Genomic DNA, 57,671 nt, shown 5'->3' with positions numbered 1-57,671 from the left:
AGGCCGAAGAGGGCGCGGGCCGCCTACGAGTCGATCGGCGAACGCCTCGCGGGGTCCGTGCCGCATTTCCTGCCGACCTTCTACGAGCAGGCGGGCCGGGTGTTTTTGGCCGCCGACGAGAGCGCGTACGCGTCGCAGATGTTCGTCAACGCACGCAAGGCCGAGACCGGGCACGCGCTGCCCTTCGACGAGGAGCGCATGGACGCCGTCTTCCTCGAGTTCGCCCTGGCCGGGGCCGTGCCGACGAAGATGCTCTCCAGCTACGCCAAGGGGCTGTCGTCCCGGGTCCCGGCCGCCACGGCGTTCCGGCACGTCCGCGGGCTCTTCGTGCGCCTGGCCGCGCACGGGCTGCCTCCGTCGAGTCCGGGCGCGGGTGATCTGCGCCGGCTGGCGAAGGCGGCCGCGGGCAGGAACGCGCTCGGCGAGGAGATCGCCTATCTGCGCGAGATGCTGGCGCTGCCCGGCACCCTCAAGGCACCGCCCGGCTGGTGGAAGACCCACCGGCCGGCCCTGCTGGACCTCACCCGGCAGGAACCCGCCTTCCGCGGCACCCTGCTGGAGCTGATGCCCTCAGGGTGGGAGCGGGAAGAACTGCCCCAGTGGCTGGACCTGCTGGAGAAGTCCGGTGCCACCGCCGGGCTGTGCGATACCACCCTGCCCGCCGAAGTGCGTCCCGCCGACGGCACGGCCGGCTGGACCCGCAGATTCCTGGAACTGTGGCGGGCCGACCACCGCCTCGCTCCGGCGGGACTGTATCCGCTCGTCGACCGCATGGCCGACACACTGCGCACCGAACTGGAGGCCTCCGGCGGCCTGTTGACGCCCCCTGTCGGCGATGTGAACCTCCTCGACCAGCTGCTGGCCCTGGGCGTACCGCTGGCGGAGCCCGAGGAGCGTCACCGCCTCAACCTGGTGTCGTGGGCAGCCTGTGAACACCGGCGCGACCTCGTCGCCCTGGAAGCCGACCACCGCTTCCATCCGGCGTTCCGCAATGGCTGCCCCCAGGAGGAGAGACAGGATGGCATGCGGACCGTCCTCGCCCTGGCCGAGTGCCCCGGTGCGAGGCCGATGCTCGCCGCGTGGGTGGGCGAGGTCAGCCGGTGGTACGTCGCCGCGGAGCTCCCCGCGAACGCCGGTCACTCCGGTGCGCTCAGGACGCTGAGCTGGCTGCCGGGCGAGGTACTGGCGGTCGCCGAGACGGCGGTTCGAGAAGCGCTGAGGACCGGCATCGCCCCGGCCCTCGCCCGCGCCCTGCGGTCCGGACTCCTCGACGAACTCGGCTGGCCCGCCTGGGAAGAGGCGGTCGCGGCGGCGCCCGAAAAGCTGGATTCGATGGAGAATTTCGAGGTCTCGGATGCCTGGCCGCACCTCATCGTGCGGCTCGGCCTGAAGATCCGCGTGATCGGTGCGGAGGGCACCCTGCTCACGCACGAGCTGAACCTCCCCGAGAAGCTGACGCGCTATCCCAGCTATGCCAACTGTCACTATGTGGACGGCGAGTTGTTCGTCTGGTGGAGTTCGTACGACTCGCAGGACAAGGAGGGTTACTGGCACCAGAACCCTTCCCAGGTGATGCCGGTCGAGTACGCCGGCTACTTCCGTGCCTCCCGTGCCTCCCGTGTGGGAGACGACCTGGGCCGCGTCTCCCTCCCGCTCCCCGGGGGCGGCCGGGCCACCGGGGGCGGCGTACTGCGCCGAGGAGACGCCGTCGTGCCACCGGCTCGGCAGGTGATCAGCGACGGGACGTCGTACTGGGTGTGGGACCTAGTGGGGCCCGAGCGGCGGGAGCACACCTGGTTCGAGTACGACCCGGTCAGCAACGCACAGGGCGAACCCGGGCTGCCGGACTGGTTCGGCGAGGGCGTGCGCGCCGCCCCGGAGGGAAGCACCCTGGAGGCGGGCTGGCTGCTGCCTGACCCCTTCGCCGTACCGGGTCCGATGTGCTCCCCGGTGGACGGGCTGCTCGGCTGGCGGGTGGTGACACTGCCCGACGGCTCACGGCGGGGCGAGGACCTGGCCGGGCGCTCGGTCGTCGTGCCGCCCGGGACCGACCAGAGTCCGCGGTGGGCACTGGAGTTCCCCGGCGCCGACCGGCCGCTGGCGGTGATCAGGCAGTACAACGAGATCCGTCTGCTCAACGCGGACGGCGCGGAGATGGCCGAGATCCCCCGGGACCAGACCGCCGGACCCTTCACCGCGGGCACTCGCCTGCTGCCGCCCCTGCGCTACTGGCACCTGCTCCAGCCCCGCGACCCGCAGGGCTCCGCTGCACTCCGCAAGGTCGACGAGAACACCGCGACGGCCCTGCTGACGGCCGCCGCAGCCGAGTCCGTGAAGACCAAGGATGCCGAGAGCGTCGAGAACACGACCGGCCCGGACGAGGAGCGCGCGGGAGCAGACGGCCGGGACCGGCTGGCCGGAGTGGTCCGTACCCTGCTGCCACAGGTCTCCCATGAAGCACTGCGCACGGGCATCGCCGGGGTGCTGCGGTTCGCCGCCGACCAGCAGCGCATCCTGGACGTGGCGCGCACCCGGCTCGACGCGGCGGTCACGGGCAGTGTCCGGGAGGAGCGCCGGGTCGAGCCCGACAACGGCACGCTCACCGCGGCATTGCAAGGGCTCGGCGTCAACGGCGACCGGTGGTGGTCGTACCGCAGGTCGTACCACTACTACGGCGGGGACGACATCTTCCGGCTGCTGCGGCTGTTCGGGGAGGCCCTGCGGGGTATCACCGAACCGGTCCCGACGGGTCGTCTGCACCTCGCCCTGCCCGAACAGGGTTGTCTGCGCGTCATGGGCTGGGAGGACCTGCCCACACTGTCCGCGCTGGTGGCTCTCCGGGCCGGTACGGCAGGCACCGTCGACCACCACCGGGAGGCGCTGGACGCGCTCCTCGCCGAACTCGACGCCCAGGAACTCGCGGTGCTGCACCCGGACCACTGGCGCCGGGTCGAACTGCGCCTGGACGAAAGCATCTTCGAGGGGCCGGGCGCCGGGAAGTACACGTCCACAGGGAACGTGCTCCCGCTGCATGGCGGCGCGTTCGTCATCTTCCCCTTCGGCACGGAGCAGCACGTCGACGCGGGCCGGGTGTACGGGGCCGTCTTCCACGATCCGTCCGGCCGGTTCGAGGCGCCCGCTCCGTACACTCTGGTCTCCGCCGAGCCGTTCGTCACAGGGCGGACATGGGCGCCCGGCTGGTTCGCGGCCTTCCGGTCCGAGCTCGCTGCGCGCGGCCCGGCGCCCTGGTTCCCGGCCGCTGCCGAGGAGTTCGCCCGGCTCACCGGCATCACTCCGACCATGGGCCGGCTGGTGGTCGCCGGAGTGCCGATGACCGACGACGGGAAAAAGCCCGTGCCCGCCGAGACGCTGAAGGCCATCGGAGTGAAGGCGGCCGATGTGGGGGTGGCCCGAGCGGCTCTGGGCTGCGACTCTGTGCAGTTCGCGAACTCCGGCGTCTGGCAGGCCGTCCTTTCGGCGCTGCTGCCCGCCGAGCCGTCCGGGCTGTGGACGGACGGCCCGGACGTGGCCGCGGCGGCGGAGGTCTTCAATCGGCGGATGGGCCGGCTGACGCCCCTGCCCGAGGACGTGCTTCACGACGCTTTCCGCTCTCTGGAGTACACCTCGTGGTGGAAGCCGTCCGAGGCGTTGCGTGGGTTCCTCGACGTGGCGGCGGAACCGCGGTTGGCCCGTGACCTGAACTGGCCGATCGGCAATGGCTTCTACCCCCGCCCCGACGGGGACACGCCCGGCTTCGGCACCGACGTCCTGAACGGTTCGGTGGCCCTGGCTGCCTGGCTTGCCCACCGGCTTCCGGCCGGGGATCCGATTCGCGCCGTCCTGCCCACGGTGCTGACCGCGATACGTGAACGGCTGGCCCACCCGCACCTGCTGGTCAGCCTCGGTAGACGGGTCGGTCTGGAGTCCTTCCGCCGGGCTGCCGGGGCCCCCACGGAGACCGGCGGCGACTTCGTGCGCTACGGCGCGGTGGTGGTGTCCACCAGGGACGACGATCCCATGCCCGTGGTCGCCCCGGTGCTGCTGGACCCGGCCGGGAGCGACCCCCACCTGGCGGCGCTGTTCGCCGGCAAGCGGCCGAGCCCGGGGGAGACCTCCCTCCGCGTCGTCCACGACCGGCGGTTCGCGGAACTGCTCGCCGATCCCGGGGAACCGGTGGCGGGCGAGCGCGACGCGGACGGTCTGTGGTGGCCGCAGGACCCCGCCCGGTCCGTGCCCGACCTCGTCGGTGAAGTGGCCGAGCGGTACGGCATCGGCGAAGACGCCGCCGTCATCTATCTGATGCTGCTGGCCCTGCCGGATCCCACCGACCGCAACACCGCGAGCTGGACGGGCTGGACGAAGCAGCGCGGTGGAACGGCCCGGCTCCGCGCCGCACGCGCCGAACTCGCCGCGACCGACCTCGTGGTCGAGGGCAGTCGCAGCCGAGCCGGACGCTCACTGTTCCTGCCCGGCGGCTGGGCCCACCTCCCGCAGCCGCACATTCCGCTGGAGCGGTGGAAGGTGCCGCTGTACGACCTGTTCGACGGCGAGGAAGCCGTCCTGGGCGTCATCGTGCCCACCGGTCCCGTCGCCGCCCTCTACCGCACGGCCTGGCAACGAGTCCTGGAGGGGGACGAGCCCCGCCTGAACGAACTGGAAGTACCGCGACCGCGGAAGGGGCGCCGCTGATCCGTTGGTACGGAGGCGGTCGCAGCGCAACGCCGCGATCCTCCTTCCAGTGGTCACGTACGAGTGCCGCCAGTTGACCGGGGTGTCGCCTGCTCGGCGGCCTGGAACCTCGGCGGCAATGGTCTTGTCGAGCGGGCCGGTCGGCCCTTCATGATCCGCATACCGGCGAAGCCGAGCATGGCGGGCAGCAGGGTCAGCGCGATGATCACAGCTACGGCGACGGCGAAGGCGGAGGCCAGGCCCATGGAGGTGAGCATGGCGATACCGATGACGCTCAGGCCGCTCAGCGCGACGATCACGGTCAGGCCGGCGAAGACGACCGCTGACCCGGCGGTGCCCACGGCGCGCCCGCACGCTTCCTCGGGTTCGTGGCCGTCGCGGATCTCGTTGCGGTAGCGGGAGACGATGAACAGGGCGTAGTCGATGGCGACGGCCAGACCCAGCATCAGTGCCAGGGTCGTGGAGGACGAGGCCAGGTCGAAGAAGTGCGTGGCGAGCGTGACCGAAAGGACGGCCGCGGCCACCCCGAGGATCGCGGTGAGCAGGGGCAGGCCGGCCGCGATCATCGAGCCGAAGGTGATCACCAGAACAACGGCGGCGACCTCGACGCCGATCAGCTCGGGCGCCTTGCTCGCGGCCTTGTCCTTGACGGCGTTGCCGCCGAGGCTCACCTTCAGGCCGGCCTTCTCGCCCTGGGCGACGACGTCGGTCTGGACGGCGTGGGCCGCGCCGCTGACGTCGGCCTCGGCGACCTTGTAGGACACCTGGGCGTAGGCGATGGAGCCGGACTTGCTGACCAGGCCGCTGCTGAAGGGATCGGAGACGCCCGACACCTGCGGCGACTTCTCCAGCTTCGCCACCAGGGACTCGACCTCGGCCTTGTTGACGGCGGAGGTGAGCTTCTGCCCGCTGGGTGCCTCGAACACCACACGTGCGGTGGCGCCGTCGGCGGAGGCCTGCGGGAACTCCTTCTGCAGCAGGTCGATCGCCTTCTGCGATTGCGTGCCCGGAACACTCAGGGCCCCGGAGGATGTGCCGGGCGCGCTCATGGCGCCGATACCGATGGCGGCCAGGACGGCGACCCACAGCATCACGACGACGCGTCGTCGCCGGAACGCCAGCCGGCCGAGCCGATAGAGGAAGGTGGCCACGGATTACTGCCACCAGAAGAAGAGATCATTGGGTGAGCTGGGCCTGACTGACCCGCGATCTCAACCTAAGGGCTGTCCCGTAACTGGCGGCATGACCACATGTGTTGTCAGCCGGACGTGGGATGCGGGTCTGGCGCACTGATATTCAAGGCGCCGCCTGAGGTAGCCGGACTACGCTGGCCGAGTGATTGAGGACGGCTCCACTGACCGCGGCAGTGTCACGACAGTGCGACGGATCGGCGCGACGATCCGTAGGCCGACAGGCGCGTGGACACCTGCCGTACACGCCCTGCTGAGCCACCTGGAGGAGGTGGGGTTCGGCAGGGCTCCCCGCGCGTTGGGCACTGACGGCGCCGACGAAGTGCTGTCGTTGCTCTACGGCGAGCCCGCATTCACGCCCTGGCCAGAAGGTTTGCGCTCCTCACATGGAGTCGGTGAGCTGGGCCGCTGGCTGCGGGGCTACCACGATGCCGTTCGGACCTTCCGGCCGCCGGCCGATGCCCACTGGCAGGGCCAGGAAGAAGAGTGGCGGCCAGGCATGGTGATCCGACACGGAGACCTCGGGCCGTGGAACTCGATCTGGGATGGTGGCCAGCTCGCTGGCTTCATCGATTGGGACTTCGCCGCGCCCGGCCACGCCATCGACGACTTGGCCCAACTCGCCTGGTACGCCGTCCCGCTGCGGTCCATGGAGCAGCAGCGACGGGCGTCGGTCACTGGCTCCAGCACCCTGCAGGCCCGGCTTCATGCGCTCTGTACTACTTACGGTGAACAGCCTGTCGCTGTGATCGAGGCGCTGGACGCCCTTCAGTCCCGCGAGGCCGCACGTATCGAACGCCTCGGCAGACAGGGCACCGAGCCATGGGCGACCTTTCTCGCCCGCGGTGACGCAGCTGAGATGTTGGCCGAGCAGTGCTGGATCCGCTCGGAAAGTGACGCACTCTTGGACACTGGGCACAAGTGACAACCATCTCCAGCCTGTAGACCACGGGTGTGGGTATGTCGGTGAGTTTGGGGAACAGGTGTCGCTCAGCGCCGAGAACGCGTCGGATTGAGGCGTGTGGGTGTCGGTGAGTTTCGGCAACACCAGGGGGCTTGCGGTGGGAGCATGGGTGTGCTCCGTGCTGCGAGGGGGCGTCGATGGCGCCGAGATCGAGGGTCGAGCTGTACGCGGCGATCCGTCGGGATTGCCGTGCTGGGATGACGAAGCGGGCCGTGCTGCACGCCAACGATCTGATCGTCTACGACGGAAGCACGGAGATCGCCCGGCACGAACGGCTAATCGCCAAAGGCGGAGAACGGCTGGTGCTGGACCACTACCTGGAAGCCCTGGTGCGCAAGCCCGGCGCCCTGCCCGGGGCGACCGCCCTCGAACAGGCCAAAGCCGCAGGGAAGTTCACTCCCGTCCACGACGCGTGGTGGGCTGCGGCCTGCAAGGCCCATGGTGATCGGGACGGCACCCGGGCCCTCATCGAGGTATTGCTGCTGGGCCGACGCATCCCGCACGAGGACCTGGTGACCGGGCTCGCGGCCACGCTGCGGGTGGGTGCGCTGACCGCAGACGCCGTTGCCCTGGAGGCCCGCAAGGCCCAGGAAGCCGACGACGCCGACACAGCCCTCGCCGAACCGAAGCTGCCTCTGCGGCGGGAGCCGACGGTGACCTTCCTGACCGCGCGCCGGCTGGCTCATCTGCCGCCCGACACCCGCCCCCTGCCTTCGCCCGCCCCCTACGGCCAGCTTCTTGGCCGCCGCACCAATCACACCAGCACGGGAGACCAGATGCCATGAACGCCACCAGCCACCGCCGGATGAGCGAACAAGCGGCCGAAACCGCCGTCGTCGGCGCCTGCCGGATGCTCCGCCTGCCAACCATCCGCTTGAAGTTCCCGGACCTGGCCGAGCAGGCCGCCCGCGAGCAGATGTCCTACCTCACCTTCCTCGCCGAACTGCTGCTGGCCGAATGCGACGACCGGGCACGGCGCCGCTCCGAACGCCGCATCAAAGCCGCGGCCTTCCCGAGGCAAAAGTCGGTGCGGGAGTTCGACTTCGACGCCAATTTCAACATCGACGCCGCCGTCGTCCACACGCTGGCGACCTGCGAGTGGGTGAAGAAGGGACAGCCGCTCTGTCTGATCGGCGACTCCGGCACCGGCAAATCCCACCTGCTCATCGCGCTTGGGACCGAGGCGGCGATGGCCGGATTCCGGGTGAAGTACACCCTGGCGACCAAACTCGTCAACGAACTCGTCGAGGCCGCGGACGAGAAGCAGCTGACCAAGACCATCGCCCGCTACGGACGCGTCGATCTTTTGTGCATCGACGAACTCGGCTACATGGAACTCGACAAACACGGCGCCGAGTTGCTGTTCCAGGTGCTGACCGAACGAGAGGAGAAGAACAGCGTCGCCATCGCCTCCAACGAAGCCTTCGGTGGATGGACCAAGACGTTCACAGATCCCCGGCTCTGCACCGCCATCGTCGACCGGCTCACCTTCAACGGCACGATCATCGAGACCGGCACCGACTCCTACCGCCTGGCCCAGACCAGGGCCAAGGCAGAGGCTGCCACGACCTGAGCAGGTGGGGACTGGCGCGGTGGCCGGCGCTCCGCTGTCAGTCCCCGGATCTGGTCATCCGACCATGTCGTGGGGCACGGCCAAGACTTCCCGGGCGAACAGGCTGGTCAGGTCCAGCGGATCGTCTTTGGCGCAGGCATCGGCGACCTCGTCGATGAGCTGGTCGTAGTCGGGCCCCGTCTTGCCCTGATAAGCGTTGGTCATGAGGCCCCATTCGTCCCAGGGCAGCATTTCCATCTTGCAGAGCGCCGCGAGGTCGCGGACAGCGTTGCCGCTGATCTCGGCCGGTCCCCAGGCGAAATCGACACCGGCCACCCCGAACTTCTGACCGTCGACCGAACCTTGGCGATACTGAACCCACGCCTCGCCCCCGGTCAGGAACTCGCCAACAGCGAGATTCTCGGGACGCTCGACATACGTCTTGCCGAGGTGTTCGGTGTCGACGCGCACCCAGCGCCGCTGGTCGGCGTCCCAGTACTCGGTGATCCAGTGATCAACGCCGCAGCCCTCCAGGAAGTAGGTCCCGAAACCGCACCGAGCCCGCGAGGGTATGCCCCTCGCTCGCAGGAATGAGGAGGCGATGGTGGCGAAGTGCCGGCAGGTTCCGATCACCCGTGTCTCAGGGGTGCGAGCTCGCTGCAGCGGGGACGGATCGAGGGCGATCAGGGCGGCGATCAGCTCGCTGACCGGCCGGATGTTCTTCTCCGCGAGCCGCGCCTCACCGATCCCTAACGCGGCGGCGTCCACAGGCTGAATGACCAGACCTTGCGCGGCGGCGCAGATGCCAACGGGGTCTTCCGGCAGGCTCTCGATGAGCTGGAGCTGCGTCGCGTCCAGGCTCGTGAAGGGTCCGGGCTGGGAGTAGTCGAGCGCGTCATCGGCCATAACCGGGCATCGTATGCGGCGGGTCTGACATCCGGCCCCGCGCAGCCCTCAGCCGATCCACGATGCTGCTGAAACGCGCCGACATTTCGGCCGCCAAGCACGCTCAAGCGTTCCCAGAATTCACCGTCAGACGTTGCTGCTTCCCACCGACACAATCAACGGGTGGGATGATCTTGGCATGGCTGGTGTGATCACGGCGTCGGAGCCGTCCTGGATAGCGCCGTTCGCAGGGCTGAGCCCGCGCTGCTTCGGGAAGTTGGTGACCGCGCTGCGCCGCGAAGGTGTCGACAAGGTGCGGCGGGGGCGGCCGTGGGGCCTATCCCTGGAGGACCGCGTGCTACTGGTGACCACTTACTGGCGCACGAACTTGACGCTGCGCCAGCTGGCCCCGCTGTTCGGCATCTCGAAGTCCGCGGCCGACCGCATCATCGACCATCTCGGGCCGTCGCTCGCACTCCGGGCCCGCAGACGGTTCCGCAAGGGCACGGTGCTCATCGTGGACGGCACCCTCGTCCCTACCCGCGACCACACGATCGCCGAACAGTCCAAAAATTACCGGTACTCCACCAACCACCAGGTCGTCATCGATGCCGACACCCGTCGGGTCGTCGTGGTCGGCGAGCCCCTGCCCGGCAACCGTAACGACTGCAAGGCGTGGGAGGAATCCGGCGCGCGAGCCGCCGTGGGCAAGACCCTGACGATGGCCGACGGCGGCTATCCAGGCACCGGACTTCTCATGCCTCACCGCCGCACCCCAGGCGAGGAGTTGTCCGAGTGGAAGCAGGAGCACAACCGCTCGCACAAACAGGTTCGCGCCCGCGTCGAGCATGTCTTCGCTCGCATGAAGACCTGGAAGGTCCTCCGCGACTGCCGCCTCAAAGGCGACGGCGTTCACCACGCGATGCTCGGCATTGCCCGCCTGCACAACCTCAGCCTCGTCGGATAGCAGGCCAGACACACAGTGACCAGTCACGTTCAGCCCGACCCAAAGATCAATTACGGGACAACCCTTAGGAGCGGTATCGGGCGATCATCCCGTACCGCGGAACGGAATCCGGCGGAGCCGGCTAGTACCGCAGTACCACTGACTTCGGACCGCGTCCGGGCCCGGATCCACAGCGTCATCCTCGGCGAACTCGGCGCCCTGGGTTCCGACGACCGTGGTCGGCATATCGACGAAGGGCACGCCCACCGTCGATGCAGTAGGGACAGAAGCGGAGTTGGCCGGGATGGATCCAACCTGCTTTCACAGCACGTCTGTTGTCCGCACAGATGATCCGGTTGACGCCGTACAGCGTGGACAGGTGGTCCAGGCAGCTCGGGGCACGGCAGGTCCTCTTCGGGCAGCATCATCCTTGTCGTCGGCAGGGACGATGCCCGTAATCGAGTACGTCATCGCAGAGCGCGAGCCAGGACGCCCCGGTGGTCCAGGACCCACTGCCAGGCAGCCTGGACCTCCATGACTGCGCCGGCGTCTCGAAGGCCGATCATCGCTCGGTCTCCCGTCTGCGCCGCAGCCTCGATGCCGCGCCAGCACCTGTCCTGCCACCACAAGATGGCCGGGACGAGGTCATCCCGATCAGCCAGCTCATAGGTGTCGGCGACCAACCGCAACCGCCGCGCGCTTTCGTCGATGTCCCTCACCCATGGCCCGAGACCGATGTACTGCCAGCACACATGGGCGACATCGTGAATACGTGCGCCCGGAGCCGCCAAGTCCCAGTCGATGAACGCCACCGGGCGCAAGGCGCCGCCGACTGATCGGTAGACCGTGTTCTTCGGCGAGAGATCGTTGTGACAGACGGCCTCCTGTGACCCGGCCAGTTCGGTGCCTGCCGTCAGATCATGGAACTCCCGCACGAGCCGGGTGACCAGCAACAGACTCTCCTCGGAGTGCACGGCTGACGGCTGCTCTCGTTCCCAGGCCACGTGTCCTTCAAGGTAGGTGAGAACCTCACGCCCATCCTCATCGAGGCCCAGGTACCGCGGTGCACCGGACCAGCCGCGGACCTCAAGGAACCTCAGCAGTTCGGCGACGAACTCTGACCTGGCCGACGGAGGACGGCGCACCGTGGCACCGACCCGCACGACGTGATTGACGAAGCCACCCGGCAGAGACGATTCAGACATCCCTCTACTCTGAATCATCGGGGTCTCCACCACAGCCGGCGTGGCAGAGGCCGACCGGGGCCGACAACCAGGCGGCCGTTGACCGCAGAAAGCGCCCTCAGGCGCGAGCCCTCCAACTCGACAGTCGGCCTACCCATGCGGTTCGACCTCTCCGTCGGTAAGCCGCACTGCTGCTCATTGGGGGAGCCTTCGCACCATGAACACGTCCACCGGATCCTCGATCTCGACGGTGAACCCGTGTCGTTCGTACAGCCGTCGGGCGGGACTGCCCTGCAGCAGGTTCAGCCGGACGAGGGCACCGCTGCGGTCACACCGATCCAGCAGTTCGCGCAGCACGCTCGAACCAATACCGCTGCCCTGAAGCGCCGGGGTCAGGTAGAAGTACTCGAGCCAGTGACAGTGGTCGGCCGGTCGCAGCGCCACGCAGCCGGCGAACACACCGCCCACCTCGATCACCCATGTGTGAGCCGGGTCAAAGCCGTCTCGCAACCGCTGCCGCACCCGATGCGCGTCGTACCCTCCGAGCCGTTCCAGATCCGTCCGAAGCACCGTCGCACGCAACTCGGCCACAGCCTCGACGTCCGACATCGACGCCTGCCGAATAGCCCAGTCCGCCATGATCGCCACGGTACCGCGTCGGCCTTCTCGGTCTCACTGGTGGTGCTCGACGTTGTGCGAGACACCTCCTGTGCGGATTCCCTAAGAGAGTGTGGGCCGTCCAGCCGGATGTTCGCTTCGAAAGCCTCTGGCCTGTCCGCGGCACGCGTGGGCCCCGGACGCCGCACCAGGGGTCACCCTTGTCTCATCTGTACTGAGCGGGCCGAGCGCCCACCGTCATGCGCACCGACGTGTCAACTCGGTGGAGCGTCGCCCGGGCGGACCAGTCCGCTCTCGTAGGCGAGAATGACCAACTGGGCCCGACTGCGGACGCCAAGTTTCGTCATGGCCCGGTTGACATGTGTCTTCGCGGTGAGCGGGGACACGTACAGCCGGGCGGCGATGTCCTCGTTGAACAGTCCGCCCGCGACCAGGGCGAGCACTTCGCGTTCCCGGTCGGTCAGCACGTCCAGCGCCGTCGCGGGGACCGGGGCGGGAGGGGCGGGGTTGCTGAGGAAGCCGTTGATCAGACTACGGGTGGCGCCCGGAGAGAGCAGCGCCTCTCCGGCGGCCACGGCGCGGATCCCGGCAAGAAGATCGGTCGGCTCGACGCCCTTGTTCAGGAATCCGCTGGCGCCCGCCCGCAGTGCGAGCAGCACGTTCTCGTCAAGCTCGAAGGTGGTCAGGATGAGGACCCGGACCCCGGCGAGGGACTCGTCGCGGGTGATGGCCTTCGTGGCATCGAGCCCGTCCATGACGGGCATCCGGATGTCCATCAGGACGACGTCTGCGCGGGCACTGCGTACCAGGTCGATGGCATCGCGGCCGTTGCCCGCCTGGCCGACCACCTCCAGATCGTCCGCGGACTCGATGAGGGCGTGGAAACCCGCCCGGATGAGGGCCTGGTCGTCGGCCAGCACTATTCGAGTCGTCACTGGGCCGCTCCTGACTGGTCCGCCGCCGGCAGAAAGGCATGCACGGTGAAAGTGTCGCCGACGGTCGGTCCGGCATGCAGGGTGCCGCCGAGAGACGCGGCGCGTTCGTGCATGCCGATCAGTCCGTGCCCGGTCCCACGGCGCAGGCCGCCGCCCTGCGCGGTGCGGGGGTTGGCGACCTCGATGGTCAGGCCGTCACCGGTGTACGCGAGGTGCAGTTCCACGGCGGCGCCCTTGGCGTGCTTGTGGGCATTGGTCAGGGACTCCTGGATGATGCGGTATGCGGCGAGGTCGGCCGCCGCCGGCAGCAGACGCGCCTGTCCCTCCTGGCGGGTCCGTACCCGTAGCCCTGCCGAGGCCATGGATTCGAGCAGGACCGGCACGTGGGACAGGCCGGGTGCGGGCCCGGTGGACTCGTCGGGATCGCTCTTCTGTCGCAGTACGGAGAGGACCGTGCCGAGCTCCTCGACGGCGGTGCCGGCGGCGTCCCGAACGTGACCCAGCGCGGCGGCGGCCTGTTCGGGTTTGCTCTGCATCAGGTGCTTTGCTACACCGGCCTGCACACTGATCAGGGCGAGATTGTGGGCCACGACGTCGTGCAACTCCCGTGCGATGCGCAGCCGTTCCTCCATCACCCGTCGGTGCGCCTCCTCCTCGCGGGACTCCTCGGCCCGGCGTGCACGTTCCTCCACGGCCACCATGTAAGCCCGCCGGGTCCGGATCGCGTCGCCCACCGCGACGGCCATTCCGACACCGGCGAGGAGGCCGACATCGCCGCGTTCCCACCATGCGGCGCCCGGCCACTCCCGGCCCGGCCACAGCAGACTGGCGCCGTAGAGGAGGACCGCCGCCGAGCCGCCGAACAGCCATGCCGTCCGGCGCGGATACGCGGTCGCCACGGTGTAGCCGGCGATCGCCGCGGCCACTGTCTGCGCCGCCCGCGCCTCGCCCACCACGATGGTGACGGCCGCAGCCACCACTGTGAGGGCCAGCACCACGCGCGGCCGGCGCCGCCGCACCGCGATGAGCCCGACCATGGCGACCGCCGCCACACCGTCCCACACCTGCAGATCGCGACCCGGGTGCCGACTCTCGGCCTTGCCGTCCCAGACGGAGAGCAGATAGACCAGCGCGAGAAGCACACCGATGATCATGTCCACGACCCGCGGATGCCGCGCGGCCAGAGCCACGATGCGCTGGTGAGCCATACCCGGATCCGCCATGACCAGGACGGTACGGGATCGGAGGCGCCGATCGCGTCGTGCGGCGGCGGTAGCCGACCAGGCGAGATACCGCGGCCGTGGTACGCAGCGCCGACAGCTCCTGCTCCAGCCGCGGAACCCCGCATTGTCCATGGCTGGAGGACGCGGAGCATGACTGCGCCGCGGGATCGTCGAGTCGTCATCGAGGTCGATGAACTCACCCATCAGGAGCGTCCCGTGAACCGATCAATGGCCACCACCCACTCCGATGTGCGCGCCCGCGTCGGCAACATTTCGCTCTGGATCCTCCAGATCGCTCTCGGAGGACTCTTCGCCTTCAACTTCGGGCTCGGCAAGGTGCTGGGCAGCGAGCAGAGCGTGGAGCTCTTCGCGGACATCGGCGTCGGTCAATGGCTGCGCCATGTGATCGGCATCCTGGAAATCGCCGGTGGTATCGGCCTGCTCATCCCGCGCCTGTCAGGCGTCGCCGCACTCGGGCTCTTCGGCGTCATGAGCGGCGCCCTCATCACCGAGGCATTCATCGTTGACGGCAGCCTGCTCACCCCGCTCGTCTGGTTGATCTGCGCCGCGATCATCGCGTGGTTCCGCCGTGACCACACACTCGAGCTGACCCGTCGGCTCCGGTCGCTGCGCTCACCAACCGGGAGCTGACGGATCAGCGCGAGTGTGTGGTCGGGGCCGACACGCTGATGTACCCGGCGTCGGCCCCGGCCTCCCCGACGTCGAGTGCAAGGTGTGGGCCGTCGGGGTGGAGTCGGCCGACTAGCCGATGACCCGGCCCAGTTCGATCCGGTCGATGTTGGGAGCCCACGCGCTCGCGTTCCCGAACGTGACCTTGTTGGAGCCCTTCTTCAGGTCGACGGGGACGCCCACGGTCCAGTAGTCGTCCCAGCTCCAGGTGTTCTTGAAGGTGACCTTCTGGGGGGCGTCGCTGCCCACAGTGATGTCCGCCGTACGGGACATGATGTCGGTGTTGTAGGAGTGGCCGTTGTCGCGCCGGTCGTTGTGCGCGTAGTCGATGACGAGGATGTAGCGGCCGGACTTGGGCGCGTCCACCGTGAACTCGGCGGTGCTGGATGCGCTGTTGCCGAGCCAGCCGATGTAGGAACCGGCGGAGGCGTGGGCGGAGTCGACGAGCTTGGCACCGCCCGTGAGGGTGGCCGAGGCGCCCTCGTAGGAGAGAGCGCCTGACGTCGAGCCGGCGCCGGAGACGTCGAGGGAGCGGACGGAGGCGCCCTTGGCCGTCATCGCGATGCGGTTGTTGCCCGCCACGAGGTACAGCCGCAGGGCCCGGCCGGGTGCCGCCGTCACCTTTTCACCGTGCAGCTCCAGCTTCACCGCCGCGTTGGCGCGCGACACCACGGTGTAGTAGCCGTCGCGCGGTGCGTAGGCGTCGAAGACCGCCTTGTCACCGGAGCGCAGGACCAGGGCGCCCGTGCCGACCCCCGCCGACGAGGAGTAGTCGTAGGACGGCTTCCCGCTGATGTCCGCCAGCGTGGCCTCGTACGACGCGGAAGGCGCGGCGGCGGTACGGGCGGTCAGGTCGATGCGGTCGAGGGTGACCTCGGCGTCGTCCTTGGCCAGCGTCAACACATGCCGACCGGCCGGGAGTTCGACGGTGACGTCCTTCTTGGCGCGGTAGGTCCAGTTCTCGGTTGAGGGATAGGAGACCGTGACCGGGTCCTCGCCGTCGGTCGAGAGCTTCTGCGTGGCGGGTGTCCCGGACTGGTTGCCGTACAGGATCGCCAGGTCGTACGTGCCGGCCGCGGGCACGTCCACCGTGAAGTCGACCTTGCTGGAGGCCGTGTTGAGCGAGCCGACGTCCTTCGTCCCGGAAGCCGCGTAACCGTTGGCGTTGCTGACCGTGCCCTGGGTGTAGACCTTGCCGTCGGTGATGGCCGCGTCCTCGGCCTCGTACGAAGCGGACCAGGGGACGGAAGCGGTGGACGGGGTGCCCGAGCCGCCGGGGGTGAGGGCGATGCGGTAGGCGGACATCTTGTGCATGCCGCGCAGTGGGACGGTCACCGAACCGTCGGCCGCGACCCTGACCTTCGTACGCGCGAGGACACGCGGCGCCGCGTGCTGGCCCTCGTAACCCGACCAGGCGGACTCGGCGACGGTCGCGGTCACCGTGCGGCCGAAGACGGACCGGGAGACGTTCTGGACCACGACGTCGGAGTCACCGGCCGAACCGCCGAGCAGGACCTGCGCCTGGCGCCGCTTCTTGTCGTACGAGGCCAGACCCTGGAGGGTGTCGATGCTGTTGGCCTGCGGCGGGGTCACCTTGACGGTGTTGCCGGTCAGTCCGGCGTACCAACGGAAGAACCACCAGCCGCCGTTGGGTATGTTCGAGCGCACCACGTTGCCGTCGAGGTTGCCGGCCGCGTCCCAGTAGGCCTGGTTGGCGTACACCTTGTTCCGCTCGAACATCGAGACCCACTGGGCGAGTTGGCCCGGCACGGACAGATCGCGGCGGTTGGCGTACTCGTCGATGTTGATCTTCAGTGGTGCGATGCCGAGGTTCTTCTCGATCGCGCGGTAACTGTCGTAATTCCCCTGGAAGTTGCGCAGCGAGCTGGAGTCCAGCTCGTGCCAGGTCATGATCTGGGGGAGGACGTTCTCCCGCTTGGCGAAGGCGAGGAAGTCGGTCAACAGGCGTGTGTGATAGCCGGATTCGTTCGGGCCGGCGATCCTGGCGTCGGGATCGATCGCGCGGATCCGCTGGTACACCGTCTTCCAGTCCTTGAAGAACCGGTCCCGGTTGACCTCGTACTGTGCCTGGTCGGAGGTGCCGAGGTTGTACCAGATCTGGTCGGGCTCGTTGAACGGGATGTAGACGAACCGGTCGCTGTTCGGGTCGGCAGACACCTCCTTGACGATCTTGTCGACCTTGGGGAGGTAGTCGTCGATGCCGAGATCCTCGTACGGCCACTTGGAGTAGATGTCCTGCATCATCACCAGGATCTCGCCGCCGCCGTTGCGGAAGAACGACTTGGAGACGGTGAGCGCGTCGCCGTTGGGGTGCTGGGCGCCGCCCTCCGGCTTCTGCGAGACGCTGGTGATCTTCAAGGGTGCCAGCGCGGCGTCGCTGGGCACGCCGTCGTCGCTGACCCCGTACAGGGTGCCGTTGGCGCCGTGCATCACCGGGCCTTCGGAGGCGGCGAGGTCGACGGTGACGCGCTGCGGGTCGGCTGCGGCGGTCGCGGTCCCCGCCGCGGGGAGGGTGCCTGCCATGGCGGTGACTCCAAGTACGGCTGTGACAAGGGCGGTTCTGGTACGGGACCTGGTACGGGATCTCGTACGGGTGGGGGTGCTCACGCTGTTGGACCTCCAGTCATTTGACGGCTCCACTGGTGATTCCGGACACGATCTTTCGCTGGGCCACCAGGAAGATGGCGACCATGGGCAGGCTCATCACCACGACGTACGCGAAGACGAGATGCCAGTTGTTGAGGTAGAGCTGTGCGCTGGCGACCTTGTAGAGGTTGAGCGGCAGGGTCGCCTTCTCTCCGCCGCCGAGGACGAAGAAGGCATAGAAGATGTCGCTCCAGGCGTAGAGCATCACCATGATCGTCGCGGTGGCGATGACCGGCCTGAGCAGCGGCAGAATGATCTGCCGGAAGATCCTCAGCGGCGTCGCGCCGTCCATCCGTGCGGCCTCCTCCAGCTCCACGGGGATGGCCCGGATGAAGCCGGTCATGAAGAAGATCGACGTGGAGAGGTACATCCCGGTGTAGACGGCGATCATCCCGGGGCGGGTCCCCGCGAGCCCGAGCTGACGCAGTTCCATGACGATGGTGATGACGGCGGGCGGCAGCAGCAGCCCGCTGATGCAGAGCGCGTACGCCGCCGAGACCAGCTTCGACTTGCGGCGCGCGAAGACCCAGGCGGCGCCCGCCCCGAGGATCAGTACGAGGGCGACCGAAGGCACCACGACCAGCAGGGAGTTGAGGAAGCCGCGCAGCATCTCGCCCTGGCTGACGGCCTCTTCGTAGTTTCCGCCCGGCTGCCAGTGCCGCGGCAGGTCCAGGTTCGGGGTGATCGCTTCGGCCTGCGGCTTGGCGGAGGTGACGGCGACCAGCCACAGCGGTACGCCGACGGCGAGGGCAGCGATGGCCACGATCAGGGTGGGGCGACCGATGCGCCACAGACGTGGGCCGACAGTTGGTAGACTCACCGACGTGTTGCGCGAGAACCAAGCCAGCACTTCAACCTCCCTTCTTTCGGGGAACCGGGCTGGTTCCAACCCGGCTGGTGTTGATCGTGTGAGTCTCGGTCGCTCGTTGAGTGACCGAGCAGTGTGAGCCAGGAATCCTCCTCGCCCGCGAGGAGGAGGGTTCAAAGCAGTTGCTCCCTTCGACGCAAGCCGAAGACAAGTGGAATCGCCAAGGCCACCACGATGAGGAAGAGCACCAAACTCATCGTGGAGGCTTGCGCGTACAGCCCCTGCCCGAATACGCGGAACATGTAGATGTTGAAGACCTCCGTAGAGGCCGCGGGCCCGCCGCCCGTCGTGGCCTGCACGATGTCGAAGGTGTTCATCGAGCCGATCAGCGCCGTGGTGACGTTGAACGTGAGGGCGGGTGCCAGCATCGGCCAGCGCACCGACCAGAAGGTCCGCCACGGCCCGGCGCCGTCGCACTTCGCGGCCTCCAGCATCTCGCCGGGGATGCCCTTGAGGCCGGCCAGATAGATCAGCATGGACAGGCCCATCCACTTCCAGCCGTGGATGACGGTGACCAGGACCAGCGTCCAGGTCGTCGAGCCGAGCCAGGGGATGTTGGTGCCCAGGAGCCCGTTGACGGCGCCGTCCTGGTTCAGCAGCGCCTGGAAGACGTAGCCGGTGGCGAGCGCCGAGATGAGTACCGGCAGGAAGAAGACGGCGCGGAAGAACCGGTTGAACCGGGAGTCCTCCTCCAGCAGCAGCGCCAGCACCAGCCCGAAGCCGTTCTGGAAGACCGCCGCCAGCAGGGCGTACACCAGCGTTGTACGGATCGCCCGCAGCAGTGAGCCGTCGTCGGCGATGGTCTTGAAGTTGTCGAGGCCGGTGAAGGCGATGTCCGGGTGGTACGAGGACCAATTGGTGAACGGGTAGTAGAAGTTGAGCAGGTTCGGCACCAGGAAGAAGGCCGCGAAGACGGCGATCGCGGGAAGCGCGAACCACCAGGGGTGGTGGACGGCGGCGCGGGGCAGCCGTCCCACCTTTCTTCCCCGGCCCTTGGCGGGCGCCGGTTTCTGCGTACGCGTGCGTATGGCCGTGTCCGCCATCGGAGAATCCCTGCCCGTCGGGTCGGTCGGGTCTAGAAGCCGGTCGCTCCCTGGGCCTTGGCCACCTGAGCGAACTGGTCCTGGATCGCCTGCGCGACCTGCTGCGGGCTCTTCTTCCCGTAGAGCATGTCGGCGAGATACAGGTGGGTGTCCGGCGCGACGATCGCCTTGGCCTGGAAGACACCGATGGCCGTGGGCAGCGCGGCGACCTGGTCCTTCGACGCCTGGGGAAGGCCGTCGGGAGTCGGCACGGACGGCTGCACGGAGGGGATCTTCATCGCCTTGATGTAGTCGGGGTAGTCCGGCCCGAGCCAGAAGGCCATGAACTGGCGGGCGGCGTTCTGCCGCTTCTCGTCACCCGTCTTGAAGGCGACCACGCCGTTGGTCTGGTCGGGGGAGAACATCCCGGTGGCGGAGGAGTTGGCGATCGGGAACCAGCCGATCTTCTTGTCGATCTCGGCTGTGGAGTACTTGGCCTGCAACTGGCTCTGGAACGAGGTGACATTGAGGACCATGCCGGACTCGCCCTTCCAGAGGGAGTCGGCCTGCCCCGTGAAGGTGCCGGTCTTGTAGTTCTTCTGGGCGAGCCCGGCGTCGAGCAGCTTCTCCTTGTACTTCTTGATGGCGGCGACGACGACCGGATCGGTCCACTTCTCCTTGTTCTGGTTGAGGTCGGCCCACCACTGCTTGTCGAGGTCGGTGAGCTGCACCTGCGCCTGCCACTGCAGCGGCCACTTGTCGCCGCCGGCCTCGTAGAAGCCGGCCGCGTCGGTCTTGTCCGTGATGGTGCCGCCGAGTGCCAGCAACTCGTCGTACGACTTGGGGAAGTCCTTCTCGGTGAGCCCGGCCTTCTTGAAGACGTCCTTGTTGTAGTAGACGCCGAGCATGGAGGGGCTGGTGACGATCGCCGCGTACCGCTTGCCGTCGATCATGCCGAGCGACTTCTCGGTGTCGCCGAGCTTGGACTCCCACTCCTCCCCGTCGAGGGTGAGGAGGTTCTGCTTCGGCTGGATGAAGGGCAGCGTGGAGATGGACGGCTGCCAGAACATCAGGTCCGGCTTGTCGCCGGAGGCGAGCTTGGTCGGCACGTTCTGCTCGTACGGGTCGGGGATGGCCTGCGCCTCGACCTTGGCGCCGGTGGCCTTCTCGAAGGCGTCGATGACCTGCTTCGGCGCGTTGATGGTGTTCTGCGCGGTCCACATGGTCAGCTTCACGCCGTCCAGGCGCGCGGTCGGGTCGACCTTCGTCTGCTTGCCGCCCGAGTCGGAGGAGGAACCGGAGTCGCCGGCGGTGGGGTCACTGCACGCGGTGGCGGACAGAGCGGCGGCGCATATGAAGGCCAGCGCAGGCAGGGCTCTTCTCTTCATGGTGTGCCTTTCGCGAACGGGCTCAGGTGGGCGGATCGGAAAGCGGTCCGGCTGAGGAGGTGCGAGCGGGCGGTTCGGGTGGAGCGAAGCCAGGGGGGAGCGGGTTCACCCGCGTTCGGGCGGTGGCCCCGAGCTCTCCCGCACGATCAGCTCCGGTACGGAGACGGGGTGCGGGGCGATCTGCGCGGACTCCTCCAGCACGCCGTGCAGCAGGGCGAACGCGGACCGCCCGAGCCCGGTGAAGTCCAGGCGTACGGTCGTCAGGGACGGGGTGAGATAGGCGGAGTGCGGGGCGTCGTCGAACCCGGCCACGCTGACGTCGTCGGGGATCGCCCGGCCCGTCTCGTGGAGGGCGCGGATGACCCCGAGCGCGAGGTCGTCGTTGCCGCACAGAATCGCGGTGACGTCAGGGTTCCCCGCGAGTTTCAGTCCCGCCGCGTGGCCGCCCGCCGGGCCCCAACTCCCTTGCAGCGGGCGGGGTTGCGGCGCTCCGGCCTCGTTGAGCGCCTGCTGCCAGCCGGTGGTACGGGCGCTGGTGCGCCGGGTGCTGGACGGGATGGCGACGTAGTGCACGGTCTCGTGGCCGAGGGAGAGCAGATGGCGGGTCGCCTTGTAGGCGGCCTCGCGGTCGTCGGCCCACACCCAGGGACGGTCGTCGCCGGGCGGGCTCGCGGGGGTCTCCACCACGCCGACGACCGGCAGATCGGCGGGCACCGCGCCCAGGGCCCGTACACCGGCCGGGTCGTATGCGATCACGATCAGACCGCCGCCGGCGTCCGCGGACCGCTGCACCTGGGCGGCGACGGCTGCCTCGTCGGTCCCGTCGGCCGATTCGAGAACGCCGATCCCCACGGTGTAGGAGGCCGCCCGCGCCGCCTCCTCGATGCCCTGGAGCACCGAGGCATAGCCGTAGTGCGTGGTGTTGGAGGTGAGCACGGTCACGGTGCGGCTGCGTCCGCTGGCGAGGGCGAGCGCGGTGGAGTTGCGCCTGAACCCCAGTTCGTCGATGGCGGCGAGCACCCGCTCCCGGGTGGACGGCTTGACGCTGGGATGGTCGTTGATCACCCGGGAGACGGTCTGGTACGAGACCCCGGCCTCGGTCGCGACATCCCTGATACTCACCGAGCGCCTTGTGTGACCGGTCACATTCATGCCAGGATTGTGACCGGTCACATGAGGCTCGTCAAGAGACCGTAATCATGAATTCACGCGGCAGACTCAGACCGCCGTCAGCGGCGGTCAGCGGGAGGGGAAGACGTTGACCGTTACGTCGGACGCGGCGGGCACGGCCCCCAACGACACTCACCAGAAGGTCACTTGGGGTCACCGGGCGCTGGAGACGGAGTTCGCAACCGACGCCGACGGAGTCCTCAGGTTGGTCCGCCTGGCCCGCCCCGGCGACCCGGTGTCCGAGGCCGGCTCGGACGCCCCTCTCCACCTGGTGGAGCTCACTGCCCTCGGCCACGGAAGCGGTTGGTCGGGTCCCCGTTTCACCGGCACGGCCTTCGGCGCCCGGCTGCGGTACCGAGGACACGCCACCCAGGAACGCGACGGCTGGACGTACTTGACCGTCGAACTCCACGACCCCGGGACCGGGTTGACCGCGTCCGTCGAGTTGTCCTCGCCCGTCGGACTGCCCGTGCTGCGCTCCCGCGTCCGCCTCCGCAACGACGGGGAAGAACCCCTCGTCGTCCAGTCCGTCAGCAGTCTGCTGCTCGGCGCCCTGCCTTCCCCCGACAGCCTCGACGTGCACCGCGCCCGCAACGACTGGCTGGCGGAGTGCCGTTGGCACACCGAGCCGCTGCGGGACACCGTCGCCGACATCCATGTCGACGTCCATCAGCACGACAGCCGGTCAGCACTGACCCTGGCCGGACGCGGCAGTTGGCCCACCGACGGGCACCTTCCGATGGGCGCTCTCACTGAACGCGGGGGCGGCCGGGCCTGGTTGTGGCAGATCGAATCCCCGGCGGGCTGGCGCTGGGACCTGGGCGAGCGCGACCACGGTACGTATCTGGCGCTGAACGGGCCCATGGACGCGGAGCACCAGTGGCGGGTCCGACTGGCGCCCGGCTCCGAATTCACCACCGTGCCCGGCGTCCTGGCCCTCGGTTCCGGGCTGGACGACGCCTTCGGCGCCCTGACCTCGTACCGCCGTGCCGTACGCCGCCCGCACCCGGACCACACCACGCTGCCGGTCGTCTTCAACGACTACATGAACACGCTGATGGGTGACCCGACGACGGAGAAGCTGCTGCCGCTCATCGACGCGGCCGCCGAAGCCGGGTCGGAGTACTTCTGCATCGACTCCGGCTGGTACGACGACGGCACGGAGGGCTGGTGGGACAGCGTCGGCGAGTGGCTGCCTTCGTCGCGCCGCTTCCCCGGCGGCGGAATCCATGAGGTCCTCGACCGGGTCCGGGAGCGAGGGATGGTGCCCGGGCTGTGGCTGGAGCCGGAGGTCGTGGGCGTGCGCAGTCCCGTCGCGGACTCGCTGCCGCCGGACGCCTTCTTCCAGCGTGACGGCCTGCGTATCACCGAACAGGGCCGCCACCAGCTCGATCTGCGGCACCCCGCCGCCCGTGCGCACCTGGACAGGACGGTGGACCGGATCGTCGGCGACTGGGGGGTCGGCTACCTCAAACTGGACTACAACATCGTGGTCGACCCGGGGACCTGCGCCCCCGGGGACTTCGCGCCGGGAGCAGGGCTGCTCGGCCACGCCGAGGCGTACCTGGACTGGCTGTCCGAGGTGCTGGACCGGTACCCGGGTCTGGTGATCGAGAACTGCGCCTCGGGTGGGATGCGGATGGACGGGGCAACACTCGCCGTCACTCAGCTCCAGTCCACCAGCGACCAGCAGGACCCGCTGCGCTTCCCGCCGATCGCCGCCGCCGCGCCGACGGCGGTCCCGCCCGAGCAGGGCGCCGTCTGGGCCTACCCGCAGCCCGAGTTCGACGACGACCTGATCGCCTTCACCCTGGGTGGGGCGCTGCTCGGGCGGATTCACCTCTCGGGCCACCTGAACCGGATGTCGGAGCGCCAACTCGGGCTCGTACGGGACGCGGTGGCCGTGTACAAGTCGATCCGCGGGGACCTCGCGGAGGCCATGCCGTTCTGGCCGTTCGGTCTTCCGGGCTGGACGGACGAATGGCTGGCCCTGGGCATGCGGGTGCCCGGTGACAACACGTCGTACCTCTCGGTCTGGCGCCGCGGCGGGGACACCGAACTCCATCTGCCGGTGGGGGACTTGGCGGGCCGGCAGGTCCGTGCGGAGATCCTGCACCCGTCCGCTCCGACAGCCGGCTCGGCGGTCTGGGACGGGGCCGGACTGCGGGTGTCGCTGCCGCGCACGCCCGCCGTCCTGCTGATCCGCCTCACGCCTGGCGTATAGGGACACGGGTCCTGCACGGGCTGCGGAAACGCGTGGATGCCCAGGTGCCGACCGGAGTCCGGTCGGCACCTGGGCGTTCCGAGGAGGCTCGGGCTGCTACTTCTCCGTCAGCTGAGTGACGGCGACTTGGTCGATCACCGGTGCGTACGGAGATCGCTGGTCGTACTGGTTGTAGGTGTCGCCGTCGAAGTCGGGGAGTTCCTGCGCGGTGAAGGTCAGCCGATTCGTGCCCTTCTTCAACGTGACCGGGACGGGCAGGTCCCGGAAGCTGTTGAAGTGGAAAGTGGTCGGGAACAGCACCCGGTGGGCCGGCCCGCCGTTGACCGAGAGGTCGGCGTGGCGGGCGATCGGGTCGGGGTTGTAGTGGGTGGCGGGTGCCTGTTCGGCGTTGGAGTAGCGGATGGTCACCGCGTGCTGTCCGGACCGCTTGGCGACGACGTCGAGGGTGAGGGTGTTGGCTTTTCCGTTGCCGATGTCCGTGACCGCCTTGCCGCCCGTGGCGAAGGTGTACGACTCGGTTGCCTTGGCGGCGCCGGTCAGCGTGCCGGCCTCCGCCTGGTACACCTTCGTCGCCAGATTGCCGCCGGACGGCGCGGTCCGTAGCCGGTCGAGGACCAGCTTGCCCGAGGTGCCGGTGACGGTGATCTTGTTGATGCCTGCGGACAGGAACACCCGCATGACGTCCGTGCCACGCTTGCCCGCCCCCACCTTGGGGATGTCGAGCTTCTCGCCGTTGAGGGACACCTTCGCCCGGCCGCCGCCGAGGTGGTCGAGGGACACGGCCGCCTCGCCGTCGGTGGGGGAGTGGACCCAGAAGGTCGCGGAAGCGCCCTTGGGCAGTGGTACCGCGCCCGGCCCCGAGGCATTGCGGTAGTCGTAGCCGGGCCGGGTTCCGGAGACGGTGGCGTACTCGGCCTCGTAGATCGCCGGCCGGGTCACGTTCTCGTCGCGCAGCGCCAGGTCCATCTTGTCGATGATCGCGTCGCCCTTGGTGACGCCGAGGTCGGGGTCCTGGGCGGCGAGCGTGATCCTGTGCTTGCCGGCGGTGAGCTTCACCGTGGTGTCGGTGTGTCCCCAGACCACCCACTTGTAGCCGAGTGGCAGCCGCAGTTCCTGCGGGTCCTTGCCGTCGACGCGCAGGAAGACGTTGGTGGGGCCCTGCTCCTTCACCAGGTCGAACAGGTTGTAGGAGTTGGCGAAGACACTCAGGTCGTACGTCCCGTTCTGCGGGACGTCCACGTCGAAGGAGAGCACCCCGTCGGAACCGGTGCGCAGGCCGCCGACGTTGTAGTTGCCGGAGGTAGCGAACTTTCCGACGTCGGAGGGTGTGCCCTCAGGGCCGTTCTTGGAGTAGCCCCTGCCGGTGTAGGTGGCGTTCTCCGCCTCGTACGTCTTGCGCCAGCTGACGGAGGGATCGGCCGGCTTCCCACGGTTTCCACCGGGGGAGAGGATGACCTGGTACGCCGACATCTCGTTCATGGCGGTCATCGGCAGAGTCACCGTGCCGTCCTTGCCGACGGTGACCTCTTGGTCCGCCAGTCGCAGCGGCTGCGCCGAGTCGCCGACCTGCCCGGTCCACGGGATCTCCTGCACGGTGGCGTGCACCGTCTTGCCGAACAGCTTCGGGTCGATGTTCTGGAAGACGATGTCCGCGTCGCCGCTCTTGCCGCCGAAGATGGCCCGGGACTGCTTCTTCTTCTCGTCGAGGGTGGCCACGCCCTGCAGCGTGTACTGCTGGTTCGGATGCGGCGCGGTCACCTTCACCGTGTGCCCGGACATCTGGCCGTAGGCGTTGAACAGCCACCACTGGCCGTTGCCCTTGTTGGCGTCGACGGCCGAGTCGTTGAGGTTGCCGTCGATGTTCCAGTACGCCAGGTCGGCGTCGATCTTCGACTCCTCGATGGCGGACACCCACTGGACGACCTGGCCGGGTACGGAGAGGTGGTAGTTGTGGCCGTACTCGTTGACATTGATCGGCAGCGGGTCGATACCGACCTCCTTCTCCCACTGCCGGTACTTCGCGACGCTCGTGCGGACCGCGGCCGGGCTGGACAACTCGTGCCAGGTCATCACGTCCGGGATGACGTCGTTGGCCTTGGCGTACTGCAGGAAGCCCTTGACCTGGTCGAAGAGGAGGGAGGTGTTCGGGCCCGCGATCCGCGCGTTCGGGTCCAGGCTCTTGATGAGGCGGTAGGTCTCCTTCCAGGCTGCGAAGAAGTCCTTCGGGTCGTTGAGCCAGGAGGTCTTGTTGTAGCTCCAGTTGCCGGTGCCGAACATGTTCCCTTCGGGTTCGTTGAAGGGGACGTAGACGACGTGGTCCTTGTAGTCGCCCATGGTCAGGACCTGCCGGACCTGCTTCTTGATCTTCTCCTGGAAGTCGGCGAGCTTCGCGGGACCGTCCGCTCCCGGCCACTCGTAGGGGAAGCCCCGGTAGATGTCGGTCATGTAGATGTAGACGTCCTTGCCGCCGGAGTCCACGAACGGCGGCAGGATCTCCAGCGCGTCGGCGCCGGGGTGTTGCGGGCCGTCCTGCGCCTTGGTGGACACCGTGCGCAGGTGCATGCCCTCGATGAGGTTGCGGCTCGGCGCTCCGTCGCCGTAGATCCCGTACAGGGAGCCGCTGGCACCGCCGTGGAAGGCGCCGGTGTCGGTGGCGAGATCGATGACGAGCCGTTCCGGCTCCGCGGCCTGGGCCATACCTGCTGACGGTACGGCGAGCATGGTGGTGAGGACGGCCGCCACCGCGGCGGCGCCCATCGTTCTCTTTCCTGGTCGCACTGGGTCTCCGTGGGTTCCGTGGTTTCTCGGACACTGGGTCCGACGCGTGTCGTACGTGGAGGCGGGGCCGTACAGCGGTCCGGCCCCGTTCCGTCGGGGAGCGGCTCGCAAGGTCGAACCGGTTCGATTCCGCGCTGCGAGACAGGAGTCGTTCCCGTTCGGGTTCCAGTTCGGTGGTGCTCAGGATGCGGGTTTCGGTCGCGCCCGGCCGGAGGGTGCGGAAGGGACGAGGAGCAGGGGCCCGGCGACACCCCAAGGCATGGGTGACGCCTCGATTGCGGTCATGGGCCCTCGAACTTCATCGAACCGGTTCGGGGAAGCTAGCACCGAGGAAAACGGCCAGCAATAGCCCCGACACATATCTCTTCTGGCTCTATTGGGGCCGCGCACCGCCTGCCGTCCCGAGGGGGGCGAGGGTGCCCCGGCCCGTCGGATCCGGCCCCTGGCCTGCTGGTGAGCGGCTGCGCAGCCGGTCAGGCCAGGAGTCATGCCTCCGTGCGCCCAGGTTTCCGGGCCGTTGCGAGAAATTCGGTGCGAGGCGTTGACACTCGTCCGGGTTGCTCCTAGCTTCACTTCACGCGAACCGGTTCGACGGTCGGCACCAGTCCGATCTCGTTGACTGCAATCATCGAACCGGTTCGCCCGACCTCGGCAGGATCTCAGCAAGGAGTCCCGTGAACATCGGTGAGATTGCCAAGCGGGCCGGTGTCTCGCGGAGCACCGTGTCCTACGCACTGAGCGGGAAGCGCCCCGTGTCCGAGGACACCCGCCAGAAGATCCAGCGGGTCATCGACGAGCTGGGCTACCAGCCCAACGCGAGTGCGCGCGCCCTGGCCAACGGCCGGACCAACACCATCGGTCTGGTCTTCCCGCCGGCCGGGAACCACTACACCGGCATGCAGCTGGACTTCATCGGCAGTGTCACCGAGGCTGCCGCGGCCTACGACTACGACGTGCTGCTCTCTCCCAGCGGTGCGGACAGCGACCGCTCGTTCCAGCGGCTGCTGGGCGAACGCCGGGTCGACGGCGCGATCCTGATGGAGATCCGGCTGGAGGACGACCGGCTGGAGCACCTCGCCGCGGTGGACTTCCCCTCCGTCGCCATCGGCCGCACCGCCCACCCGGAGGGCAGCTGGTGGGTGGGCCTGGACCACACGGCACTCGCGGCGGCCTGTGTGCACCACCTCGCGGACCTGGGCCACCGCAGGATCGCCTTCGTCAACCGGCCCGAGCAACTCCTGCGGGCCGGGTACGAGTCCGCCCACCGGGGGCTCGACGGATTCACCAAGGCCGCGGCGGAGCGCGGGCTGACAGTACGGACGTACTGCTGCGGGGACGACGCCGCCTCGGGCCTGGCCTGTCTGGAGCGGATCCTGCACGACGAGCCCGCCACGACGGCTTTGGTCACGCTGAACGAGGCGGCGCTCGGCGGCCTCTACCGAGGGCTGGCCCAGGCCGGCCGCCATGTACCGCGCGACTTCTCCGTCACCGGGGTGGTGGCCAGCAGGTGGGCGGAGACGGTGACCCCGCAGCTCACCGCGGCCGACGTACCGGCGGAACAGATGGGCCGCCGGGCCGTCGAACTGCTCGTCGAGCGGCTCGACCACCCCGACACACCGGCCCGGCATCACCTGCTCACGCCGCCGATCTCGTTGCGGGCGAGCACCGCGCCCGCCGGCACCACGCCCACCGACTCGGCTCCGGACTTCGGCGCCTCTACGAACGGCTGACCGCAGCTCGACGCGGCTCCGGACCTCGGCGCTTCTGCGAACGGCCGACCGCCGCCCCGCTCGTGCCCCTTCCCGTCTCCGATCCCTTCACCACCGGCGGCTGTAAAGCTCACCGCTCGATCTCGGCGAGCCCAATAGCCCTCGACGACCCCTCCCAGGGCACGCACGTGTGCCGATGCCACGGCACGCCTGTGCCAAAAACGATGAGGAACACGCCATGAACAGATCTGCCGGACGGCGTCTCACCGCCGCGGCCCTGACCGTCGTCGCCGTCACCGCCGGCGCCACCGCGTGCTCCTCGGGCGAAGGCGGTGGCTCCTCGAAGGCCGCGGACAGTGGCACGTACACCATCTGGGACCCGTACCCGCAGTTCGACAAGGGCTCGGCGTGGGCGAAGCTGCTCGACGACTGCGGCACCAAGGCCGGCGTGCAGGTCAAGCGGACGGCCTTCGACACCAGTGACCTGACCAACAAGGCACTCCTGGCGGCACAGCAGGACAACTCGGCGGACGTCCTCATCGTCGACAACCCGGTCGTGTCGACCCTCGCCGAGGCAGGGGTGCTCACGAGCACCGAGGACAACAAGCTGGACACCTCGGCCGTGGACCCCAACCTGCTCGCCGCGGGCCAGGCCGGCGGGAAGACGTACGGCACACCGATCGGCGCGAACACCCTGGCCCTCTACTACAACAAGGCGGTGCTGAAGAAGGCGGGAGTGGACATCGCCTCCGTCAGGGACTGGAAGACGCTGACCGCGGCCCTGGAGAAGGTCGACAAGGCGGGGGAGAAGGGCATCACCTTCTCCGCGATCGGGACCGAGGAGGGCAGCTTCCAGTTCCTGCCGTGGTTGTGGGGCTCGGGCGCGCAACTGACCGAGCTGGACTCGACCGAGGCCGTCTCGGCGCTCTCGCTGTGGAACGACTGGCTGAAGAAGGGCTACGCGCCCAACTCGGTCATCAGCAACACCCAGACCACCAGCTGGCAGGAGTTCGCGAGCGGCGACTACGCGTTCGCCGAGAACGGCACCTGGCAACTCGCCAACGCCGAGAAGGCCGGCTTCGACTACGGAGTCATCCCCGTCCCGGGCGCCAAGGGCGGCAACGCCGCGGCCCCGACGGGCGGTGAGTTCGTCACCATCCCGGTGCAGGGCGAGACCGGCCGCTACACCACCTCGCAGAAGCTCGTGTCCTGCCTCACCAGCGGCCAGAACCTCCTGGACACCGACACCACGCTGTCCTATGTCGCACCCACCGGCGAGGTCCAGGACAAGCAGGTGGCCGCCGACGCCAAGCTGAAGCCCTGGGTCGAGGCGGTCAAGGCGGCCAAGGGACGGACCAGCGACGACCTCGGCACCAAGTACCCGAAGATCTCGGAGCAGATGTGGAAGGCCGTCCAGTCAGCACTGAGCGGGTCCAAGTCGCCCAAGGACGCGCTGACGGCCGCTCAGTCCGCAGTCAAGTGACCGGAACACGGGCCCGCCGATGAAGCACACGACACAGCTGCCGGACCGCCGGCCTGTGCGCGACCGGACCGGGGCGGCGACCGTTGCCGCCCCGCCCCCGGCACGCACCACGGCCCGGCGCCGACCCAGCTCTCAGCAGTGGGCAGCCTGGGGATTCCTCGCCCCGGTGACCCTCTACCTCGCCCTCTTCTACGCCTATCCGCTCTACCGCAACATCGATCTGAGCCTGCGCAACTACACCGTCCGCTCCTTCGTCCAGGGCGACGCACCGTTCACCGGTCTGCAGAACTACCTGACCGTCTTCGACGACCCGACCTTCGCCCCCGCACTCCTGCACACCGTGGTGTTCACCGTCGTGTCACTGGTCTTCCAGTACGCCATCGGCCTGGCGCTCGCGGTCTTCTTCACCCAGCACTTCCGGCTCTCCGCGACCCTGCGCGCGCTGTTCCTGGTGCCCTGGCTGCTGCCCCTGATCGTGTCGGCCTCCACCTGGTCGTGGATGCTCAACAGCGACTCCGGCATCGTCAACGCCGCCCTGCACGCCGTCGGAATCGGCCCGGTGAACTGGCTGACCTCACCGGACTGGTCACTGACCTCGGTGATCCTCGCGAACGTCTGGATCGGCGTCCCGTTCAACCTGGTGGTCCTCTACAGCGGCCTGCAGTCCATCCCGGCCAGCCTGTACGAGGCGGCGGCCCTGGACGGCGCGAACGCCTGGCAGCGGTTCTGGCGCATCACTTTCCCGCTGCTGCGCCCGGTCTCCGCCATCACACTGCTGCTGGGTCTGGTCTACACACTCAAGGTCTTCGACATCATCTGGATCATGACCAAGGGCGGCCCGGCGGACTCGTCCACCACCTTCGCCACCTGGTCCTACCAACTCGGTTTCGGCAACCTGCTTCCCGCCTTCGGCCCAGGTGCCGCCGTCGGGAACCTGCTCGTCGTCGCCGCTCTGGTGTTCGGCCTGGTCTACATGCGCGTCCAGCGAAAGCAGGGACTGTCATGACAGGGGTTGTCGTGACCCGACGCAATCGACACAGGCGTACGTGGTGGAAGACCGCCATCGGCCTCGTACTGACCGCGATCATGCTCTTCCCGGTCTACTGGATGCTGAACGTGTCCTTCACCCGCGACCAGGACATGCGCAAGAGCCCGCCCGGCCTGTTCCCGACCGACGCCACCCTGGAGGGCTACCGGGCCGTCGTCGACCAGCAGTTGCCCTACCTCGGCACCAGCCTCGTCATCGGTCTGGGCACCGTCGTGCTGACCGTGGCACTGGCAGCCCCCGCCGGCTATGCGCTGGCCAAACTGCGCCCGCGCGGCGGCGGCCTGCTCAGCTTCGTCCTCCTGGCCGCCCAGATGATCCCCGGAATCATCATGGCGATGGGCTTCTACGCCATCTACCTCAGCCTCGGCCTCCTCCAGTCCGTGCCCGGCCTGATCGTCGCCGACTCCACGCTGGCCGTCCCCTTCGCCGTACTCATCTTCACCGCGTTCATGTCGGGTATCCCCGGTGAGCTGCTCCAGGCGGCGAAGACGGACGGGGCCGGAGCCGTGCGGACCTTCTGGTCCATCGTCATGCCGATGAGCCGCAACGCCGTCGTCACGGTGTCACTGTTCGCGTTCCTGTGGTCCTGGTCCGATTTCATCTTCGCCAGCACCCTCGCGAGCGGCGGCGCACACCAGCCGATCACCCTCGGCATCTACCAGTACATCGGCAACAACAACCAGGAGTGGAACGCCATCATGGCCACCGCCGTCGTGGCCTCACTGCCGGCCGCGGTCATCCTCGTCCTCGCCCAGCGTTACGTCGCCGCCGGCGTGACAGCCGGAGCCGTCAAGGACTGACACCGGGTGACCGTTCCGCCCCTCACACAGTCCCGGACCGGTGCGCGACCGCCGTCACCCCGCCCTGGCAGCCGCTGTCCACCTCTGCTCGAGAAACGAGTACCGCTCTCATGACCGCCGCCCCGTCCGGCCCGGCCTTCTCCGTCCACGACATACCGTTCAGCGCGCACGGTTCCTGGTTCGGTGTCTCTCCCGTGCTCGCGGAGAAGGCACGCGCCGAGGACCTCCACCTCGTCTCGCACCAGAACGGCATGCACGCCGTCCTGCGCTTCGTCCCCCTGGAGGCGGTGACGGGTGAGCGGGCGGAGACCGCCGTCGAGGCGACGCCGAGCCGGCTCAGCTGGACGGGCTCGGACGGGCGCATCGACCTCGCCTACGAGACACCGGACACCGTCCGCCTGCGCGGCGAAGGACTGAGCCTGCGCGTCACCGCGGCGGCGAAGAACCTGACCCCCTTCAGCGGGACCTACTTCTACCGCGACCCGGTGGACGGCACGCATGTGTTCACCTCGTACGAGACCGGGCGCCGCTACCGGATCACCGTGCTGTCCGGCACGGTTGCCGACGTGTCCGGCGCTCAGGCCCTGGGCAGCGGGGACCGCGGGCTCACGGTCACCGACGACGCCGACGGACAGTGGGAGATCGCGATCGAGGAACTCGACAGTGCGCGACGGCCCTACAAGTCGTCGTCGATGTTCGGCGAGGTCACGGAGGCCGCGCAGCGCTCGTTCGCCGAGTTCGCCGACACGGTCGCACCGTGGCGCTCGTCCGGTACCCCGGCCGCCGAACTGGCCGCCTACGTGGTGTGGTCCGCGACCGTACAGCCGGCGGGCCTGGTCACCCGGCCCGCCGTCCTGATGTCCAAGCACTGGATGGACAAGGTCTGGAGCTGGGACCACTGCTTCAACGCCCTTGCCCTGGCGCCCGGTTCGCCCGGACTCGCCTGGGACCAGTTCTCACTGCCCTTCGACCACCAGGACGACAGCGGCGCCCTGCCCGACTCCGTCACCCACTCCGAGGTCCTCTACAACTTCGTCAAACCTCCCATCCACGGCTGGACCCTGGGCCACCTGCGCCGACGGCTTCCCGAACCTCTCGGCCGGACCGAACTGGCCCACGCGTACGACAGACTGGCGCGCTGGACGGACTTCTGGCTCACCGCGCGGCGCGCATCCGGTGCCGCGCTGCCGCACTACCAGCACGGCAACGACAGCGGCTGGGACAACGCCACCACCTTCGATCCCGAACGCCTGATCATCACGGCCGATCTGGCCGCCTTCCTCATCCTCCAACTGCGCGAACTGGCCGACCTGGCCGCCGAACTGGACCGACCGGACGACGCCCGCCGCTGGACGCGTACGGCTGACACGACCCAGGCCGCGCTGTTCGACCAGCTCTGGACCGGCGAGCGATTCGTCGCCCGCGGAGTCCACAGCGACGACAGGTGGACCAGCTCCAGCCTGCTCGACCTGATGCCCGTCGTGCTGGGGGAGCACCTGCCCGAAAGCGTCAGCAGCGTGCTGGCCGCCCATATCGAAGCCCACCTGACTCCGTACGGTCTGGCCACCGAACTGCCCACCTCACCGCACTACCGTTCCGACGGCTACTGGCGCGGCCCGATCTGGGCTCCCGTGACGGTTCTCATCGAGGACGGCCTGCGCCGTGCCGGACACCAGGGCCTGGCGGACGAGATCAGCGCCCGATTCCGCGCCCTGTGCGAGACCTACGGCTTCGCGGAGAACTTCGACGCCCTGACCGGCACGGGCCTGCGCGACCGCGCGTACACCTGGACCGCCAGCAGCTACCTCCTCCTCGCCGAGGCCCACGAACTCCGCCGCGCCGAGACCGCCCGGGCAGTCGGCGGCTGAAAGCGCCGTGGGCGATGGCTTTCGTTCGGTAGCCGGTGTCGGGCCGGAGAACCCCATCGCGTCGCGTCGCGGGAATCACGAACAGGGACGGCAGGGATCGAACGGAACACGTATCCGCAGCGTCTGAGATGCATGAACGTACCGCGCCAAGCCGTCGTCGTGCTCCTGAGTGCCGGGCTGTTGCTGTCCGGCTGCTCGTCCTCGTCCCGCAACCCGGAGGACGAGGGGTACACCGGCCCCACCCTGCCCGCCCGCACCGTCGTGAAGGACAAGTGGCAGGAGGGGCCGGCCAAGCCCAAGCAGCACAAGCCGTATCCGTACGACATCTATACGCACTGCGGGATCAAGTGGGTGAACTTCGGCGGCCGTTGGTGGGTCCTCGACTCCGTGTTCCCCGGGCCCGAGCAGGTCAAGGGTGAGCCGCCCTCGCAGTACACCCAGAGGTTTGCCGGCTACATGACGCTGATCGGCCCGGACACCGCCAACTTCGACGCCGCTGGGATGCCCACGATGCAGTTCGTACCGGCCGAGGACGAGCCGCCGGGCTGCGCCTAGGCATCTGCCCAAGGGGGCCCTGCCAAGCCCCCGAACAGCGCTCCCCGGCTCAGCAGGGACTCCCTCGTGGCGGCCGAAGCGGGCAGGGTCGATGTTGGTCAGGGACAGGACCGACACGCACGAAGGCCCAACGCCGCCGCAGGAGGGGCCGAGCCTCGTCCGCAGGCAACCGAGAGATCCACGGAGCAGCAGCAATGAAGCACATCGAACTGGGGGACCTGGACGTTTCCCGCATCGGCCTGGGCACGATGGGCATGAGCGCCTTCTACACGGGCCACAGCGCGGACGACGCCGAGTCGATCCGTACCATCAACCGGGCGCTCGACCTGGGTGTCACCTTCATCGACACCGCCGAGGTCTACGGGCCGTTCACCAACGAGGAACTCGTCGGCCGGGCCGTCAAGGGTCGTCGTGACGAGGTCGTCGTGGCGACGAAGTTCGGGTTCATCTCCCACACGGGCCGCCCCGCCGGCTCCCTCGACAGCAGCCCCGCGAGCATCCGCACCGCGGTCGAGGGCTCCCTGAAGCGGCTGGGCACCGACTACATCGACCTGTACTACCAGCACCGGGTCGACCCGGACACGCCCATCGAGGACACCGTCGGCACCCTGGCCGAACTGGTCGCCGAGGGCAAGATCCGCCGCATCGGCCTCTCCGAGGCAGGCGCGCAGACGATCCGCCGCGCCCACGCGGTCCACCCGGTCACCGCCCTGCAGTCCGAGTACTCCCTGTGGACCCGTGACCCGGAGGAAGAGGTGCTGCCGGCGTTGCGCGAGCTGGGCATCGGCTTCGTGCCCTACTCCCCGCTGGGCCACGGATTCCTCACCGGCCGGATCCGCTCGACGGCCGACTTCGCCGAGGACGACTGGCGCAGGACCAACCCGCGGTTCATGGGCGAGAACCTCCAGCGCAACCTGCGCGTGGCCGACGAGGTCAAGGCCGTCGCCGACGAGGTCGGCGCGACCCCTGCGCAGGTGGCCCTCGCATGGCTGCTGGCCCAGGGCGACGACATCGCCCCGATCCCCGGCACCAAGCGTGTCCAGCGCGTCGAGGAGAACACTTCCGCCGACGGCATCGAGCTGAGCGCCGAGCAGATCGCCAAGCTCGACAATCTCACCCCCGCCTCGGGCGACAGCCACAACGAGGCGGGCATGCGACTCCTGGAACGCTGACTCCAGCCGCACCAAGGCAGGTTTGGGAGGTGCCCCGATCCACTGCCGGGTGATGTTCACGAGTTTCGTCAGTACCGCGGTTCCTGCCGGGGCAGCCTCGGGGTGAGGTACGCGCCTCTGACCGGAAACGACGTACGGAAGGAAGCGGTGTGGACTCGACAGGCCGCCGAATGGTCAGGCACCCCCGACCGCCTGGCGTGGACACCCTCCAATGCACCGCGCGGAGTGGCCTCGATGCCGTTCCGGATCCCCGTCATCGCGCCATGGTCGCCAGTGTCGTGGACTCCGGTCTCGTCGACGAGATGATCGCCCTCACCGAAGCCTTCGATCCACCCGTCGACCTCGCGCGGGCCCGCGCCCACGCGGACGTGCTCACCACCGAGTTCGCGCTGTTCGGCGTCACCGTCCCCGCCGCCACCACCTGCAACATCACGCTGATGCGCGCCCTCATGGTGCCCATCGTCGACGACGCGCTCGCCCTCGCACTGGATCGCATCTGGGTGTTCACCACCAACACGGATGACGTGTGCTGCCACGACCCCGCAGAGGCCGAAGCCATCCTGCGGGCGGGCGCGCTGCCCGAGCAAGGCGCGTCATCGCCGAACACCCGATACATCCGCCACATGTTCAACGAGGTCGCGCCCTTCTGCGATCCGACGTTCCTCGCCGTCTTCAAGACCTTCTTCTACAACGCGATCACCGGCGTCCTCATGGAGGCGGAGTTCACGCCGGAGGCGTCCGACGAGGTCGACAGTGACTTCGTCCGCGTGTTCAACGGCTTCTCCCAGTTCTGGTTCACCGCACTCCAGTTCACCGACCCCTGCTTGGGAGCCCAGCACAATCGGGCGTTCTGGTCGGCGGCGCTGAGCTCCTGTGTCGCGTTCCTCAACGACATCAACGACGTCCTGTCCTTCTACAAGGAGGCGGTGCACGGCGGGGACTTCCTCGCCGGCCGGATCTACCGCCGCTCGGTGAGCGAGAACATCCCCTACCTCACCGCCTACCGCCGAAGCCTCGACAGCGGCCTGGCCTCCTACCGCCGCGTCCTGGACCTCGCCACCGACGAGCAACGCCCGTACCTCGACCGGTACATGACCGCCTTCGCGTACTTCCACTTCCACTGCCGTCGCTACCGCTGGCACGACGTCTACCCCGGGCTGACCCCGATCGACATCTGATCCGGCGACCACCGCTTCGTCGCCGACGTCGTGGCACGATGAGTATCTGACGCCCAGTCAGATCATCGAGGTGGGGGCGATCATGGAGTCGGTGTCGGTCGGCGGGGTGCGGATCGCGTACGAGCGTTGTGGGGCCGGGCGGCCGGTGGTCCTGGTGGGGGGTACCGGCATGCCGCCGGTCGCATGGGAACTGTGCGGTCTGCGCGGCGCGTTGGCCGACGCGGGCTTCGAGGTGGTGACCTATGCCGCGCGCGGTGTGGCACCTTCCGACGCACCGCCCGCCCCGTACACGGTCGAGGCCCTCGCCGCGGACCTGGCCGGCCTGCTGGACGCACTGCAACTGACCGCTGTCACGGTCATCGGCTACTCGCTCGGCAGCTTCACCACCGAACTTCTGGCCCGTACCCGCCCGGATCTGGTGCGCGCGGCAGTGCTCCTGGCCGGCGCCGGGCCCCTGACAGCAGTGCTGGACGCCTTCCTGCAGACAGGGACCGAACTGGCCTCGGCCACCGGCCATGTGCCTCGGGCGTTCACGAAACTGCAGACCCTGCTGACCTCACTGCCACCGGAGGTACTGCGCGACGACGAGGAACAGGTGCGCACCTGGCTGGAGTTGCTCGACGCCCAGGAATCGGTGTGGTCATCGCCAGAGGGAGCGACCGGCCAGTGGGCCGCCTCCGGCCGGTGGGTGCGGGACGGGCACCGCATGTCGGCCCTCGTGGACATCCATCAGCCGGTACTGGTCGCGGCGTTCGAGCACGACCTGTACTTCCCGGTGCGGTCCGGAAAAGCCACGGTCGAGGCGCTTCCCCGGGGAGAGTTCGTTGCGATATCCGGGGGCGCTCACGCGGGTCTGCTGACCCATCCGAAGGAGACCACCGAGGCGCTCCTCGGCTTCCTCGCCCGCACCTGAACACTCTGCGGTCGGGCGCGACGCCTCAGGCGCCGCGCCCGGATTCCGGCTTCCTATCCCTCCGCGATACGCAGCCTGATCGTGCGCGACTCGGGCCGAAGCGCGAACTCGGGCCAGACATCAGGTCCGCACGTCCGGGAGCCGAGACCGTGCTGGGCCGCGTCGACGATCAGGTGGCTCGTCGTCGAGTCGCCGAGCTCGAAGGGGTGCCCGGCTCGGGCGATCTGCTGGGGGGTGTGGCGGCTGAGGGTGAAGCCGGGGCGACGCCCTCGGGTGTCGGGCAGGGCCTCGATGCGCAGCACCTCGGTGGAGCCGCTCGTCAGCGTCAGCCGGCGCAGTTCGGAGCGGTGCCCGGTCTCCTGGGGACGTGCGTAGTCCACCGAGAGGTCGTGGACCGTGGCGGAGAAGAGACCCGTGCGGGCCGCGCGGAGACTGTCGGGGTAGGTCTCCAGCGGGCCCAGGCCGAACCACTGGGCCCCGTCGACGGGAGCCGCGCCGTCGGGCAGTTCGAAGCGGACCCCGATCCGGGGCCACACTGTCTGCCAGCCGCGCGAGGGCTCGATCTCCACACGCAGTTCCAGCTCGCCGTCCACCAGCGACCAGACGGACTCCACCATCACGCTCAGTGCGGAGTCCGCCGCGGAGACCTTGTCGAGGGTGCGCAGCGCGTCCGCGGTGTGCTCCACGGAGACGCGCCGGGTGGTCAACCGGTCGAGGCCGTCACGACGCCACAGATCGGCGCTGGACACCCCGGCGATGCTGTTGTCGCTCTCCTCGATCCCGTCGGACGGGCTTTCGTCGTTGTCGGTCGGAGCGCGGAACAGCTCCAGCCGAGGGCCGGTCACAGCGCGGCCGGCGAGGCCGACGAGGGATCCACCGGCGAACTCGGCGATTCCGAGCGACAGGCTTCCGTCGCCCGGTCGCCAATCGGCCTGTGGCCGGACCGCGGGCACGGGACGCCGTGTCGAGCAGTCCAGTTGGGCCGTTGCGATCACATGTCCTTCAGGTGCCCAGGGAGTTGGTGCCGCCAGCGTCGCGTCGATCGTGAGCCACGTCTCGGCGTCGGGGGCGACGGTGATCGGGGGCAGTGACGCCCGCTGCGACTCGCCCGCCGCGACGACGGGGATCTCCAAGTCCCCCGAGGCGGCGGGGAGTCCGTCGTGCTCGACACGCCAACGGAAGCGCAGGTCGGACGTGTCGGCCGAATGCCGCAGGTTCGTGACCGCGACCTTCTCGCCGTCGAAGACGAACTCGACCGGCTGCACGACCGTCTTGTACTCGTGGAGGCTGGGGGTCGGGACGTCGTTGCTCAACAGCATGCCGTCCATCACGAAGTTGCCGTCGTGCACGACCTCTCCGAAGTCGCCGCCGTAGGCGTAGTACGGCGTCCCGTCCGGGGCCGTGGCGAGGATGCCGTGATCGCGCCACTCCCATACGAAGCCGCCGTGGAGCCGCGGATACTGCCGCACGAGTGCCTCGTACTGGTCGAACGCGCCCGGCCCGTTGCCCATCGCGTGGGCGTACTCGCACAGCAGGAACGGCTTGGTGCGCTGCCTGGCGCTCTGGGCGGGAGTGCAGTTCAGCAGTGCCGAGCGTGTGCCGTCGGCTCCGATCTGCTCGGTCTGAGGCACCGACGCGTACATGCGCGAGTAGATGTCGGTGTACTCGCCGGTGTAGTCGCCTTCGTAGTGGACAGGGCGTCCGGTGTCGCGGGCGTGGACCCACGCCGACATGGCGGCCAGGTTGTCGCCGGTCCCCGATTCGTTGCCGAGCGACCAGATCACGATGCTGGGATGGTTCTTGTCCCGCTCGACGGTGCGCCGGATGCGGTCCAGAAAGGCCTCGCGCCACGCCGGGTCGTCACTCGGATTGCCGACCCAGTCGAGCTTCTCGAAGCCGTGCGTCTCCAGATCGCATTCGAGGACCACCCAGAAGCCGAGTTCGTCGGCCAGGTCGAGCAGCCGGGGATGCGGTGGGTAGTGGCTGGTGCGGATGGCGTTGACGTTGAACCGCTTCATGCGGGCCAGGTCCTCGCGGGCGTGCTCCTCGTCGAAGACGCGGCCACGCTCGGGATGCGTCTCATGACGGTTCACTCCGTGGAAGACGACACGGCTGCCGTTGACCAGGAACTGGTCGCCGCGGATCTCGACCGTGCGGAAACCCACCCGCAGCGCGATGCTCTCCGCGGCCGTGGACACGGTGGCCTCGTACAGGCGGGGCCGCTCCGCCGACCAGGGTTCCACGCCGGTGACGTCGAGGGGGGCCACGTCGGAAGGCGTGGCCCAGACGTGCTCGACGCCGAGTTCAGCGATGCGCAGCGTCACGGGGAACGCTGCCGCGTCGGCGGTGATCTCCGCTTCGACGCGGCCGCGCCCGTGGTCGAAGCCGGTCCGCAGCCAGACGTCCTCGATGCCTCCGGCGGGCCGGGCGATCAGGGTGACGTCGCGGAAGATGCCCGGCAGCCACCACTGGTCCTGGTCCTCGACGTAGCTGGCCGCCGACCACTGGTGGACCCGTACGGCGACGACGTTGTCGCCCGTGCGCACCGCGGAGGTCACGTCGAATTCGTGGGCGAGCCGGCTACCGCTCGCGCTGCCGATCTCGACGCCGTTGACCCACACCAGGAACAGCGACTCGACACCGTCGAAGCGCAACACCACGCGTTCGGCGGCCGACCAGTCGGCGGGGACATCGAAGTGGCGGCGGTAGTCGCCGGTCGGGTTCTCGTCCGGGACATGGGGCGGGTCGATCGGGAAGGGGAACTGGATGTTCGTGTAGATCGGCCGGCCGTAGGCTCCGTCACCCTCCAGCACCCAGTGGGAGGGCACGGGGATGCTGTCCCAGCCTTCGTCGGCGAAGCCGTCGGCCGTGAAGTCCTCCGTCACCGACGCCGTGGGGGACAGCCGGAACCGCCAGGGTCCGTTCAGTGAACGCGAGGGCGCGTCGGAGTGCAGCCACGAGCGCGCCGGGCGCAGTGCGCCACGGCCTGGCGCGATGTCCGAAACATGGGGGGAGAGCTCGCTGGGCAAGAGGTCACAACTCTTTCTATGTGTCACGTACGACTGGGTGTCACGTACGACGCTGATACGACGGGGCGCTACCGGAGTACGACCGTGCGGATCTCCCATGGACCGAGGGCCAGTTCGAGTTCGTCCGGGGCCTGGGTGCGGGAGATCGGTCGGCCGAGCAGGTCCACCGTGGTGGCCTCGGAGAACGTGCCCGTCACGCGGACGGTGGACGCGCTGTCGTTCATCGCGGCCAGCCGCACCTCGGTGCCGTCCCCGGACTCGTCGTCGGTGACGCGGCGGATGCCGGACACGAGGACGTCCTGGCCGTCGACGTGCAACCCGGCCGTGTCGGGCGGCAGTTGGGACCCGGCGGGTGCTGTTCCGCGCGTGACGAGCACGTCGTTGCGGAACTCCTCGGCGAGAGCGACCGCGTTCGCCCCGCGCCAGCCGGTCGCCGAGGGGACGACGGCGAAGCGGTTCTCGATGCGCATGCCGAGGTCCTGCGCACCCGGCGCGGGGATCTCGATCGCCGCGGGTTCGTCGCGGAGAGGATGGATGTTGACGCTGATCGAGCCGATCGCGCGCAGCAGGGTGAGGGCGAGTTCGGTGCCGTCGCCCACGAGTTCGTACTCGGTGGAGTGGTCGAGCAGGACACTGGCGGCGCCGGCCGACACGAACGTACTGGCCGGGAAGGTCGGCAGCGGGTACTCGCCCCAGCCGCCCTCGGCGGTGAGACCGCGCTCGGTGACGGCGAACTGTCCGGCGGACGAGGACGTGGCCACCGGCTCGGGCAGCGGCACGTGGAAGCGCAGCCGGTGGTCCGCGGACTGGTTCAGGAACGAGGTCGAGACCCGTACGTACGGTTCACCGGCACGTACTTCCACGAGCGTCTCCACCGGAGTCGGCACGATCCGTTCGTCGCGCAGATCGCGGTCCGAGGAGAGCGCGGCGGGCCACGCGTAGACGCGGGTGACTCGCAGCCGAGACCTCAGCGGGCCGTCCTCGAGAAGGTCGACGGTGATCTCCGTCGGGTCCGAGACGAGGATGTCGTGCGCCGGGGGAGCGTAGTTGTAACTGTCGCCGCGGTCACCGCCGTCGACGAGCCGGCCGACGCCGTTCAGTACGGTCCCGTCGGAGCCGGTGATGTCCAGCGTGCCGTCGGTGGCGACCGATACCTCGACCAGGCCGTTGGAGAGGGTGCGGTCCGCCGCTGTCGCGGGCTCGTCCGAAGTCGGCGCGGGAGCGGTGTCCTCGCGCGGCTCGACCCGGAAGGCGGTCAGCCCCGAGGCGGGGACCTGCACGGGTACGAGGGCGGTGGCCCGGGCTTCTTCCACCGTCAGCACCCGCCACTCACCGGGATACTCGGCGGCTGCGGCGGCGACCTCCTGGCGCAGGATCAGCAGGTCGAAGCGCCCGGTGGTGGGGACCTCGGCGAGGTGGAAGACGAGCTGGCCGGGGGAGAGTTCGTAGCGGTCGATGAGTCGGCCGAACAGTTCGCGGCGGTGGATACGGCGCAGCACGCGTTCGAGCTGTGAGGCGTCCATGCGCTCGTCGCTGAGGACCGTCGGTGCCTCGGCGATCAGCTGTACGGGGTGCACCGAGCCGTGGGTGGCGATCGCGGCCAGCCCCGTTCCCGCCGGCGGGGCGGCGACATCCACCTCGACCAGCGCCGTACGCCCGAACGGCAGCGGGTTGGCGACCAGGTAGCCGTCACTCGGCACCAGGGCGGCGGGTTCGGCGAGTGCCGCGTCCCGCACGGCGCGCGCGGTCTGCGCGGCCTCCGCGAGGCGTGCGGCGACCTGGTCGCAGGTCTCGTCGGTGCCGGAGCCGACGACCGAGTCGTGCGCCGTCGACTCGATGATCTTGTGCCAGGCGAGGGAGAGGAACGGTGAGTCGTCGCGCCGGGACCACAGCGCGTTCATGCGCTCGGCGTGGTCGATCGTGCGCTCGGCGAGCGCCATCCGCTGCTTGAGCCCGAGCCGCACGGAGAGCACGCCCGGCAGGATGTTGCCGCGCACATGGCTGCGCAGCTCCCCGGTGACGACGGCGGACACCTCGTCGCGCACATGCTTGCGCAGGTACTCGTCGAGGGTCGCGATGGTGATGGCCCTTCCTTCGCCGGACGCCTGCCGCAGCCAGGCCGCCAGGTGGGGGTCGGGCGCGTTGTGGTCGGTGCCCGCCATCGCCAGTACCGGATCACCGCCCCACCGCTCGGCCGTCATCTCGGCGTACTCGCCCAGCGCACGGCCGATCTGGTCGGGCACCAGCAGGACGTCGAGCCCGTTGTCGTAGCCGTCGAAGAGGAACTCGGTGCGCACCTCGGAGCCGTCGGGCGCGCGCCAGCGGAAGGCGTGCCCCTCGACGGAGCCCGGCACACCGCGCCACAGTGCCGCGTGCTCGATGCCGGCGCGCGCGAGGATCTGCGGCATCTGCGCGACGTGGCCGAACATGTCCGGCAGATAGCCGATGGGCATCGCGCCGCCGAGGTCCGCCGCGGCCGCCCACCCCATCTGCAGGTTGCGGACGATGGTCTCGCCGGAGCAGAGGAATTCGTCGAGCAGGATGAGCCACGGCCCGATGGCGATCCGCCCCTCGGTCACCAGGGCCACGACCCGGTCGCGGTTCTCCGGCCGCATCTCCAGGTAGTCCTCGATCGCGGCCATCTGCCCGTCGACGGTGAACCGGAAGTCGGGGTTGGCCTCGGCCGTCTCCAGCACGGTGTCGAGGGCGGTCACCAGCCGGTGCCGGAAGACCTGGAAGGGCTCGTACCACTCCCGGTCCCAGTGGAAGTGGGGCACGAAGACGGCGGGGTTGCGCATGGCGGGAGGAACCTTCTGTGCTGGCGGGGCGTACGGAGACGGACGGCGGGCGTGGGCGGTCACTTGAGGGAGCCGGCGGCGAGTCCGGTGCGCCAGAACCGCTGGAGGACGATGAACAGGATGATCACGGGCACGATCGACACCAGCGAGCCCATGATCACGGACTCCTGGAGGAGCGGGGTGCGGGCGGTCTGCCCGTTCCAGGTGAAGAGGCCGAGCGTGATCGGGAAGAGCTCCTCCTTCTGGAGCATCACCATCGGGAGGAAGAAGTTGTTCCAGATGCCGACGAACTGGAACAGGAAGATGGTCACCAGCGCCGGCGACATCAGCTTGAACGACACCGAGAAGAACGTCCGGAACTCGCCGGCACCGTCGAGGCGCGCGGACTCGATGAGTTCCTGCGGCACGGCGGCGTTGGCGAAGATCCTCGCGAGATAGACGCCGAACGGGCTGACGATGCTGGGCAGGAAGACCGCGAAGTAGGTGTTGACGAGTCCGACCTCGGAGAACAGCAGGAACAGCGGCAGCGCCAGCGCGGTGCTGGGGACCAGCACGCCGCCGAGAATCACCGAGAACAGGAACTCCCGGCCGCGGAAGCGGAACTTGGCGAGCGCGTAGCCGCACAGCGCCGAGATCAGGGTGCCCACGGCCGCGCCCAGCACCGCGTAGACGACCGTGTTGAGGATCCATCGGGCGAAGATGCCGTCGTTGAAGGTGAACAGGGTGTGCAGGTTGTCGAACAGCTGGAAGTTCGAGAACGTCAGGCCGCTGGTGGAGGCGAGATCGCCCTGCGGTTTGGTCGCCGCGACGATCAGGAAGTACAGCGGCAGCATGAAGTAGATCGCCAGCACGAGCATCAGAGCCATGACGGCCGTACGACTCACGCGGCTTTCCTGCGAAGGGGGTCGATTGCTCACAGTCCCGCCCTCTTGGAGGTCAGTCGCATGAACCCGAAGCTCAAGACGAACGTGATGACGGCGATGACCACCGAAATGGCGGCGGCCTGCTGGTAGTTGTTCCCGACGGCCACGGTGTACGCGAGCATGTTCGGGGTGAACGTGCTGGAGATGTTCGAGGAGATCTGGCGCAGCACGGCCGGCTCGGAGTAGAGCTGGAGTGTGCCGATGATCGAGAACACCGTGGTCATGACGATGGACGGTGCGATGATCGGGACCTTGATGCGCCAGGCGATGGCCCAGTCGCTCGCCCCGTCGATCCTCGCGGCCTCGTAGAGTTCCTGCGGGATGGACTGCAGCGCCGAGAACATGATCAGCATGTTGTAGCCGGTCCACAGCCAGGTCGAGACGTTCGCCGCCGACCACAGCACGGCACCCGGGCCGAGGAAGTCAGGCTTCAGACCGATGCCATTCAACAGGTCGACGACCGGGCTCAGTTGGGGCGAGTAGAGATACGACCACATGATCGCGGCGATGACGCCGGGCACCGCGTACGGCATGAACGCGGCGGTGCGGAAGAACCCCTTGAGCTTCAGCAGCTGGGTGTCGAGGAGCAGTGCCATGATCAGCGCGGTGAACAGCATCACGGGCACCTGCACGATGCCGAACAGGCCGATACGGCCGATGCTGGCCCAGAACTCGTCGTTCTGGAACACCTCGACGTACTGCTCGAAACCGCCGAACGTCGTGTACGAGGTGCCGTACTGCCCGCCGGAGCGGCGTACCACCCGGAAGCTCTGCCAGAGCGCGTAGCCGATGGGCACCAGGTAGAAGAGGACGAACGGCAGGAAGAAGGGCGTCAGGAACGCGACGATGGTGCCGGCCCGGGGGCCGCCGCCGTCCAGACGCGGACGGCAGCGGCCCCGGGGCGGTGGTGACACCGCGTCGGTGGGGCGGGTGGCGATGTCGGTCATTCCGCGGTCACTTGCCCGCCGTGGCCGGGATCGCCAGGTCGTCCATCGACTTCAGCGCGGAGGCCTGGGCAGCCGCGAGCGCGCCGGTCAGCTTGCCGTCACCGGCCACCGCCTTGGCCATCGCGTCCTGCAGTGCCAGGTTCACCGTCTTCTGGGTGGGGCCCCAGCTGAAGTCGGTGTCGACCTTCTTGGACGACTCGGCGAAGACGTCGAAGATCTTCTCGTTGTTGTAGTACGGCACACCCTTGGTCAGCGCCGGGAGCTTCAGCCCGTCGGTGGACGCCGGGTACAGGCCGCCCACCTCGTTCGCCAGCGCGAGCGCCGCGGGGTCGGTGTTGAGCCACGTGTTGAACTCGGCCGCCTCGTAGAGGTGCTTGCCGCCCTTCATGAACGCGACGGTGGAGCCGCCCCAGTCACCGGAGTTGCCACCCGCACCCCAGGTCGGCATTGGGACGATCGACCACTTGCCGGCCTGGTCGGGCAGGTTGTCACGGATGCCCGTGTAGCCCCAGGCCGCCCCGAGCTGGGTGGCCATCTGGTCGTTCTGGTAGGCGGCGAACATCTGCGTCGACCCGTTGGCGAGGTCGGTGCGCACGAGCTTGTCGTCGATCAGCTTCTGCCAGTACTCGGCGACCCGCTTGCTCTTGTCCGAGTCGACGGTGACGTGCCACTTGTCGTCGGAGTAGCTGTACATGTTCGCGTTGTTCTGCCAGAGGAGCCCGTTGAACCATTCGGCGTTGTTCGGGTCGAAGAACGTCATGGTGAGCTTCGGGTTCGCCTTGTGCAGCTTCTCCGCGGCGGTGGTGTACTCGTCCCAGGTCGTCGGAATCGGGACGTCGTACTTCTTGAAGATGTCGGTGCGTACGTACATGGCCATCGGGCCCGTGTCCTGCGGAAGGGCGTACACCCCTTCGCCGCCGAAACCGGCCTGGGACCAGGTCCACGGAACGAACTTCGACTCGGTGCCGGCGGCCGTCTTGCAGGCCGAGGCGTCCACGAAGGCGTCCTGGGAGCGCAGGGTGGGCAGCTGGTCGTAGCCGACCTGGGCGAGGTCCGGGGCCTTACCGGCCTTCAGGGCGTTGCCGATCGCGCCGTACTGGTCGTTGGAGATGTTCTTCGACTCGACCTGGATGTCGGGGTGGTCCCTGTTCCACAGGTCGACGACCTTGTCCATGCCGTTGACGGTGTTCCAGTACTGGAGTGTGACCTTGCCCTTCGAGGGCTCACAGGAGGCTGCGGACGACTCGCCCGACGAGTCGGACGACGAGCATCCGGCGAGTACGAGGACGCCGGCTGCCGCGGTGACGACGGCGAGGCGGATGCGCGTGACTGTGTTGCTCATATTTTCCGTTCCAGACAACGGCTAGCGACGGTGCTAGGCGGCTCGATGCTGATCCCTCGGGCGGAACGCCCTCTGGGTGGAAGGGACAGGACGCAACGGTGTCGGTTCAGGCGCCGAGCGCCGTGGCGAAGGGGTGAAAACATTGGTTATGGATACTTGTGAGCGGTCCCGTGAGCGCTCACGGGACCGCTCACGGAGATTCTCAGAGGTACTTCGCGAGATGCGATGCGAAGTGCTCGGAAGTCTGCGCTTCGGCGCGGTTCAATGTCAAGACATTCGATGCGGATGGGTTTCCGGCGGGTTACGCCGACCCGCTCGGCCGCAGCTCGGCATGCACGACCAGGTCCTCGACCGCGAGCGTCCGCGGGTCCGACAGCAGCCGTGCGACCTGCTCGATGGCGAGCACGCCGAGCTGCCGCGTGTCGAGCGCGACGCTGGTGAGCGGGGGCTCCATGAGCGCCCCGAGCTGAAGACCGTCGAAGCCGATGACCGCCAGGTCCTGCGGAACGCTCCTGCCGAGTCGGCGGGCTTCCCGCAGAGCGCCGATCGCGATGATGTCGTTGAACGTGAAGACCGCGGTGACATCGGGATGAGCGGTGAGCAACTCCCTGAGCGCCGAGCCGCCTCCGTCGGCTGTCTGGTCCGCACCGACCACCATGCCGCCGTCGATCCCGTGCGCAGCCGCGGCCGCCGTGAACCACGTGTGCCGGATGCTCGGCTCGGCCCGGGCCTGGTGGTCGATCATGCCGATCCGTGTGTGCCCCTTCGCGACCAGGTGCGTAACCGCGGCGTGGACCCCCTCCCGACCGTCGATCCGGATCGAGGTGAACCGCGTGGACCTGCCCTCGCGACCGATGAGCACGACCGGCATGCCCCGGGTGAACGACTCGAGTTCGCTGTCGGAGCAGCTGAAGTAGCCGATGACCGCGTCGACCTGCGAACTGATCACCTGAAGCGTGCCGAGTTCCTCTTCCGCCCGGTCGGCGGTGTCGTACACGACGACATGCCAGCCATGGGTCCGGGCGGCCTCCAGGGCGGAGGCCGCGACCTCGGTGAAGTACGGGTTGAGCAGATCGGGGATGACCAGCCCGATGGTCATGGTGTCCTGGCGGACCAGGCCCCGGGCGAACCGGCTCGGCCGGTATCCGAGTGCGCGAGCCGCGTCCAGCACGCGCTGTTTGGTATCGCTGTCGATCTCGTCCTTGTCGTTGAGCGCCCGCGACACGGTCTGCCTGGACACCCCCGCGGACTTGGCGACGTCGTTGATCGTGACCTTCCGGGACTCCGACCCCGATGCCGACACCATCGCCCACCTCCTCCTTCTCGCGAACGCCGGTGCGCGCGCAAAGCCTGAGTATGCACGTACGGGGCTTCGGCGCGACGCCAGGCCGAGGACGAGGCGGCCGACCCCGGTCGAGCCTTCCGGGGACCGGCATCGGGAGAAGGGGTGCGGTGATGGCAGTCGTGGCACTAGATTTGGTGGCATGACTGCCATCACCGTTCGGATTCCGGACTCCATGGACAAGCCGTTGCGCGATGCCGCGGCCGGCGCTGCTTCGCTGAACGAGTACATCGTCAAGGCCGTGCGCCGTCAGATGACCCTCGATGCCGCCGGCCGGCTCGCCACCCTGGAGCGCCTCGACCTCGATGGTGAGGGCGACGCTCTGTGACGATCCGCAAGGGCGATGTGTGGGACGTCGACACCGGCAAGGGCAACCGGACCGTGCTGATCGCCAGCCTCGACGGGCTTGCCGACCGGTACGGGGCCGTGGTCGCCCTGGTGCTGCACGCCCCCGCGGCTCATCCCGATACGGCGATGAGCGTACGCCTGGCGACTCCGGTCGACGCCTCGGTCGTGGCCGTCAACCTGCTCCAGCTCTCCGCGGTCCGCTTCGAGACAGGCACCTGCCTCGGCAACATCGGCCCCGTGCAGCAGGCCCTGGTCGACGACGCGCTCCGGGCGGTGCTCGACCTGTAGCCCGTTTTCAGCTCGATGCCGTCGCTCGGGACACGTCCTCGGCGCTGTCCCAGCCGGAGACGAACCAGTCGGCTTCGCCGGTGGCGGGATCGTACGAACGCCGCCTGATCGTGCCGATGTTGCCGCCGTAGACGTGGATTCCGACGGTGGGTTCGCTGCCGACCGCTGTAACGGCGTGGACATCGTCGTCGGTGGTGCAGCAGACGGTCACCTGCCCCGGCAGCCACTGCGTTTCACCTGCCGGCGTCAGTGGCGCGTTCATCGTCGACGCCGTCGGCTTGAGGTATCGGACCTCGTGCTCGACGCCCGCGTAGATGCCGGCGACGCCCCATGTCTCGTGCGAATGCACCTTGGTCTGCTGGCCCATGTCCCAGACCACGGATGCCAGCGACCAGCTTTCGTCAGGAGCGATGTAGAGCGGATACGTCAGGTGACGCTCGGGCGAGGACCGCGTGGCTTCCGACGGAAGCCGGTAGCCGTCGGCCAGCAGAGCGGACAGCCGCTCGGCGACCCGCGCCGTGATCTCGTGCTCGTCGTCGGTGCTGCGCACCACGAGTCCCACGTCGTCGATGAAGGTCTTCAGGCGATCGAGCTGCATGGTGCTCTCCTCTGCAGAGTGCCTTCAGGTGAACTTCTCTGCCCGCGTGCGGGTGTGCGGCTGGGTGTGCCGGCCCAAGATCGCTGAGCCGGTCATGAAGGAGCGCCGGGCAGGATCCGGTACTTGAGGTGGGTGACGCCGGGTGCCTCGACGGCCCGGATCTGTTCGAGTCGCACATCCGCGTCGCCGAGGTTGTCGAGGAGGCGGGAGCCGCCACCGAGCAACACCGGAACGACGTGCAGTTCGAGCTCGTCCAGCAGTCCCGCCGCCAGATACTGCTGCGCGACCTGGCCGCCGCCCCACAACATGACGTCCTTGCCGTCGGCGGCCTTCTTCGCCTGCTCCAGCGCGGACTCGATTCCGTCGGTGACGAAGTGGAACGTGGTCCCACCCTCCATCTCCACCGGATTGCGCGGGTGATGGGTCACGACGAACACCGGGTATTGGTAGGGCGGGTTGTCGCCCCACCAGCCGGTCCACTGCTCGTCGCCCCATGCGCCCCCGCCGATGGGGCCGAACATGTTCCTGCCCATCACGGCGGCGCCGATGTTCGCGATCGCCTCCTCGAACACCGGTGTGCTCGCGTTCACCTCGCCGTCCTGCACGTCGTGGGCCTGGCGGAAGGCGGCCAGCGGAACCACCCAGTCGTGGAGTCCCTCGCCACCCTCACCGAGCGGGTTCTCCTCGCTCTGGTTCGGGCCGGCGACGAAACCGTCCAGCGAGATCGAGATGTGACACCTGAGCTTGCTCATCGTGCCTCCTCAGTGGGCTAGGCGCCGCCCTCGGCGCCCTCACCAACGAGCATGGACCGATACACAGATGACGTCTAATGCCAGTCCTTCGAAGATCACATCGATATTCTTGATATGTGCTGAACCTGGTCCATCTGAAGGTGCTGGCCGCGGTGGCGCGGCACGGGTCCGTGACCGAGGCTGCGAGGGAGTTGCACTACTCGCAGCCGTCGGTGAGTCATCACCTGTCCCGCCTGGAGGCGGCCACGGGCGTCAAACTCGTCCAGCGGGTGGGCCGTGGGATCCGGCTGACACCTGAGGGCGAGCTGCTGGCCAACCGGGCCACCGAGATCGTGGGACGGGTCGACGCGGCAACGAACGAGCTGGCCGCGCAGGTCGGTCTGGCGTCGGGGCGGGTGCGCCTCGCCGCCAACGCGTCCGTGCTGAGCACGATCGTGCCGAAGGCGGCCGCCATGCTGACCGAGGCGCACCCGGGCCTCACACTGAGCGTGATCGACCGTCATCCGGTCGAAGCGCTGCAGATGCTGCGACATGGCGAGATCGACGTCGCACTCGTCTTCCGGTACGCGCACGCTCCGCTGGAGGACGAAGGGTTCCGCATGGTCCACGTGGCCGACGACCCGATCTACCTGGTGAGCCGGAGCCCCGCCGACAGCATCGCGAACCATCGGGACTCCGCCTGGATCGGTGGTTGCGAACGATGCCAGGGCGAGCTGACCGCCGTCTGTCGGCAATATGGTTTCGCCCCGCTCATCGAGTCCGTCTGCGACGACATGGTCGTCGTGCAGGCCCTCGTCGCCGCCGGTATCGGAGTCACCACCCTGCCCGGACTGGCACTCCGCGCCCACCGCCTGCCCGACGTCCATACCACCGAGATCCCCGACTTCCCCCGCCAGATCTACACCGTCACCTACGGCGATCCACCCGACCCACCGGCCACCAAGGCACTGATCCAAGCGATCCAGGACTCCGCCCGGTAGGTGGCCGGCCGGTCAGCGGCCGGTGGATCCGTCGATCCGCTCGCGGAGGATGTCGGCGTGGCCCGCGTGCCGGCCGGTCTCTTCAATCATGTGCACCAGAGCCCATCGCATCGTTGGTGCCTGCCCTCGGCGCGGGGGTCGCGGCGCGGGACGAGCCAGGTCCGGGCAGGCGTCGATGACCTGGTTCGCTCGCTCGACGGTCGCCCGGTAGTCGGCGAGCACACTGTCCACGGTGTCCTCCGCGGACGGCCGCATGGTCGTACGCCAGTCGCCGACATCCTCACCGAGGAAGTAGAACCGTTCGACGAACGCCAGGTGCTTGACCAGCCCCAGGAGGTTGGTGCCCGAGGGCACTCCGCCCGTTCGGACCTGGGGTTCCGGCACGCCCTCGACCTTGTCCGCGACGGCGTTCCGCAGGTAGTCGAGGAAGCCTCGCAAGGTGGCTTTCTCGTCGGCACCGGTGAGCGGGGGTCCGGTGTCCTTCGCCCGAGTCCGGGATCGCTTCGCGTCGTTTCCTGACATCGTGTCACTCCGTTCCGACGTGATGTCGTGTGGTTCGGGTGGTCATCCGGCGGTGAGCTGGACGAGCAGGACGTTGTCGATGACGGTGGCCGTTTCACCTGCGGGTCCGGTCGCCCGGCGGCGAGGCATGTCCGCGCGCAGGACGGACCAGCGCGCTGGGTCGAGATCTAGTTCGGCGGCGGTCTCGGTGGGTGTGGGGAAGTGGATCTCGGGGTCCTGGTTCCATGACCAGGGCGCGGTGGAACCGTGGTCGACGATCAGCATGAGCCCGCCGGGTCGCAGAGCCCGTGCGGCTGTGCCCAGCACTCGGTTGCGGAGCAACGGGAGCGGGGTGTGGAAGTACTGGGCGGAGACGAGATCGAACCGGCCGGCCGGGAAGCTTCTGCCCAGGTCGTGCTGTGCGGTGACGACCCGGTCCGCGACGCCGAGATCGCGGGCACGGTCCCGCACCCGTTCGACGGCGGTGGTGGAGATGTCCACGGCGGTGACGTGCCAGCCCCGCTGGGCGAGCCAGATGGTGTCGCCGCCGGTGCCGCAGCCCAGATCCAGGGCAGCACCGGGATGCAGCGGTGTGGCGGTCTCGGCGAGCAGTGGGTTGACGCGTGCGTCCCAGGTGCGCGGGGTGCGGTAGTGCTGCTCCCAGAACAGCTCGGCGTCGTCGCCCGCCGTGCCCGGGTCGCCCGCGGTGTCTGAGGTGGGCCGTCGGTGTCGGGTGGGATCCATCTGAGTTGCCCCTTCGTCGGCCGACGTGCCGAGCGTGATCCGTAACGCACATTCGACGCCGGTGATGTACGGACAGCATCGCCAGGGCCATTTCGCCCTTGCAAGAAAAATTGCGGATCCGCATCATCGGCACATGGACAACATCGGCAACCCCGCAGGAGAGGTTCTGGCCGGAGTCGGACCCCGACTGCGTGCCCTGCGCCGGGCGCGGAGCGCCACGCTGGCGGCGCTGGCAAGCGAAACCGGCCTCACGGCGAGCACCCTGTCCCGCCTCGAGAACGGCAAGCTCCGCCCCACCCTGGAGCAGCTGCTTCCCTTGGCCCGTGCGCATGGCGTCCCGCTCGATGACCTCGTCGCGGCGCCACCCACCGGCGACCCGCGCGTCCACCTGCGACCAGTGCGGCGATCCGGGCTGGTGATGGTGCCACTGACCAGGCGGGCCGGCGGCATCCAGGCCTACAAGGTGATCTATCCGCCCGCCGGCCAGGCACCCACGATGAAGCTGCAGACCCACGAGGGATATGAGTGGTTCTACGTCCTGAACGGACACGTCAGGTTCGCGCTGGGCGAGCAGGAGTTCAGGCTCGGCGTGGGAGAGGCCGCGGAGTTCGACACCCGCATCCCTCACTGGATCGGCAGCGCCGAGAGCCAGCCCGCGGAACTGCTCGCCCTGTTCGGCGCCCAGGGAGAGCGCGCACATCTGGCACCGTCCAAGCACTGACCATCGTGGTCACATCACATCAAGGAGACCGAACATGACGATCCAGCGGATGGACAACGTCCTCATCGTTGTCGACGACCTTGACGCTGCTATCGCGTTCTTCGTCGAACTCGGTATGGAGCTGGAGGGCAGGATGCCAGTCGAGGGACGTTGGGTGGACCGTGTCATCGGACTCGACGACACCCGACAGGACGTCGCGATGCTGAGGATCCCGGACGGCCAAGGCCGGATCGAACTGACGAAGTTCCACACGCCGAAGGCGATCAGCGCCGAGCCGGCAAACGCACCGGTGAACACGCTGGGTATTCGTCGCATCATGTTCGCCGTCGACGACATCGAGGACGTCCTTGCCCGCCTGCAAACCCATGGCGCCGAACTCGTCGGCGAGGTGCGGCGGTTCGAGGACAGCTATCTGCTCTGTTACGTCCGCGGCCCCGAGGGCATCCTCGTCGGACTCGCCGAACAGCTCAGCTGAAGGCTGTCCATGGGGCCGTGCGCCCAACGAGCCATCCGAGCCTGGAAGTTGCGTGCGCCGGACAGGTACGCTGCACATTCGGACGATCTTGACTTGCCGAGGTGGGTCAATCGCCACACGGGGAGACGCCAACGCATGTCCACACCACCATCGCCACCTGGAGCGGGGCAGACTGACGGATCGTCCGTCCAGATCGGTGCTCTCGTTCCGCTGACCCGGCCCGGCTGGGTCGAGGCGGGCCAACACTTGCTTGCCGGACTTGAGTTGGGCGTTCGTGAAGTCAATGACGCGGGCGGGATCGTCGGAAGACCACTGGAGCTGGTGGTCCGGGACACCGCGGCTGATCCGCAGAGGGCCGCGGCGGCCGTGGATGAATTGGCTCGCCTGGGCGTGGCTGCCGTGGCAGGGGAGTATCACAGCGTCGTCGCTCGCGCCGCTGCGGCCAGGGCCGACGCCCTCGGCCTGCCGTTCTTGTGCTCGTCAGCGGTTCTCGACGCGCTCACCGAACAGCCGACGCAATGGGTCGCGCGCCTCTCCCCGCCGCAGTCCCGCGGCTGGCAGGTCTACGCGGACTTCCTCCTCGCCGCGGGCCACAGCCGAATCGCCGTAGCTGCCCAGCCGAGCGTCTACTGGGCAGCTGGGACCCGCATTCTGCGGGACCACCTCGCTCCACGCGGCGCCACCGTCACCGAACTCGACATGAGCGCGTTCGACGCCACGGCCATCTGCGACGCCACGGCAGTGTGCGACGAACTCGTCGACAATCGCGCGACAGCCCTCCTTCTCCTGGTCGGCCACCCGGAGCCGGCGGTGTCGATCGTCAAGTCCGTCCGCCGCGACCAGAGCCTCGCCGAGATCATGATCGGTGCTCCGGCCGGGCAACCGGAGTTCGCCGAATGGGCGACGTTGCTGGGCGACGACAGCGCCGCGATCCCGTTCCTGCGCTACCTGCCCGAGCGCCTCACCCCAGTCGGTGTACGAGTCGAGACAGCTCTCCGCGAGCAGTTGGCCGCAACGCCCTCCTTCGTCGCCTTCGAGGGCTACGACACGGTCGCCGTCCTCGCCGATCTGCTGCGTTCCAACGGCGCGGACCGGGCGCGCACTGCCGAATCCTGGCCACGCGTCGCAGTCGAAGGCACCCGCGGGCAGATCCAGTTCTCCCGCATGCCGGGCATCAGTGTTTGGCAATGGGCCGGGACACCGATCCAGGTCGTTGACCGAGACCCGGCGGAACCCGACTGCTTCCGGATCCTTCATACCGGCTGAGAGAGCACGGAGCTCGGACTGCCTCACCCGCAACACACGTATCCGCACCGGCGTTTCGGCCATCGGGCCGCACGGAGCGACCCGTGTGCATCAAGGGTGGATGCATCCGGCACGTTGGCTCTCCGCGCTCCTGCACGGAATCCGCTCCGTCCAAAACACGTGTGTTCGATTCATGGTCGACGTCGTTGAGCCGGGTGGCGCCACCTCGTTCCCAACGACCGTGCAGGAGATGTCCAGTTGACGTCAGCCGCTACCAACGACGCGCACTCCGTACCCCCACCGCCGCCGGCCGAGATCACGTACTCGGGGCAGTACTCCGTGAACCCGCTCGGCGAAGTGACCTTCCGCAAGCTCTGCGCGCAGCTCCCCTCCGTCCTGCGCCGCATCGCCAAGATGTCCTGGGCCATCGATCGCCGAGCCGTGCTCCTGCTTCTGGCCTGCCAGTTGATCACCGGTGTGGCCGCCGCCGTGCAGCTGACCGCGACGGCCAAGGCGATGAGCCCCATCCTCGGCGACGACGCCGTCGCTGACCGCCTGTACGCGGCCCTGCCGGCCCTCCTCGTCGTGGCGGGCGCGAGTGCGCTGGCCCGTGGGTCGGGGGCCGTATCCACGTACGCCGAGCGGCGCATCACCCCCAGGCTGACGACCGCGACCGACACCGCCCTTGTCGAGGCCGTCTGCCGGGTCGAGGCAGCGGCGTACGCGGTCGACGGCTTCGCGGACCGGCAGGAAGCCGCCGAGATGGGGGTGATCCGCACGCACGTCATGGTCACGGACGCACAGCGCTTCATGTCGGCACTCGTCAGGATGGTCACGGCCAGTGGCGTCCTTTCGGTACTGAATCCGCTGATGCTGCCGTTGCTCCTCCTGGCCGTGCTCCCGGCCGGCGTCGGAGCGGTGCTCACCGCCCGCGTCGACTACGAGATCCACTACGCCAACGTCGCCGACCGCAATGTCCGCGGCATGATGCGGTGGTGGTCCACGACCCCCAAGTACGGTGACGAGGTCCGCGCGAACGGCATGACGGACTACCTCCTGTACTGGAACCGGGCACTGTCCGAGCGAGTCGACAAACGCACCCTGGCCGCCGCACCCCGGACACTGCGCATCGCGCTGCTGTCATCTCTCGTCGGTGGTGGTCTTCTCCTCGCCACCTGGGCGGTCCTCGCCTGGCTGGCCGTGACCGGACGGATCGCGCTCGCCATCGCGGCCACGGCGGTCCTCGCGGTCCAGACGACCCTGGCCGCACTGTCCCAGGTCGTCATCAACGGGGCCGCGGTGTTCCACACGAGCCTCTACCTGAGCGACATGCAGGCGTTCCTCGACGACGCAGGCGAACGGGCTCCCCAACGCGGTGAACTGACTGTCGGTGCGCCGGTGGACGAGATCCGGCTGGACGAGGTCACGTACACGTACCCCGGGAAGGACAAGCCGGCCGTCGACGACGTAAGCCTGACACTGCGCCGGGGGGAGATCCTCGCCATTGTCGGGGTGAACGGATCCGGCAAGAGCACGCTGACACGTCTGATCACCGGTATCTATCTGGCGGACAAGGGACACGTCACCTGGAACGGCAAGGACCTCGCCCATGTCGACCCGGCCACCGTCTGGAACTGCATCGGGCTGGTGCCCCAGATCTTCGCCCAGTGGCCGTTGCGGGTCCGGGAGAACGTGACACTGGGCCAGCCCCGCAGCCTGGACGACGCGCAGGTGTGGGAAGCGGTCGACGCGGTCGGCATGCGCGAGGCCGTCGAAGACCTCCCCGCCGCCCTCGACACGCTCCTCGCCCGCGAGGTCTTCGGCGGAGCCGAACTGTCCGGCGGCCAGTGGCAGCGCCTGGCCTGTTCCAGGGCCCTGTACCGCCGCCCCCAGCTGCTGATCCTGGACGAGCCGACCTCCCAGATGGACCCGAGGGGTGAGCACGGGATCTTCGAAAGGATCAGGACCATCGCCCCCGACCGCATCACGATCGTCGTCACCCACCGACTCGAGAACACCAGGACGGCCGATCACATCGTGGTCATGGAGCAGGGCCGCATCACGGAACAGGGCGTGTACGAGGACCTCGTCCACGCGGGCGGTACCTTCGCCGAACTGCTCGCCCTCTCGCAGGACCGCTGAGGGGTCCCTCGGTTGCCCCCTTCAAGCCGAGGCGGGGCCTGCTTCCTCCTGCTCGTGGTTGTGCCGCTTACCGCGCGAGATGCCCGGTGGTCCCGTAGGGTCGCGGTGCCGCCACGACAGGACGGGCGGTACGACGCGGCCCTCGCGTTCCTTCGCGTGTGCGCGAGGTGGTTCCCACGAGGCTCGGCGGTCCGCCGGACAGCAGCCGAAGGGGGCGCGTCGGCGCGGAGCGGCTCGACCGGTCAGGAGTGCCGATGTCAGGACAGTTCGAAGCGACGGTCGAGGTCGATCGGCCCGTCGAAGAGGTGTTCGCCTACCTCGCCGACGGGCGCAACGACCCGCAGTTCAGCCCCCGGGTGCTCAAGATCGAGCGGATCCCCGACACCCCCACGGCCGTGGGCAGCGTCTTCCGGAGCACCGTCAAGGACGCCGGGATGAAGACCGCCCGTGAGTTCCGCATCACCACCCTCGAAGCCCCGGTGAAGATCCGGTGGGCCGAGGTGACGAAGAACAGCGTGACGGCACGCGAAGGCGGCTACGACCTGGAGTCGCTGGCGGACGGCAGGACCCGGGTCCGTATCTTCAACGTCCTGGAAGGCCACGGGCTGGGCAAGCTCCTCGTCGGCCTGGCGCTGGTCGCCGCCCGCAAGGACGCCGACGGTTTCGGTTCCCGGATCAAGACGGCGGCCGAAGCGGCGATCAGCCCGCGCTGACGCCGAGCAGACACTCCTGTCCGGTCCTGCTCGGCTCCAGCCGGCGTCGACTGCACGCGTCAGC

At 68.5% G+C, this 57,671-nt stretch carries 46 protein-coding genes (1 of these 46 only partly in view); 24 read left to right on the top strand and 22 right to left on the bottom strand.

What is annotated here, in order from left to right; all coding sequences use genetic code 11:
* A protein-coding gene (locus QF035_RS03675; RefSeq protein ID WP_307518088.1) for a DNA-binding protein crosses the window boundary here: on the top strand, window positions 1-4,689 show its 3' portion. 411 nt of this gene lie to the left of the window's left edge; 4,689 of the gene's 5,100 nt are visible here — the last part of the coding sequence; the start codon falls outside the window, past its left edge; its stop codon occupies window positions 4,687-4,689.
* A gap of 53 nt (window positions 4,690-4,742) precedes the next feature.
* On the opposite strand, the gene QF035_RS03670 is transcribed toward QF035_RS03675, so the two are convergent.
* Window positions 4,743-5,840 carry an MMPL family transporter gene (locus QF035_RS03670; RefSeq protein WP_307518086.1) on the bottom strand — a complete coding sequence of 366 codons (1,098 nt, stop codon included), beginning with the start codon at window positions 5,838-5,840 and terminating at the stop codon, window positions 4,743-4,745.
* Window positions 5,841-6,024: 184 nt separating this feature from the next.
* Between QF035_RS03670 and QF035_RS03665 the strand changes: the two genes are divergently transcribed.
* The 3 genes from QF035_RS03665 to istB all read left to right on the top strand — a co-directional run bounded on the left by QF035_RS03665 (window position 6,025) and on the right by istB (window position 8,416).
* On the top strand, window positions 6,025-6,804 hold the full coding sequence (locus QF035_RS03665) for a phosphotransferase (RefSeq protein WP_307517437.1): 780 nt from the start codon (window positions 6,025-6,027) through the stop codon (window positions 6,802-6,804).
* A 236-nt stretch (window positions 6,805-7,040) separates the two neighbouring features.
* Window positions 7,041-7,628 (top strand): hypothetical protein, encoded by a 588-nt coding sequence (locus QF035_RS03660; RefSeq protein ID WP_307517439.1) that lies wholly within the window; start codon window positions 7,041-7,043, stop codon window positions 7,626-7,628.
* Window positions 7,625-8,416 (top strand): IS21-like element helper ATPase IstB, encoded by a 792-nt coding sequence (gene istB / locus QF035_RS03655; protein ID WP_307517440.1) that lies wholly within the window; start codon window positions 7,625-7,627, stop codon window positions 8,414-8,416. Before QF035_RS03660 ends, istB begins: the two co-directional genes overlap by 4 nt.
* Before the next feature lie 54 nt (window positions 8,417-8,470).
* Here istB and QF035_RS03650 read toward each other — a convergent pair whose 3' ends face one another.
* Window positions 8,471-9,301: a transglutaminase-like domain-containing protein gene (locus tag QF035_RS03650; RefSeq protein WP_307517441.1), complete on the bottom strand. Its 831-nt coding sequence runs from the start codon at window positions 9,299-9,301 to the stop codon at window positions 8,471-8,473.
* Window positions 9,302-9,479: 178 nt separating this feature from the next.
* Between QF035_RS03650 and QF035_RS03645 the strand changes: the two genes are divergently transcribed.
* Window positions 9,480-10,247 (top strand): transposase, encoded by a 768-nt coding sequence (locus QF035_RS03645; RefSeq protein WP_307518085.1) that lies wholly within the window; start codon window positions 9,480-9,482, stop codon window positions 10,245-10,247.
* Window positions 10,248-10,693: 446 nt separating this feature from the next.
* Here QF035_RS03645 and QF035_RS03640 read toward each other — a convergent pair whose 3' ends face one another.
* The 4 genes from QF035_RS03640 to QF035_RS03625 form a co-directional block, all read right to left on the bottom strand.
* Window positions 10,694-11,431, bottom strand: a complete 738-nt coding sequence (locus tag QF035_RS03640; RefSeq protein ID WP_307518083.1) for a phosphotransferase — start codon at window positions 11,429-11,431, stop codon at window positions 10,694-10,696.
* 174 nt (window positions 11,432-11,605) lie between these two features.
* On the bottom strand, window positions 11,606-12,049 hold the full coding sequence (locus QF035_RS03635; protein WP_307530873.1) for a GNAT family N-acetyltransferase: 444 nt from the start codon (window positions 12,047-12,049) through the stop codon (window positions 11,606-11,608).
* A gap of 233 nt (window positions 12,050-12,282) precedes the next feature.
* Window positions 12,283-12,963: a response regulator gene (locus QF035_RS03630; protein WP_307518082.1), complete on the bottom strand. Its 681-nt coding sequence runs from the start codon at window positions 12,961-12,963 to the stop codon at window positions 12,283-12,285.
* Window positions 12,960-14,186: a sensor histidine kinase gene (locus QF035_RS03625; RefSeq protein ID WP_307518080.1), complete on the bottom strand. Its 1,227-nt coding sequence runs from the start codon at window positions 14,184-14,186 to the stop codon at window positions 12,960-12,962. Before QF035_RS03625 ends, QF035_RS03630 begins: the two co-directional genes overlap by 4 nt.
* Window positions 14,187-14,414: 228 nt before the next feature.
* Here QF035_RS03625 and QF035_RS03620 point away from each other — a divergent pair, with 228 nt between their 5' ends.
* On the top strand, window positions 14,415-14,837 hold the full coding sequence (locus QF035_RS03620) for a DoxX family protein (RefSeq protein WP_307518078.1): 423 nt from the start codon (window positions 14,415-14,417) through the stop codon (window positions 14,835-14,837).
* Window positions 14,838-14,948: 111 nt separating this feature from the next.
* Here the strand turns inward: QF035_RS03620 and QF035_RS03615 are convergent, their stop codons facing one another.
* The 5 genes from QF035_RS03615 to QF035_RS03595 all read right to left on the bottom strand — a co-directional run bounded on the left by QF035_RS03615 (window position 14,949) and on the right by QF035_RS03595 (window position 21,973).
* On the bottom strand, window positions 14,949-17,420 hold the full coding sequence (locus QF035_RS03615) for a CBM35 domain-containing protein (RefSeq protein ID WP_307518077.1): 2,472 nt from the start codon (window positions 17,418-17,420) through the stop codon (window positions 14,949-14,951).
* Window positions 17,421-17,520: 100 nt separating this feature from the next.
* Complete coding sequence (locus tag QF035_RS03610) at window positions 17,521-18,306, bottom strand: carbohydrate ABC transporter permease (RefSeq protein WP_307518075.1); 786 nt, start codon at window positions 18,304-18,306, stop codon at window positions 17,521-17,523.
* Between the two features lie 218 nt (window positions 18,307-18,524).
* Window positions 18,525-19,454: a carbohydrate ABC transporter permease gene (locus QF035_RS03605; RefSeq protein ID WP_307518074.1), complete on the bottom strand. Its 930-nt coding sequence runs from the start codon at window positions 19,452-19,454 to the stop codon at window positions 18,525-18,527.
* A gap of 32 nt (window positions 19,455-19,486) precedes the next feature.
* The gene (locus QF035_RS03600; RefSeq protein WP_307518073.1) at window positions 19,487-20,821 is read right to left on the bottom strand and encodes an ABC transporter substrate-binding protein; all 1,335 of its coding nucleotides are present in this window, start codon (window positions 20,819-20,821) and stop codon (window positions 19,487-19,489) included.
* A gap of 105 nt (window positions 20,822-20,926) precedes the next feature.
* The gene (locus QF035_RS03595) at window positions 20,927-21,973 is read right to left on the bottom strand and encodes a LacI family DNA-binding transcriptional regulator (RefSeq protein ID WP_307518071.1); all 1,047 of its coding nucleotides are present in this window, start codon (window positions 21,971-21,973) and stop codon (window positions 20,927-20,929) included.
* A gap of 106 nt (window positions 21,974-22,079) precedes the next feature.
* Between QF035_RS03595 and QF035_RS03590 the strand changes: the two genes are divergently transcribed.
* Window positions 22,080-24,215, top strand: coding sequence for a glycoside hydrolase family 36 protein (locus tag QF035_RS03590; RefSeq protein WP_307518070.1), 2,136 nt, complete (start codon window positions 22,080-22,082; stop codon window positions 24,213-24,215).
* A gap of 96 nt (window positions 24,216-24,311) precedes the next feature.
* Here QF035_RS03590 and QF035_RS03585 read toward each other — a convergent pair whose 3' ends face one another.
* Complete coding sequence (locus tag QF035_RS03585) at window positions 24,312-26,972, bottom strand: cellulosome protein (protein ID WP_307518069.1); 2,661 nt, start codon at window positions 26,970-26,972, stop codon at window positions 24,312-24,314.
* A gap of 695 nt (window positions 26,973-27,667) precedes the next feature.
* Here QF035_RS03585 and QF035_RS03580 point away from each other — a divergent pair.
* The 9 genes from QF035_RS03580 (at window position 27,668) to QF035_RS03540 (ending at window position 37,719) form a co-directional block, all read left to right on the top strand.
* Entirely contained in the window at window positions 27,668-28,723 is a 1,056-nt protein-coding gene (locus QF035_RS03580) for a LacI family DNA-binding transcriptional regulator (RefSeq protein WP_307518068.1), read from the top strand.
* 217 nt (window positions 28,724-28,940) lie between these two features.
* Window positions 28,941-30,185 carry a sugar ABC transporter substrate-binding protein gene (locus QF035_RS03575; protein WP_307518067.1) on the top strand — a complete coding sequence of 415 codons (1,245 nt, stop codon included), beginning with the start codon at window positions 28,941-28,943 and terminating at the stop codon, window positions 30,183-30,185.
* Window positions 30,186-30,204: 19 nt separating this feature from the next.
* The gene (locus QF035_RS03570) at window positions 30,205-31,191 is read left to right on the top strand and encodes a carbohydrate ABC transporter permease (protein WP_307518066.1); all 987 of its coding nucleotides are present in this window, start codon (window positions 30,205-30,207) and stop codon (window positions 31,189-31,191) included.
* Between the two features lie 80 nt (window positions 31,192-31,271).
* Complete coding sequence (locus tag QF035_RS03565; RefSeq protein WP_373466922.1) at window positions 31,272-32,033, top strand: carbohydrate ABC transporter permease; 762 nt, start codon at window positions 31,272-31,274, stop codon at window positions 32,031-32,033.
* Between the two features lie 110 nt (window positions 32,034-32,143).
* Complete coding sequence (locus tag QF035_RS03560) at window positions 32,144-33,901, top strand: amylo-alpha-1,6-glucosidase (RefSeq protein WP_307518064.1); 1,758 nt, start codon at window positions 32,144-32,146, stop codon at window positions 33,899-33,901.
* Window positions 33,902-34,033: 132 nt separating this feature from the next.
* Window positions 34,034-34,456 carry a hypothetical protein gene (locus tag QF035_RS03555; RefSeq protein ID WP_307518063.1) on the top strand — a complete coding sequence of 141 codons (423 nt, stop codon included), beginning with the start codon at window positions 34,034-34,036 and terminating at the stop codon, window positions 34,454-34,456.
* A gap of 194 nt (window positions 34,457-34,650) precedes the next feature.
* Window positions 34,651-35,628 carry an aldo/keto reductase gene (locus QF035_RS03550; protein WP_307518062.1) on the top strand — a complete coding sequence of 326 codons (978 nt, stop codon included), beginning with the start codon at window positions 34,651-34,653 and terminating at the stop codon, window positions 35,626-35,628.
* A 263-nt stretch (window positions 35,629-35,891) separates the two neighbouring features.
* On the top strand, window positions 35,892-36,806 hold the full coding sequence (locus QF035_RS03545; RefSeq protein ID WP_307518061.1) for a hypothetical protein: 915 nt from the start codon (window positions 35,892-35,894) through the stop codon (window positions 36,804-36,806).
* Window positions 36,807-36,888: 82 nt separating this feature from the next.
* Window positions 36,889-37,719 (top strand): alpha/beta fold hydrolase, encoded by an 831-nt coding sequence (locus QF035_RS03540; RefSeq protein ID WP_307518060.1) that lies wholly within the window; start codon window positions 36,889-36,891, stop codon window positions 37,717-37,719.
* A gap of 53 nt (window positions 37,720-37,772) precedes the next feature.
* Here QF035_RS03540 and QF035_RS03535 read toward each other — a convergent pair whose 3' ends face one another.
* From QF035_RS03535 to QF035_RS03510, 6 genes are all read right to left on the bottom strand, one after another.
* Window positions 37,773-40,748, bottom strand: coding sequence for a glycoside hydrolase family 2 TIM barrel-domain containing protein (locus QF035_RS03535; RefSeq protein ID WP_307518058.1), 2,976 nt, complete (start codon window positions 40,746-40,748; stop codon window positions 37,773-37,775).
* A gap of 68 nt (window positions 40,749-40,816) precedes the next feature.
* Complete coding sequence (locus QF035_RS03530; protein WP_307518057.1) at window positions 40,817-43,546, bottom strand: glycoside hydrolase family 38 N-terminal domain-containing protein; 2,730 nt, start codon at window positions 43,544-43,546, stop codon at window positions 40,817-40,819.
* Window positions 43,547-43,605: 59 nt separating this feature from the next.
* A complete protein-coding gene (locus tag QF035_RS03525) occupies window positions 43,606-44,412 on the bottom strand; it encodes a carbohydrate ABC transporter permease (RefSeq protein ID WP_107102414.1) in 807 nt (268 codons plus the stop codon).
* A 47-nt stretch (window positions 44,413-44,459) separates the two neighbouring features.
* Window positions 44,460-45,416 carry a carbohydrate ABC transporter permease gene (locus QF035_RS03520; RefSeq protein ID WP_307518056.1) on the bottom strand — a complete coding sequence of 319 codons (957 nt, stop codon included), beginning with the start codon at window positions 45,414-45,416 and terminating at the stop codon, window positions 44,460-44,462.
* Window positions 45,417-45,423: 7 nt separating this feature from the next.
* The gene (locus QF035_RS03515; protein WP_307518054.1) at window positions 45,424-46,758 is read right to left on the bottom strand and encodes an ABC transporter substrate-binding protein; all 1,335 of its coding nucleotides are present in this window, start codon (window positions 46,756-46,758) and stop codon (window positions 45,424-45,426) included.
* A 301-nt stretch (window positions 46,759-47,059) separates the two neighbouring features.
* Complete coding sequence (locus QF035_RS03510; RefSeq protein WP_307518052.1) at window positions 47,060-48,064, bottom strand: LacI family DNA-binding transcriptional regulator; 1,005 nt, start codon at window positions 48,062-48,064, stop codon at window positions 47,060-47,062.
* A 178-nt stretch (window positions 48,065-48,242) separates the two neighbouring features.
* Here QF035_RS03510 and QF035_RS03505 point away from each other — a divergent pair, with 178 nt between their 5' ends.
* The gene (locus QF035_RS03505; RefSeq protein ID WP_200393643.1) at window positions 48,243-48,428 is read left to right on the top strand and encodes a hypothetical protein; all 186 of its coding nucleotides are present in this window, start codon (window positions 48,243-48,245) and stop codon (window positions 48,426-48,428) included.
* On the top strand, window positions 48,425-48,736 hold the full coding sequence (locus QF035_RS03500) for a hypothetical protein (protein ID WP_307518051.1): 312 nt from the start codon (window positions 48,425-48,427) through the stop codon (window positions 48,734-48,736). The genes QF035_RS03505 and QF035_RS03500 overlap by 4 nt, the downstream gene beginning before the upstream one ends.
* Window positions 48,737-48,743: 7 nt before the next feature.
* Here the strand turns inward: QF035_RS03500 and QF035_RS03495 are convergent, their stop codons facing one another.
* Complete coding sequence (locus QF035_RS03495; RefSeq protein WP_307518050.1) at window positions 48,744-49,334, bottom strand: cysteine dioxygenase family protein; 591 nt, start codon at window positions 49,332-49,334, stop codon at window positions 48,744-48,746.
* 92 nt (window positions 49,335-49,426) lie between these two features.
* A complete protein-coding gene (locus QF035_RS03490; RefSeq protein WP_307518049.1) occupies window positions 49,427-50,086 on the bottom strand; it encodes a dihydrofolate reductase family protein in 660 nt (219 codons plus the stop codon).
* 116 nt (window positions 50,087-50,202) lie between these two features.
* Between QF035_RS03490 and QF035_RS03485 the strand changes: the two genes are divergently transcribed.
* Complete coding sequence (locus QF035_RS03485) at window positions 50,203-51,066, top strand: LysR family transcriptional regulator (RefSeq protein WP_307518047.1); 864 nt, start codon at window positions 50,203-50,205, stop codon at window positions 51,064-51,066.
* A gap of 12 nt (window positions 51,067-51,078) precedes the next feature.
* Here QF035_RS03485 and QF035_RS03480 read toward each other — a convergent pair whose 3' ends face one another.
* Window positions 51,079-51,588 (bottom strand): DinB family protein, encoded by a 510-nt coding sequence (locus tag QF035_RS03480; protein WP_307518046.1) that lies wholly within the window; start codon window positions 51,586-51,588, stop codon window positions 51,079-51,081.
* A gap of 42 nt (window positions 51,589-51,630) precedes the next feature.
* Window positions 51,631-52,311, bottom strand: a complete 681-nt coding sequence (locus tag QF035_RS03475) for a class I SAM-dependent methyltransferase (protein WP_307518045.1) — start codon at window positions 52,309-52,311, stop codon at window positions 51,631-51,633.
* 133 nt (window positions 52,312-52,444) lie between these two features.
* Between QF035_RS03475 and QF035_RS03470 the strand changes: the two genes are divergently transcribed.
* The 5 genes from QF035_RS03470 to QF035_RS03450 all read left to right on the top strand — a co-directional run bounded on the left by QF035_RS03470 (window position 52,445) and on the right by QF035_RS03450 (window position 57,607).
* Complete coding sequence (locus QF035_RS03470) at window positions 52,445-53,032, top strand: helix-turn-helix domain-containing protein (protein ID WP_307518044.1); 588 nt, start codon at window positions 52,445-52,447, stop codon at window positions 53,030-53,032.
* A 34-nt stretch (window positions 53,033-53,066) separates the two neighbouring features.
* Entirely contained in the window at window positions 53,067-53,507 is a 441-nt protein-coding gene (locus QF035_RS03465; RefSeq protein ID WP_307518043.1) for a VOC family protein, read from the top strand.
* 135 nt (window positions 53,508-53,642) lie between these two features.
* Entirely contained in the window at window positions 53,643-54,773 is a 1,131-nt protein-coding gene (locus QF035_RS03460) for an ABC transporter substrate-binding protein (protein ID WP_307518042.1), read from the top strand.
* A gap of 237 nt (window positions 54,774-55,010) precedes the next feature.
* Window positions 55,011-56,894 (top strand): ABC transporter ATP-binding protein, encoded by a 1,884-nt coding sequence (locus tag QF035_RS03455; RefSeq protein WP_307518041.1) that lies wholly within the window; start codon window positions 55,011-55,013, stop codon window positions 56,892-56,894.
* Between the two features lie 254 nt (window positions 56,895-57,148).
* Window positions 57,149-57,607 (top strand): SRPBCC family protein, encoded by a 459-nt coding sequence (locus QF035_RS03450; RefSeq protein WP_307518040.1) that lies wholly within the window; start codon window positions 57,149-57,151, stop codon window positions 57,605-57,607.
* The last annotated feature ends 64 nt before the right edge of the window (window positions 57,608-57,671 follow it).

The organism is Streptomyces umbrinus (assembly GCF_030817415.1).
Lineage (GTDB): Bacteria > Actinomycetota > Actinomycetes > Streptomycetales > Streptomycetaceae > Streptomyces > Streptomyces umbrinus_A.
The sequence above is the reverse complement of the archived record's forward strand: the minus strand, read 5'-3'. Positions and strand labels throughout refer to the sequence as shown.

Coding starts and splice junctions, on each gene's coding strand:
- QF035_RS03660 (WP_307517439.1), top strand. CDS start 7,041: ATGACGAAGCGGGCCGTGCTGCACGCCAACGATCTGATCGTCTACGAC.
- istB (WP_307517440.1), top strand. CDS start 7,625: ATGAACGCCACCAGCCACCGCCGGATGAGCGAACAAGCGGCCGAAACC.
- QF035_RS03650 (WP_307517441.1), bottom strand. CDS start 9,301: ATGGCCGATGACGCGCTCGACTACTCCCAGCCCGGACCCTTCACGAGC.
- QF035_RS03645 (WP_307518085.1), top strand. CDS start 9,480: ATGGCTGGTGTGATCACGGCGTCGGAGCCGTCCTGGATAGCGCCGTTC.
- QF035_RS03640 (WP_307518083.1), bottom strand. CDS start 11,431: ATGTCTGAATCGTCTCTGCCGGGTGGCTTCGTCAATCACGTCGTGCGG.
- QF035_RS03635 (WP_307530873.1), bottom strand. CDS start 12,049: ATGGCGGACTGGGCTATTCGGCAGGCGTCGATGTCGGACGTCGAGGCT.
- QF035_RS03625 (WP_307518080.1), bottom strand. CDS start 14,186: ATGGCGGATCCGGGTATGGCTCACCAGCGCATCGTGGCTCTGGCCGCG.
- QF035_RS03620 (WP_307518078.1), top strand. CDS start 14,415: ATGGCCACCACCCACTCCGATGTGCGCGCCCGCGTCGGCAACATTTCG.
- QF035_RS03615 (WP_307518077.1), bottom strand. CDS start 17,420: ATGGCAGGCACCCTCCCCGCGGCGGGGACCGCGACCGCCGCAGCCGAC.
- QF035_RS03605 (WP_307518074.1), bottom strand. CDS start 19,454: ATGGCGGACACGGCCATACGCACGCGTACGCAGAAACCGGCGCCCGCC.
- QF035_RS03600 (WP_307518073.1), bottom strand. CDS start 20,821: ATGAAGAGAAGAGCCCTGCCTGCGCTGGCCTTCATATGCGCCGCCGCT.
- QF035_RS03595 (WP_307518071.1), bottom strand. CDS start 21,973: ATGAATGTGACCGGTCACACAAGGCGCTCGGTGAGTATCAGGGATGTC.
- QF035_RS03585 (WP_307518069.1), bottom strand. CDS start 26,972: ATGGGCGCCGCCGCGGTGGCGGCCGTCCTCACCACCATGCTCGCCGTA.
- QF035_RS03575 (WP_307518067.1), top strand. CDS start 28,941: ATGAACAGATCTGCCGGACGGCGTCTCACCGCCGCGGCCCTGACCGTC.
- QF035_RS03570 (WP_307518066.1), top strand. CDS start 30,205: ATGAAGCACACGACACAGCTGCCGGACCGCCGGCCTGTGCGCGACCGG.
- QF035_RS03565 (WP_373466922.1), top strand. CDS start 31,272: ATGCTCTTCCCGGTCTACTGGATGCTGAACGTGTCCTTCACCCGCGAC.
- QF035_RS03560 (WP_307518064.1), top strand. CDS start 32,144: ATGACCGCCGCCCCGTCCGGCCCGGCCTTCTCCGTCCACGACATACCG.
- QF035_RS03555 (WP_307518063.1), top strand. CDS start 34,034: ATGAACGTACCGCGCCAAGCCGTCGTCGTGCTCCTGAGTGCCGGGCTG.
- QF035_RS03550 (WP_307518062.1), top strand. CDS start 34,651: ATGAAGCACATCGAACTGGGGGACCTGGACGTTTCCCGCATCGGCCTG.
- QF035_RS03545 (WP_307518061.1), top strand. CDS start 35,892: ATGGTCGCCAGTGTCGTGGACTCCGGTCTCGTCGACGAGATGATCGCC.
- QF035_RS03540 (WP_307518060.1), top strand. CDS start 36,889: ATGGAGTCGGTGTCGGTCGGCGGGGTGCGGATCGCGTACGAGCGTTGT.
- QF035_RS03530 (WP_307518057.1), bottom strand. CDS start 43,546: ATGCGCAACCCCGCCGTCTTCGTGCCCCACTTCCACTGGGACCGGGAG.
- QF035_RS03525 (WP_107102414.1), bottom strand. CDS start 44,412: ATGGCTCTGATGCTCGTGCTGGCGATCTACTTCATGCTGCCGCTGTAC.
- QF035_RS03520 (WP_307518056.1), bottom strand. CDS start 45,416: ATGACCGACATCGCCACCCGCCCCACCGACGCGGTGTCACCACCGCCC.
- QF035_RS03515 (WP_307518054.1), bottom strand. CDS start 46,758: ATGAGCAACACAGTCACGCGCATCCGCCTCGCCGTCGTCACCGCGGCA.
- QF035_RS03510 (WP_307518052.1), bottom strand. CDS start 48,064: ATGGTGTCGGCATCGGGGTCGGAGTCCCGGAAGGTCACGATCAACGAC.
- QF035_RS03505 (WP_200393643.1), top strand. CDS start 48,243: ATGACTGCCATCACCGTTCGGATTCCGGACTCCATGGACAAGCCGTTG.
- QF035_RS03495 (WP_307518050.1), bottom strand. CDS start 49,334: ATGCAGCTCGATCGCCTGAAGACCTTCATCGACGACGTGGGACTCGTG.
- QF035_RS03490 (WP_307518049.1), bottom strand. CDS start 50,086: ATGAGCAAGCTCAGGTGTCACATCTCGATCTCGCTGGACGGTTTCGTC.
- QF035_RS03480 (WP_307518046.1), bottom strand. CDS start 51,588: ATGTCAGGAAACGACGCGAAGCGATCCCGGACTCGGGCGAAGGACACC.
- QF035_RS03475 (WP_307518045.1), bottom strand. CDS start 52,311: ATGGATCCCACCCGACACCGACGGCCCACCTCAGACACCGCGGGCGAC.
- QF035_RS03470 (WP_307518044.1), top strand. CDS start 52,445: ATGGACAACATCGGCAACCCCGCAGGAGAGGTTCTGGCCGGAGTCGGA.
- QF035_RS03465 (WP_307518043.1), top strand. CDS start 53,067: ATGACGATCCAGCGGATGGACAACGTCCTCATCGTTGTCGACGACCTT.
- QF035_RS03460 (WP_307518042.1), top strand. CDS start 53,643: ATGTCCACACCACCATCGCCACCTGGAGCGGGGCAGACTGACGGATCG.
- QF035_RS03450 (WP_307518040.1), top strand. CDS start 57,149: ATGTCAGGACAGTTCGAAGCGACGGTCGAGGTCGATCGGCCCGTCGAA.